Source organism: Paenibacillus sp. ACRRY (assembly GCF_022346995.1).
Taxonomy (GTDB): domain Bacteria; phylum Bacillota; class Bacilli; order Paenibacillales; family Paenibacillaceae; genus Paenibacillus.
Window position 1 is genome coordinate 115,344 of record NZ_JAKRNM010000003.1, and the last position, 57,671, is coordinate 173,014.

Annotated in this window: 55 protein-coding genes (2 of these 55 cut by a window edge); 46 read left to right on the plus strand and 9 right to left on the minus strand. The window is 49.3% G+C overall.

All coding sequences use genetic code 11. The annotated features are described in order from the left end of the window. Window positions 1-92, minus strand: partial view of a peptidase T gene (gene pepT / locus MH144_RS14110; protein ID WP_239301099.1) — the 5' portion only. It extends 1,147 nt beyond the left edge of the window; the window shows 92 of its 1,239 coding nt (coding positions 1-92); its start codon is at window positions 90-92; its stop codon lies beyond the left edge, outside the window. A gap of 535 nt (window positions 93-627) precedes the next feature. On the opposite strand from pepT, the gene MH144_RS14115 reads away from it, so the two are divergent. From MH144_RS14115 to MH144_RS14135, 5 genes are all read left to right on the plus strand, one after another. Next, window positions 628-1,662, plus strand: a complete 1,035-nt coding sequence (locus tag MH144_RS14115; protein ID WP_239301101.1) for an NADH:flavin oxidoreductase/NADH oxidase — start codon at window positions 628-630, stop codon at window positions 1,660-1,662. A 283-nt stretch (window positions 1,663-1,945) separates the two neighbouring features. Next, window positions 1,946-2,368 carry an SRPBCC family protein gene (locus MH144_RS14120; RefSeq protein ID WP_481857361.1) on the plus strand — a complete coding sequence of 141 codons (423 nt, stop codon included), beginning with the start codon at window positions 1,946-1,948 and terminating at the stop codon, window positions 2,366-2,368. Window positions 2,369-2,601: 233 nt separating this feature from the next. Continuing rightward, window positions 2,602-5,691, plus strand: coding sequence for a hybrid sensor histidine kinase/response regulator (locus MH144_RS14125; protein WP_239301113.1), 3,090 nt, complete (start codon window positions 2,602-2,604; stop codon window positions 5,689-5,691). 121 nt (window positions 5,692-5,812) lie between these two features. Continuing rightward, window positions 5,813-6,976 carry a response regulator gene (locus tag MH144_RS14130; protein WP_239301128.1) on the plus strand — a complete coding sequence of 388 codons (1,164 nt, stop codon included), beginning with the start codon at window positions 5,813-5,815 and terminating at the stop codon, window positions 6,974-6,976. Window positions 6,977-7,001: 25 nt separating this feature from the next. Then, window positions 7,002-8,345, plus strand: coding sequence for a cryptochrome/photolyase family protein (locus MH144_RS14135; protein WP_239301137.1), 1,344 nt, complete (start codon window positions 7,002-7,004; stop codon window positions 8,343-8,345). Here MH144_RS14135 and MH144_RS14140 read toward each other — a convergent pair. After that, complete coding sequence (locus MH144_RS14140) at window positions 8,299-9,042, minus strand: GyrI-like domain-containing protein (protein ID WP_239301139.1); 744 nt, start codon at window positions 9,040-9,042, stop codon at window positions 8,299-8,301. The two genes, MH144_RS14135 and MH144_RS14140, sit on opposite strands and share 47 nt — an antisense overlap. Before the next feature lie 129 nt (window positions 9,043-9,171). Between MH144_RS14140 and MH144_RS14145 the strand changes: the two genes are divergently transcribed. The 5 genes from MH144_RS14145 (at window position 9,172) to MH144_RS14160 (ending at window position 13,837) form a co-directional block, all read left to right on the plus strand. Then, window positions 9,172-9,657 carry a GyrI-like domain-containing protein gene (locus MH144_RS14145; protein ID WP_110758395.1) on the plus strand — a complete coding sequence of 162 codons (486 nt, stop codon included), beginning with the start codon at window positions 9,172-9,174 and terminating at the stop codon, window positions 9,655-9,657. Between the two features lie 214 nt (window positions 9,658-9,871). Next, a complete protein-coding gene (locus tag MH144_RS14150) occupies window positions 9,872-11,047 on the plus strand; it encodes an acyltransferase (RefSeq protein WP_239301141.1) in 1,176 nt (391 codons plus the stop codon). A gap of 225 nt (window positions 11,048-11,272) precedes the next feature. Then, on the plus strand, window positions 11,273-11,398 hold the full coding sequence (locus MH144_RS30785; RefSeq protein ID WP_275440111.1) for a hypothetical protein: 126 nt from the start codon (window positions 11,273-11,275) through the stop codon (window positions 11,396-11,398). A 77-nt stretch (window positions 11,399-11,475) separates the two neighbouring features. Further along, on the plus strand, window positions 11,476-12,933 hold the full coding sequence (locus MH144_RS31100) for an HNH endonuclease (RefSeq protein WP_481857362.1): 1,458 nt from the start codon (window positions 11,476-11,478) through the stop codon (window positions 12,931-12,933). A gap of 247 nt (window positions 12,934-13,180) precedes the next feature. Further along, a complete protein-coding gene (locus MH144_RS14160) occupies window positions 13,181-13,837 on the plus strand; it encodes a TVP38/TMEM64 family protein (protein WP_481857363.1) in 657 nt (218 codons plus the stop codon). Between the two features lie 131 nt (window positions 13,838-13,968). Here the strand turns inward: MH144_RS14160 and MH144_RS14165 are convergent, their stop codons facing one another. Beyond that, window positions 13,969-14,484, minus strand: coding sequence for a cupin domain-containing protein (locus MH144_RS14165; protein WP_239301153.1), 516 nt, complete (start codon window positions 14,482-14,484; stop codon window positions 13,969-13,971). 165 nt (window positions 14,485-14,649) lie between these two features. Between MH144_RS14165 and MH144_RS14170 the strand changes: the two genes are divergently transcribed. Next, window positions 14,650-15,651, plus strand: a complete 1,002-nt coding sequence (locus MH144_RS14170) for an NAD-dependent epimerase/dehydratase family protein (protein ID WP_239301155.1) — start codon at window positions 14,650-14,652, stop codon at window positions 15,649-15,651. Between the two features lie 168 nt (window positions 15,652-15,819). On the opposite strand, the gene MH144_RS14175 is transcribed toward MH144_RS14170, so the two are convergent. Next, window positions 15,820-15,993 carry a CsbD family protein gene (locus MH144_RS14175; RefSeq protein ID WP_082704104.1) on the minus strand — a complete coding sequence of 58 codons (174 nt, stop codon included), beginning with the start codon at window positions 15,991-15,993 and terminating at the stop codon, window positions 15,820-15,822. Between the two features lie 681 nt (window positions 15,994-16,674). Here MH144_RS14175 and MH144_RS14180 point away from each other — a divergent pair. The 9 genes from MH144_RS14180 to MH144_RS14220 all read left to right on the plus strand — a co-directional run bounded on the left by MH144_RS14180 (window position 16,675) and on the right by MH144_RS14220 (window position 25,815). Then, on the plus strand, window positions 16,675-17,121 hold the full coding sequence (locus MH144_RS14180) for a DUF1641 domain-containing protein (RefSeq protein WP_239301157.1): 447 nt from the start codon (window positions 16,675-16,677) through the stop codon (window positions 17,119-17,121). A 23-nt stretch (window positions 17,122-17,144) separates the two neighbouring features. Next, the gene (locus MH144_RS14185) at window positions 17,145-18,326 is read left to right on the plus strand and encodes an NAD(P)/FAD-dependent oxidoreductase (protein WP_239301159.1); all 1,182 of its coding nucleotides are present in this window, start codon (window positions 17,145-17,147) and stop codon (window positions 18,324-18,326) included. 317 nt (window positions 18,327-18,643) lie between these two features. Next, window positions 18,644-19,288, plus strand: a complete 645-nt coding sequence (locus MH144_RS14190; protein ID WP_239301161.1) for an SDR family oxidoreductase — start codon at window positions 18,644-18,646, stop codon at window positions 19,286-19,288. Between the two features lie 47 nt (window positions 19,289-19,335). Beyond that, window positions 19,336-20,079: a response regulator transcription factor gene (locus MH144_RS14195; RefSeq protein ID WP_239301163.1), complete on the plus strand. Its 744-nt coding sequence runs from the start codon at window positions 19,336-19,338 to the stop codon at window positions 20,077-20,079. Continuing rightward, window positions 20,076-21,464 (plus strand): sensor histidine kinase, encoded by a 1,389-nt coding sequence (locus MH144_RS14200; protein WP_239301172.1) that lies wholly within the window; start codon window positions 20,076-20,078, stop codon window positions 21,462-21,464. The genes MH144_RS14195 and MH144_RS14200 overlap by 4 nt, the downstream gene beginning before the upstream one ends. Window positions 21,465-21,540: 76 nt before the next feature. Beyond that, window positions 21,541-22,332: a PepSY domain-containing protein gene (locus MH144_RS14205; RefSeq protein WP_239301188.1), complete on the plus strand. Its 792-nt coding sequence runs from the start codon at window positions 21,541-21,543 to the stop codon at window positions 22,330-22,332. A 150-nt stretch (window positions 22,333-22,482) separates the two neighbouring features. After that, entirely contained in the window at window positions 22,483-23,121 is a 639-nt protein-coding gene (locus MH144_RS14210; protein WP_239301190.1) for a PepSY domain-containing protein, read from the plus strand. Window positions 23,122-23,411: 290 nt separating this feature from the next. Then, window positions 23,412-24,158 (plus strand): ABC transporter ATP-binding protein, encoded by a 747-nt coding sequence (locus MH144_RS14215; protein ID WP_275440136.1) that lies wholly within the window; start codon window positions 23,412-23,414, stop codon window positions 24,156-24,158. A gap of 1 nt (window position 24,159) precedes the next feature. Further along, window positions 24,160-25,815 (plus strand): hypothetical protein, encoded by a 1,656-nt coding sequence (locus MH144_RS14220; protein ID WP_239301194.1) that lies wholly within the window; start codon window positions 24,160-24,162, stop codon window positions 25,813-25,815. Window positions 25,816-25,949: 134 nt separating this feature from the next. Here MH144_RS14220 and MH144_RS14225 read toward each other — a convergent pair whose 3' ends face one another. Then, window positions 25,950-27,050, minus strand: a complete 1,101-nt coding sequence (locus MH144_RS14225; protein WP_239301196.1) for a Leu/Phe/Val dehydrogenase — start codon at window positions 27,048-27,050, stop codon at window positions 25,950-25,952. A gap of 309 nt (window positions 27,051-27,359) precedes the next feature. Between MH144_RS14225 and MH144_RS14230 the strand changes: the two genes are divergently transcribed. Continuing rightward, the gene (locus tag MH144_RS14230; protein ID WP_095290851.1) at window positions 27,360-27,875 is read left to right on the plus strand and encodes a DUF2179 domain-containing protein; all 516 of its coding nucleotides are present in this window, start codon (window positions 27,360-27,362) and stop codon (window positions 27,873-27,875) included. A 294-nt stretch (window positions 27,876-28,169) separates the two neighbouring features. Continuing rightward, window positions 28,170-29,597: a pectate lyase family protein gene (locus MH144_RS14235; protein WP_239301198.1), complete on the plus strand. Its 1,428-nt coding sequence runs from the start codon at window positions 28,170-28,172 to the stop codon at window positions 29,595-29,597. Window positions 29,598-29,740: 143 nt separating this feature from the next. Here the strand turns inward: MH144_RS14235 and MH144_RS14240 are convergent, their stop codons facing one another. From MH144_RS14240 to MH144_RS14250, 3 genes are all read right to left on the minus strand, one after another. After that, window positions 29,741-30,754: a substrate-binding domain-containing protein gene (locus MH144_RS14240; protein WP_239301209.1), complete on the minus strand. Its 1,014-nt coding sequence runs from the start codon at window positions 30,752-30,754 to the stop codon at window positions 29,741-29,743. Between the two features lie 202 nt (window positions 30,755-30,956). Then, window positions 30,957-32,141 carry a glycoside hydrolase family 130 protein gene (locus MH144_RS14245; RefSeq protein ID WP_239301211.1) on the minus strand — a complete coding sequence of 395 codons (1,185 nt, stop codon included), beginning with the start codon at window positions 32,139-32,141 and terminating at the stop codon, window positions 30,957-30,959. Window positions 32,142-32,143: 2 nt separating this feature from the next. After that, window positions 32,144-33,325, minus strand: a complete 1,182-nt coding sequence (locus MH144_RS14250) for an AGE family epimerase/isomerase (RefSeq protein ID WP_239301213.1) — start codon at window positions 33,323-33,325, stop codon at window positions 32,144-32,146. A gap of 221 nt (window positions 33,326-33,546) precedes the next feature. Here MH144_RS14250 and MH144_RS14255 point away from each other — a divergent pair, with 221 nt between their 5' ends. The 16 genes from MH144_RS14255 to MH144_RS14330 all read left to right on the plus strand — a co-directional run bounded on the left by MH144_RS14255 (window position 33,547) and on the right by MH144_RS14330 (window position 48,255). Then, on the plus strand, window positions 33,547-34,860 hold the full coding sequence (locus MH144_RS14255) for an ABC transporter substrate-binding protein (protein WP_239301215.1): 1,314 nt from the start codon (window positions 33,547-33,549) through the stop codon (window positions 34,858-34,860). A gap of 233 nt (window positions 34,861-35,093) precedes the next feature. Then, window positions 35,094-35,981: a carbohydrate ABC transporter permease gene (locus MH144_RS14260; protein WP_239301217.1), complete on the plus strand. Its 888-nt coding sequence runs from the start codon at window positions 35,094-35,096 to the stop codon at window positions 35,979-35,981. Then, complete coding sequence (locus MH144_RS14265; RefSeq protein ID WP_275440113.1) at window positions 35,978-36,817, plus strand: carbohydrate ABC transporter permease; 840 nt, start codon at window positions 35,978-35,980, stop codon at window positions 36,815-36,817. The genes MH144_RS14260 and MH144_RS14265 overlap by 4 nt, the downstream gene beginning before the upstream one ends. 44 nt (window positions 36,818-36,861) lie before the next feature. Then, window positions 36,862-37,899 (plus strand): glycoside hydrolase family 130 protein, encoded by a 1,038-nt coding sequence (locus MH144_RS14270; protein WP_239301225.1) that lies wholly within the window; start codon window positions 36,862-36,864, stop codon window positions 37,897-37,899. Window positions 37,900-37,945: 46 nt separating this feature from the next. After that, the gene (locus tag MH144_RS14275) at window positions 37,946-38,902 is read left to right on the plus strand and encodes a glycoside hydrolase family 113 (protein WP_239301226.1); all 957 of its coding nucleotides are present in this window, start codon (window positions 37,946-37,948) and stop codon (window positions 38,900-38,902) included. A 268-nt stretch (window positions 38,903-39,170) separates the two neighbouring features. Continuing rightward, window positions 39,171-40,136, plus strand: coding sequence for a phosphotransferase family protein (locus MH144_RS14280; protein WP_239301228.1), 966 nt, complete (start codon window positions 39,171-39,173; stop codon window positions 40,134-40,136). A 17-nt stretch (window positions 40,137-40,153) separates the two neighbouring features. After that, window positions 40,154-41,152, plus strand: a complete 999-nt coding sequence (locus tag MH144_RS14285; protein WP_239301230.1) for a glycosyltransferase — start codon at window positions 40,154-40,156, stop codon at window positions 41,150-41,152. Window positions 41,153-41,192: 40 nt separating this feature from the next. Next, complete coding sequence (locus tag MH144_RS14290) at window positions 41,193-41,477, plus strand: hypothetical protein (RefSeq protein ID WP_239301232.1); 285 nt, start codon at window positions 41,193-41,195, stop codon at window positions 41,475-41,477. A 71-nt stretch (window positions 41,478-41,548) separates the two neighbouring features. Then, window positions 41,549-42,001: a hypothetical protein gene (locus MH144_RS14295; RefSeq protein WP_239301234.1), complete on the plus strand. Its 453-nt coding sequence runs from the start codon at window positions 41,549-41,551 to the stop codon at window positions 41,999-42,001. A gap of 124 nt (window positions 42,002-42,125) precedes the next feature. Then, window positions 42,126-42,287 carry a hypothetical protein gene (locus tag MH144_RS14300; protein WP_176476091.1) on the plus strand — a complete coding sequence of 54 codons (162 nt, stop codon included), beginning with the start codon at window positions 42,126-42,128 and terminating at the stop codon, window positions 42,285-42,287. A 97-nt stretch (window positions 42,288-42,384) separates the two neighbouring features. Then, a complete protein-coding gene (gene abc-f / locus MH144_RS14305) occupies window positions 42,385-44,310 on the plus strand; it encodes a ribosomal protection-like ABC-F family protein (RefSeq protein ID WP_239301236.1) in 1,926 nt (641 codons plus the stop codon). Window positions 44,311-44,559: 249 nt separating this feature from the next. After that, window positions 44,560-45,027, plus strand: coding sequence for a hypothetical protein (locus MH144_RS14310; RefSeq protein WP_239301238.1), 468 nt, complete (start codon window positions 44,560-44,562; stop codon window positions 45,025-45,027). Beyond that, entirely contained in the window at window positions 45,027-45,323 is a 297-nt protein-coding gene (locus MH144_RS14315; RefSeq protein ID WP_239301240.1) for a hypothetical protein, read from the plus strand. Before MH144_RS14310 ends, MH144_RS14315 begins: the two co-directional genes overlap by 1 nt. A gap of 5 nt (window positions 45,324-45,328) precedes the next feature. Then, a complete protein-coding gene (locus MH144_RS14320; protein WP_239301242.1) occupies window positions 45,329-46,639 on the plus strand; it encodes a glutathionylspermidine synthase family protein in 1,311 nt (436 codons plus the stop codon). 15 nt (window positions 46,640-46,654) lie between these two features. Then, entirely contained in the window at window positions 46,655-47,059 is a 405-nt protein-coding gene (locus MH144_RS14325) for a DUF350 domain-containing protein (protein WP_239301251.1), read from the plus strand. A gap of 248 nt (window positions 47,060-47,307) precedes the next feature. Next, on the plus strand, window positions 47,308-48,255 hold the full coding sequence (locus MH144_RS14330) for a nucleoside hydrolase (RefSeq protein ID WP_095360156.1): 948 nt from the start codon (window positions 47,308-47,310) through the stop codon (window positions 48,253-48,255). Between the two features lie 76 nt (window positions 48,256-48,331). Here the strand turns inward: MH144_RS14330 and MH144_RS14335 are convergent, their stop codons facing one another. Beyond that, window positions 48,332-48,799 (minus strand): heme-degrading domain-containing protein, encoded by a 468-nt coding sequence (locus tag MH144_RS14335; RefSeq protein WP_239301253.1) that lies wholly within the window; start codon window positions 48,797-48,799, stop codon window positions 48,332-48,334. A 240-nt stretch (window positions 48,800-49,039) separates the two neighbouring features. Here MH144_RS14335 and lspA point away from each other — a divergent pair, with 240 nt between their 5' ends. From lspA to MH144_RS14375, 8 genes are all read left to right on the plus strand, one after another. Continuing rightward, window positions 49,040-49,531, plus strand: a complete 492-nt coding sequence (gene lspA, locus MH144_RS14340) for a signal peptidase II (RefSeq protein WP_239301263.1) — start codon at window positions 49,040-49,042, stop codon at window positions 49,529-49,531. A 316-nt stretch (window positions 49,532-49,847) separates the two neighbouring features. Then, on the plus strand, window positions 49,848-51,035 hold the full coding sequence (locus MH144_RS14345; protein WP_481856439.1) for an ABC transporter substrate-binding protein: 1,188 nt from the start codon (window positions 49,848-49,850) through the stop codon (window positions 51,033-51,035). Window positions 51,036-51,059: 24 nt separating this feature from the next. Beyond that, window positions 51,060-51,926, plus strand: a complete 867-nt coding sequence (locus MH144_RS14350) for a carbohydrate ABC transporter permease (protein ID WP_183523240.1) — start codon at window positions 51,060-51,062, stop codon at window positions 51,924-51,926. Continuing rightward, complete coding sequence (locus tag MH144_RS14355) at window positions 51,926-52,753, plus strand: carbohydrate ABC transporter permease (RefSeq protein ID WP_239301265.1); 828 nt, start codon at window positions 51,926-51,928, stop codon at window positions 52,751-52,753. Before MH144_RS14350 ends, MH144_RS14355 begins: the two co-directional genes overlap by 1 nt. A 309-nt stretch (window positions 52,754-53,062) precedes the next feature. Then, window positions 53,063-54,472: an MATE family efflux transporter gene (locus tag MH144_RS14360; protein WP_239301267.1), complete on the plus strand. Its 1,410-nt coding sequence runs from the start codon at window positions 53,063-53,065 to the stop codon at window positions 54,470-54,472. A 179-nt stretch (window positions 54,473-54,651) separates the two neighbouring features. Further along, a complete protein-coding gene (locus MH144_RS14365; protein ID WP_095360338.1) occupies window positions 54,652-55,530 on the plus strand; it encodes a helix-turn-helix transcriptional regulator in 879 nt (292 codons plus the stop codon). A 232-nt stretch (window positions 55,531-55,762) separates the two neighbouring features. Then, the gene (locus MH144_RS14370) at window positions 55,763-56,473 is read left to right on the plus strand and encodes a response regulator transcription factor (protein ID WP_239301269.1); all 711 of its coding nucleotides are present in this window, start codon (window positions 55,763-55,765) and stop codon (window positions 56,471-56,473) included. Further along, window positions 56,470-57,671, plus strand: partial view of a sensor histidine kinase gene (locus tag MH144_RS14375; protein WP_239301278.1) — the 5' portion only. Its footprint extends 304 nt past the window's final position; the window shows 1,202 of its 1,506 coding nt (coding positions 1-1,202); it begins with the start codon at window positions 56,470-56,472; its stop codon lies beyond the right edge, outside the window. Before MH144_RS14370 ends, MH144_RS14375 begins: the two co-directional genes overlap by 4 nt.

Consider the following 57,671-nt stretch of genomic DNA (forward strand, 5'->3'; position numbering starts at 1 on the left):
CCCGGTGTGGAGGGGCAGGTTTCACTGTTTTCATCAGATTGTGTATCCATTTGAGCATAAGTTGTCAGTCGCTCGATTAAAATATCTTTCACCATAATCGCTCCTTCAGTTTGGGTTGATATATAAGTTATCACTATTCTTGGAACGAATCACTACGAGGTCAGAACAACCCTCTGATCGCTGTTATCCCCAGATTTTTTGATTACATATAAAGGTGAAAATCCGGTTATAAAGGCGAAGTGTATGCTTCCGACGCAGCTTTCTTTCAGAAAGCTTTTAGCTTCGCTTCTACAGGTTGTTTCTGCCCTCTCCGTTTTCGTCTAAGGGTTAGATACAACTTATATTATAGGTTGGGTATATTATCTCCTGTGTATGAAAGTATCATATCATGTTTTGGACCAACTTCGTGTAGGGGTGCAAGTACCCGCGGGGTAGTTTTAGGTATAAAAAAAGGTACTATGGCACAAAAATGTACGTACTTGCATTCAGGGGAGGCTCCTTCATAATAAAGAATGGTCGAAGGATTGGCGAGAGAGACTGCCACAAGATTGGGCAACTGTTTTTCATGCTGGAAAACAAGCGATTGCCTCAACATATATCAATATATTGAATAGGAGATGTATCCATATGTCAGAGAAATTATTTTCCCCCTATCAGTTCAAGGGGCTTCAACTGAATAACCGTGTAGTTATGGCGCCAATGTGCCAGTACTCCGTAACGGCCAAGGATGGCATCCCGAATGATTGGCATCAGGTTCACTATGTAAGTCGTGCGGTTGGAGGTACAGGTCTGATTGTCATTGAAATGACAGATGTTGAACCAGATGGCCGTATTACCGATAACGACCTGGGCATCTGGTCGGACGAGCATATCCCGGCCTTTGCCAAACTGGTGGATGGCATGCATGCTCATGGCTCGAAAGTTGCGATTCAAATTGCACATGCGGGACGAAAAGCTGAGGACGCGAAGCAGCCGGTAGCTCCATCCGTGGTCACTTTCCCAGGTGAAGACTATAGGGAGCCTCGTGCATTAACTACCGAAGAAGTAGAAGCTATGGTCCAGAAATTTGCCGACGGTGTTCGCCGCGCAGTGCAGGCTGGAGTGGATGCCATTGAGCTGCACGGAGCACATGGATATCTCATTCACCAGTTCCATTCCAAGCTGATGAATCATCGTGAAGATGTATACGGACAGGATCTGGCTCGATTCGGCGTTGAGATTATTCGTGCAGTGAAAAAGGAAATGCCGGAAGACATGCCGCTCATCATGCGCATATCTGCAGTTGAATACGCTGATGGCGGTTACGATATTGAACACACCCTGGATGTGGCTCGTGCTTATCAGGCAGCAGGTGTAGACATATTCCACATCAGCTCTGGTGGAGAAGGACCTGCCGGACAACGGAAACCGGGCAACTACCCAGGTTATCAAGTTCCATTTGCCCGTCGTTTCCGCGAAGAACTGAACGTTCCAGTGATTGCTGTAGGGTTGCTGGATGATTCAGCTCTTGCTCAAGCTGTTATTGGCAACGGCGATGCTGATCTTGTTGCAGTGGGCAGAGGTATGCTGCGCGATCCGTACTGGGCTAACCATGCGGCACTGGCGCTCGGTGTCAGCAAGGATAAGGCAGCGATTGCGGAGCAATATTCCCGTGGGTATTAATTTTATCTAAAACATATAGAAATTCATAAGACAGGTCGTGGCAAAGGGTAGCCTTATGCTGCGGCCTGATTTTGCATTTCGATAGCCAAGCAGTGGCGGTTGTTTGGGATTCCACCGTTCAGAGCAGACTAAGACGGGGGTTACACATCTTTTATTTAGCGTTCCAAGATGAGGTTCGTTTAAGAGGAGATCCAATGCTAGATTCAGTTGTTAAATGAACTCATTTGACACTTATCTTCTTATCCCAAACAATGAGTAATATCTATTTAAGGAGGCGATGGTTATGACATCATCATCGAGCGCACTGCCGGATATTCGGCAGCAATTGGTACTTCATGCACCGCTGGAAAAGGTATGGGAGACCGTCTCAACGGCAGAAGGCATGCAAACCTGGTTTATGCCAAGTAATCTGGAGCCGGTGGAAGGACATGAATTCGTGCTGGAGGCCGGGCCTTTTGGCAAATCACCATGCCGGGTTACGGAAGTTCAGCCGCTTCATAAGCTATCCTTTCAATGGGGCAAGGATTGGGCACTTACCTTCGAACTTCAAGAACAGCCGGAAGGCACCGCATTTACATTGATTCACAGCGGCTGGGATGCCGATAAACTGACTGAATTCGGACAGGCGCATGCCATCGTGCGCGAGCGAATGGAGCAGGGCTGGTCAGGCATCGTACAGAAACTGGCACAGATTGTAAGCCAATAACAGTGGACTGTTAGTTGCAACCAGGATCATTTCCTGGTTGAACAGCTGGCAGTCTTTTTTTATTGTGTAAGCTTTTAATGGAGAGTTCACACAAGATCGTGAACCGCTTTAAAAAATGTGGTTCTTTTTAGTTTCCTTCTATTTCCGTGGGCAGCAGAAACGTGTAACATGGATTATGAAGATTAAACGACAAAAACTGACGTCTACCGTCACAAGTCGGAAGGATTTCATAGATGAAAAAACACTGGATTATGCTGACGATTAGTTTCATTTGTATTGTTGTCTTTCCCGTAGGGTGGATTGTGCAGAGTATTTTATCTGAGCGCGGGAATCCGGTCGTTAAACAAGGCGTAATCGATTTGACCACCTGGGATTTTACCAAAAAGGGTGCAGCCACATTGGACGGAATCTGGGACTTCTATCCGAACCAATTGTTGACCCCGGTTGATTTTGAAGCGGATGTGTCCGGAAGCAAGCCACTTGGTCCATCTGCAGCTATTCAAGTCCCGGCCAGGTGGAATAAGACGATGGGTGCAGCCCATGGATACGGAACATACCACCTTCGTGTCAAACTCAGGCCTAGCACCGAGAAGAATGACTATGGCATTCGTACACAGAACATTCGTATGGCACACCGTATTTTTATAGATGGCAAAGAGATCGGAGGCAAGGGACTGCCTGGTGAAACAAGGGAAACGGACATCCAGTACAACTTGCCGTTCACCGGGTTTACCTCGATTGAGGGAGACCGTGCAGATATCATCATTCAAGTTTCCAACTATACATACTCTTCCGGAGGAATCGTAGCTTCACTGTTATTTGGAGATGAACATAGCATTCTGTACAGCCAGCAGTGGGACTGGCTCAAGGATCTGATGACCCTTTTCGGCTTTATCCTTCCGGCGGCGTTTTTCCTGCTGCTGTTCAGGCTGCGCCGGAGTGAGAAGGAACTTCGTTACCTGGGCTTATTCAGTCTCTCTGGAGCCATGTATGCACTGACGCATGGGGAGAAACTGCTGGGCACCTTTGTACCGTTTCTACCGAATACTGAAATTCTAAGGCTTCAATTAATAAGTTCAGCACTGGCCTATTACTATTTGCTTCGCTACATGGATGCGCTTGTTCCGGGTGCAATTCACAAATGGTACGTACGCTTGGGAATTACGCTGGTGATTCTGCAATGCGCTATAGGCCTTACCTTGTCTCCAGTACTATTCTCGCAACTGGAGCCTCTAATGCTGATGGTGTCGCTTAGCGTCATGGTATACACTCTTCGAGCGATGTTTTATTGGTTGAAAAAGAGGCCGAACGACAGTCATTACGTGCTGATCAGTATGATGAGCATTCTCATGGTCGTTATTCTGTATACCATCGGTGCATTCACGACGCAGGATACTGCTTTTCTCGCCCTATATGAGCTATTGTTATTTGTTTTTGCTCAGATGATTCTTACGGCGATCCGGTTCGCGCAGTCCTTTCGTGAAGTTGAGGCGTTATCCGAGCGCTTGCTCGTGATCGATAACCTGAAGGATGAATTCATGGCCAATACGTCGCATGAGCTGAGGACACCACTGCATGGCATCATCAATATCGCCCAGTCCTTGCTGGAAGGGGCTGCAGGGGCTGTGACGCCGAAGCAGGCCAGAAACCTGTCCATGATCACATCGACTGGTAAAAGGCTTGCATTACTCGTCAATGACATTCTGGATTTCTCGAAGCTCAAGAATAGTGAGATCGAGCTGAAGCGGGACCCGGTGGATCTGGAGTCCGTTGCACGCACAGTGGTTGAAGTTTCGGGATTTACCTTCGGGGATAAGCCTATTGTGTTAATGCAGGACTGGCCTCCATCCCTGCCACTGGTCGAAGCAGATGAGGATCGATTACGGCAGATTCTCTATAACCTGATTGGCAATGCATACAAGTACACACTGCAAGGCGAGATACGGTTATATGCAACTGTGCAGGGGGATCAAGTCCGAATGTCAGTGGCGGATACCGGGGTTGGCATTGCTCCGGAGAAGCTGGAGGATATCTTCCGATCCTATGAACAGCAGAATGGGACCAGTGAAAGAATCAGCGGAGGAACAGGCCTGGGTCTCAGTATTACGCGTAAACTTGTAGAGCTGGGTGGAGGCATGATCTGGGCTGAGTCGGTACCAGGCCAGGGATCGGTTTTTCACTTCACCTTGCCAGTTGCCAAGACACCTCTGCTTCATACCGTGTCCAGACCGGCTGCAGCCAGCTATGTGGCTGCCGAGCATGCTAATGCATCTGGAAGGCTTTCTACAGAACTCGATGAGACAGAAGAGGGCCCTGCAGCAGAGCATACCATTCTGATTGTGGATGACGATCCGGTAAATCTTCAGGTATTGTACAATCTGTTGTCAACAGAGCGATACCGGGTCATCTCTGCCGATAGCGGTGCTGCAGCCTTGAAAATGCGAGAACAATACCCGGGAATCGACTTGGTGATTACCGACTGGATGATGCCGCAGATGTCCGGAATTGAGTTATGCCGCAAACTGCGTGAGCGTAATTCCCTGTCCGAACTGCCCATCTTGATGCTGACGGCGCGTGGATTGCCTGAGGATATCAGGCTGGGTTTCCAGGCCGGGGCCAATGATTTCCTAAGCAAGCCGGTGGATGCTGGTGAGCTGCGTGCGAGGGTGCGGACCCTGATTGAAATGCGGGCCTCCGTTCAAGGTGCCATTCGCACAGAGATGGCTTTTTTGCAGGCGCAGATCAAACCACACTTTTTATATAACGCACTTAATGTCATTATCGCTACTTGTGCCGTTAACCCGGACAAAGCTACAGATCTATTGATTGAGCTCAGTCACTATCTGCGTGGGAGCTTCGACTTTCAGAACCGGGATCAGCTGGTGCCGCTGACCAAGGAACTTGAGCTGGTGGAGTCCTATGTACATCTGGAACAGGCGCGATTTGAAGAACGACTGGTGGTCAACTACGATGTAGACCCTGACGTTCGGATCTATGTACCGCCTCTCAGTATTCAGCCACTCGTTGAAAATGCCATTCGTCATGGTGTGATGGAGCGGGCCGCAGGTGGAACAGTGACTCTGAAAATTGCCAGAGAGAGCAATCATATCATCGTCCAGGTTGAAGATAACGGGGTAGGCATTCCTCCGGAGCGTTTGGCCCAAGTTCATTCGGGGAGGACGGAAGGACCGGGTGGGGTGGGCCTGCAAAATATCAACCGACGTTTGGTGTCCCTGTATGGCGAGGGGTTGAATATTCAAAGCCATGCGGGCAAAGGAACCCAAATCCGCTTCCGTATTCCTCTGCCCAAAGGTAATTTATAGCGAAAGTTGTGCCGAGACAGAGCATAATGGTTAACAGACTAATAAGTTGATAAAGTCAATCTGGAATTTCATTGATATAGAACGAAGAAGAAATAAGTTAGGGCAGGAGGCTGGAAGAACAGTGAGAGCCATTGTAATCGATGACGAGAAGCCGGCGCAGCTTCATCTGGAGCGCCTGTTACTGTCGGACGGACGGATTACACCCGTGCAATGTTTTTCAACAGCCCGTGATGGACTGGAATTTCTGGCGAAAGAGCGTGTCGATGTGGTGTTTCTGGATATTGGCATGCCGGAAATGAACGGACTGGAAGCGGCTGAGTATGTACAGCAGCTGGATAGCACAATTCGAATTATATTTGTAACAGCGTACGCGGATCATGCGGTCGAAGCATTTGAACTGCATGCACTCGATTATGTTCTGAAGCCGGTAAGCTCGGCAAGATTGGGCAAAACGATTGACCGGATCGCTGCTTGGAAGTCTGCTATGCCCGAAATGGCAGCGGCTGCTGAAGTTAAGGAACCAGGTTCCAATGCTGCCGAAGATGACATCCAGTTACCGGGATTGCTCACCTTCAAACATTTGGATATCTACAGAAGTCTTGAACCGGAGGCAACCAAGCATAAATGGAGGACGACCAAATCTCAGGAGTTATTCGCCTTTCTGTTTCACCATCGGGGAGAATGGGTAAGCAAAGAGATTCTGCTTGATAAATTGTGGGCCGATGTCACCTTGGAAAAAGGGCTAACCCATCTGCATACATCGGTATATCAGATCCGAAAACTGCTCAAGGAATGGAGTATGACAGGCAAATTGGAATACAACATGAATCGTTACCGTTTGCTGCCGGGCAATCTGGTAAGTGACGTGGAGCAGTTTGAATTGGGAGTGGGATACGCAGAAGTCACTTCGACCAATGTGGAAGAGCTGCGGGAGATCATGTTGTTATATCGCGGAGATTATCTCGAAGAGCATGACTACCCTTGGGCACAATCGAAGGCCCGTGAGCTAAGGCGCAAATATATACGGTTGGTCATGGATCTGGCCGAATGGAATATGAACCATGGACGTGGCAAGGATGCTACCGAGCAGTTACTCGATCTACAGGAAAAAGAGCCTTATGCTGAAGAAATTTGCCGATTGATGATGAGGGTGTATGCATCCATGGGTGACGGACAAGCCATACTCCAATTATATTCATCATTTGCAAGGACCCTCTTGGAGGATTTGGGGCATCAGCCGGAACCGGAAACGAGCCGCCTCTTTCAAGAACTAACGGTGAAGTAGGCACAGGCCGGGCGGGAGGATTGTAGTGAAATTATTTATACATCGCAAGGATTTGCGTACGGAGGACCTGCACGCATTTGATTACTTGCAGAATCAGGAAGATGAAAGCCTGCACCTTTTTATCTACGATCCCTTTTTGCTTCGTCAGGGGCGTGATAAGGAACACAGCGGCATTAACTTTCTGAGGCATGCGGCCGGGCTTGCCAGACAGTACGGGAAGGCAGGCAAGCTGCTGCATGTGGCACATGGCAAGCCAGCAGAAGTTGTGGATTACATATTGGACCACACGGAAGGAATGATTGATGAAGTCGTGGTTCACCGGGATATGACGCCTTATGCAATTGAGAGGGACCGCAGCATACGCAAGATTGTGGACAAATACCAGGCCAAGTTCACGCAACTGACGGATCATCTGCTGATCGATCTTCCTCGGTTCGCTGATTTTACAGGCAAATCGGAGCCCTATAAAGTATTTGCCGCCTTTCACCGGCGCTGGATGGAGTTTATGAATGAATTCCCTAATCCTCCTTCGGTACTAACGGTAGCTGATCTTAAGATCAGTAAGCTGTTCATCGAGTTTCCTGATTCGTTCAGGGTACCCGCAGCGCTTACGGATATCGAGCCGGCTGAAGAACCTTATGGGCTGCTTGATGCATTCCTGAAGGAGCGTATCGCGGAATACGGGGAGCATCGGGATGAGTATGAAGCATACGAACCAAGCCATCTTAGTTCCTATGTGGCGGTAGGAGCCATCTCGATCCGCAGGATGTACGATGCAGCTTACCGGGCAGAACAGCCGGATGAATGGATTAGACAGCTGTGCTTCCGTGACTTCTATCTGTATCGTGCAGTATACGAGAGTCACTATTTTACGTACGAAAAGGTATACGATCTGTCACCGCTAAGTGAATATCACTTCGAACGCTGGTGTAAGGGAGAGACGGGAATACCAATTATTGATGCTGCGATGACCGAGCTGAATGAGACGGGGCGAATGCCCAATCGATTGCGTATTCTGACGGCCATGTTCCTGACCAAAAACCTGCAGTGCCCGTTTCCCCTGGGTGAGGCTTACTTCAGACGCAAGCTGCTGGATTATGACAACATTCAGAATCGGGGGAACTGGTTATGGTGTGCATCACTTGGTGAGAATGCCGCTCCGTATTTCCGGGTGAACAATCCGGTGACACAATCGGAGAAGTATGATCCCCAGGGAGATTATATCCGGAAATGGCTGCCTGATCTGAAGGATCTGCACAGCAAGGATATCCATCAACCACGTGAGGGTGCGATTGTGGATCTAAAGGCATCCAGACAGGCAGCTATTGAGGTCTATAAACAAATTCTGGCGAGTCGTCAGAAGGGCTAGTACCGTGCAGCGGAATGTGTACAGTGATGCTGGAGGGAGTATCGGATGGCCGGATCTCCAAGGCATAGCCTGAAACGTCAGGCTCAAGGCCCCGATGTCTCAGCTTGTCCATGAGCAGGAGAAATGTCTGATCAATCTCTGCCCGATCCGGAGCACCGAAATGGGTATATACGGCGTATTCACGGGCCGGAAGAATTATACCAACCATGCCTTCCGGCACTTCATGGAAGTGGGATACCTCTACTCCGGCAATATAGTGATAGAGGCGTGTACGGCTCAGGGATACGCCCGTCTTCACCCCCGTCCGGGTTTGGCGGGGGATTTCATGTTGTCTGCGTTCTAATTCAATCCACAGCTTAGGAATCACCACTTGTGACATATATACAGCTGTAAAAGGAGCCTGGAATTCAAGGCCGATCACATATGTCTGCGGCCGTACCATCCGCTCAAATGAATGAGCCTTGGCAATTCGTTGACCTGCTATATCCGCTACTCGACCGGCTGATTTCAGCAAGGTATATCCTCCCTGGCGTCCAGGTTCTGCATATAGAGGCACACCCATTCCACTAAGCTCATGTAAATACCGAAGCATGGTACGGTAAGAAACCCCGAATTCAGCAGCCATTTCTTCAGCGGTAAACGTAGGTTTGTCATACACTCGCATCATAAGTTCAATCAAACGCTGCGTTTTGGTCATGTTCCATCTGCTCCTGATAGAAATATAGATATACTGACAGATTTTGTCACTATATTAGTATAAAATAGAGTCAGGACTTACGGCAACAGGATCAACTTATGGAGAGCATAAATGAAAGGGTGAGAGGGTATGGAACAAGTCAATTCTTCAATGTTGGTACGTATGGAGGCGGCGACCATTATCGGACTGAAATGGGAGGGAACCTTCGCTGAAGCAGGGGCAGGGGGCATTCGTGAAGTGCAAACGGAGTTCAAGCGTCGTCTGCAGGAGATCAGTGATGTGCTTCACCCGCAGGAGCTTCTGGGATTGTCCTATCATACGACAGATACAGGATTTGTTCATTATGTCGCAGTCGAGGTTGGCAAAGATGGAGCATCAACCATTCCATCTGGAATGGTGAAGGTTGATGTCCCGGCACATGACTACGCCAAGTGCAGCCATGTCAAAGGACAGAGTGTGGAAGCATCATACAATCGAATCTATGCCTGGATTGAAGAACAGGGTCATGCGGTGTCGCAAGGTCCGCTTACACACTATGAAGTATATCCGATGGATCAGGATCCATATGATCCGGAGCCCGAGTTTACCATTTTCATCCCAGTGAACCAGAAATAAATCCTGCTGAGGCAGCATCGCTCGAAGACCGCATTATAGCGGTCTTTTTTTACATTTATAGACATGAAAAGTGTGTGAAATCCACTGAAAATTTAGGAATTGTTAAGAAAATGGACTACACATCTTAAGCATTATGCCTTTTAATAGATAGAGAGCTTATCGTACTAAGTCATATCTGACATATTGACGAACACATTAAGGAGAAACGCTAAACATGAGTGAGACATTAAAAAGAGAGCGAATACCGGAGTTGAACCTGGTACGTGCCATGGCGATTATCGGCGTGCTGTGTGTGCATTCCACGTCCTATGCGACGGTGGACATGACGGGTTCGGGCTACTACTGGCTGTACAACTTTATTAATATCTTCATGAAATATGGTACGCCAACTTTTATTTTCATGAGCAGCTTCGTGTTGTTCTATAACTATTACTCCCGTCCCTTGGACAAGAAACTGGTCAGCAATTTTTATAAAAAGAGATTCGTTTACATTTTGCTGCCGTATTTCCTGTTTTCCCTGTTTTATTTTGTTATTCTGCATTTCACCCATTATCAAGGCCGTCCGTTTGGTGAATCTGCCATCAGCTTCATTACCAAACTTTTCACGGGTAAGGCGTATACGCATCTGTACTTTGTATTCATCAACATGCAATTCTATCTGTTATTCCCGCTCGTTCTGTGGCTGCTGAAGAAGTATCCTGCGGTGGTTAAGTGGTCTGTACCCATTGGCCTGCTGATCCAGTGGGCATTTATCGTAAGTAACAAATACGGGTTCCAGGTGCCGAACAAAGGAAGCTGGGCCTTCTCGTACTTCTCCTATTTCATGCTGGGCGCGTTCATTGGGGTCTATTTTCCAAAAATCAAGCAATGGTTTGTCATCAGCCGAGAAAATGCGACCAAAGGCCGCGTAGCATCCTGGATTCTGCTGTGGGCCGTCTGGATTGCGGCCGGACTCGGACATGTATATATTTATTACCTGCTTCGTATGAAGATTGCCACGTATAATACACTGTGGTATGAATTTTTCTGGAATTTGCATACCTTTGCTTGTGCGCTCGTACTGATTCAGATTGCATACCTGTTGTATCGCAAGGGGCCTGCATTGATTGCCAAGCCGCTCAATCGACTTGGTGCACTGTCCTTCGGAATTTATCTGATTCACCCATTTTTCCTGCTGTTGTATCGGGAATTCCCGCCGCAAACCGGGGTGTCCTGGCTGGTTCACCTATGGTATGCCGGAGGCTTCGCCGTAGCGTTGTTCGCTTCATGGATTGTAGTGGGGCTGACGGCAAGGTTCGTTCCGTTTGCCTGGGTCATCTTCGGCAATCTGCCGAAACCAAAACCACGGGTCATCCCGCAACCCAATTCGGGACAGCTCGATGTTCGTTAATATTTAATTGCCATTATAGGAATAATAAGCCGTTTCTTGGTCGACCTTAGGGTTGAGCGGGGAACGGTTTTTTTCATGCGATCAATGAGCATCATGTGGGAACGAATGTTTCTTTTGGATCAGCCAGGGGTAATGAGAAGGCGGAACACAAATCAAAAATGCAGAGACTTACAGAACAGGATCAAGGTGAGATGAATGACAACATGTGAACAATGCGGGAAACCGATGCAAGATATATTGGAATATGTAGAACACATTCTTCATGAATGCAGTGGACAGACAACAGAGTACAACACAGATGGCTATCAGGCACAGACACAGGGGTATGAGTGCGTCCGCGAGCAGATGTGATACAATAGAAAGAAACCGGATTCATACGGAACCGAGGTGACAACATGGAGACGGGCTCAGCCCCTTTCCGGCAGAACATGACGGAACATGAAGCGCAACAGACCAAGGTATGCATGTATTGCGGGCAACAGCGTCCGTTGTCTGAATTTCGGCGCAGAACCGGAAAGAGGGCGGGGCCCGGTGCCAGACGGGGAGCCTGTCGTCCTTGTCGTCAGCGCAGCGGACAGGCTGTCGGTAGCGACATCCCTGTGCAGCAGGCTCAGAGTTTGCACATGCGGATGCAAAGACCGGAGAAGATTACAAATGAATCAAGTGCTGCAGCCAATGAACGGGTGATCCAGGAGGCAGCGGGTGAAGGTTCTGAGGAACAGCACAGCAAAGCTGAATCTCTATCTTCAGCCTCCTCGGAATCGTCAGGTGAGCGAAAGAAGAGAAGAAGGAGACGAAAGTCCAAACGGCAGCAGGCGCAGCCAGGCCTTGAGCAGTCTGAACGGATCACGGAATCAAGCGCCTCAGGGCAAGCAGAACGTGATCCGAAGGATGGTGGACGCACCGTATCCAATGTGCGTGCTGAACAGGCCGCCGCGCAGGCTTCTGTGGCGGCAAGCGAGGCTTCGCTGCCGGAAGATCCGCAGGATCCGGCAGCGGGAACAGCAGCTGCGGGTCAGCAGACCGCAGCGGGGCGCAAGCGCAAGCGGCGCCGCAAACGCTCGGCGCCGCCTGGCGCTGGCACTGGACCCGACCGCATTGCGGTCAAGTCCGAGGTGCCAGCGAGCGACCGTGGCGCTGCAGCCACGGCCGACGGGCTTTTGGCGGCAGGTGCACAGCCTGCCGCTCCAGGGCTGGACCCGGGCCAGGCAGCTCCTGCTGCGGCCGGGACAGCCGAGTCTGCTCCCTTGCGGCCACAGGGTCCGCAAGGAAGCAGGGCGCGGCCAATGCGCAAAGAACGTGCGCATAAGGCCGCCGATGAAGACGGTGCCCGGGCAACGACTTCCGGACACCGTCCCCATTCCCATCATGCCCGCAGCCGAAGCGCTGGGGCAGATGGCCGGCCACGCCGCCAGACTCCGGCGGTCCCGGTAGTGATTGATCCGGAAGATCCGTCATCGCTCCGTACGAACAGGCAGGGTATGGTCCGCATGCGTGGCAAGACGGATAAAGGCCGCCGCTGGCATCAGGAGATTGATATGGAGCTTGCGGTCACGCTGGTCAAGGAAAAAGCTGCAGTTGTTGTCAATCGGTACACCATTCGCCGATTATTCAGCAACAAGGATTTCAAACGGTACATCATGAACCGGGATCAGTATACCTGTTACTTCTGTGGATCGTATGGTGATACGATCGATCACCTTCTGCCTCGAGCCAAAGGTGGTCATACGACTCCGCTAAACTGTGTATGTGCCTGCAATCTCTGCAATCAGTCCAAAGCTGCAATGGATGCAGATGAGTTCATGCGATCCGGCATACCTGAATGGAATGCCGCTCATCAGGAGGAACTGAACGAACTGCAGATGCAGGAGGCGCAGCTGGAATAGAATATGTTTATTTCCTCTCCTCCTGGAGAGATACCAATACAGATAAAGCACACCAAGACTTGTTGTACAGGTCAGGGTGTGCTTTTTGCTATGTTGGTCTCATCTGTGAATATTTCTTCAAATTAACAACGGTTTGAAGTGAATTCGTACGTTATACTGTGAGAAGAAGATGAACTGACCCAGATCATTCGAGGACAGTAATTGCCATTGTAAACGGATGGAGACTGAATAGATTGGAAGGATGCACATGACCCCGGTACCTCTGGACATCATGTCCTATATTACGGAAGAAAATATTCGTTATTGGCTTGAGCAGTTTCGTTCCCTGGGGCCGCTTCCGGGTATACTGCTTACTTTTATGAAGTCCTTTGTGCCTCCGCTGCCGACCCTGCTGATCGTGGGTGTTAATGGTGCGGTGTATGGACTATGGGCGGGATTTTTGTACTCGTGGATTGGGATGGTGCTCGGTTGTACCCTGACCTTCTTGCTGGTCCGGGAGATTGGGAAATCTGCCTTCGTGGAACGATGGTCCAGCAAACCGCGTGTTCAGCGGAGCATGGTATGGATTCGGCGGAATGCCTTCAGTTATGTATTTTTGCTGAGTATCTTTCCGGTCGGTCCGTTTGTCATCATTAACGTGGCGGCAGGTATTGCCCGAATGAGACTTATGTCTTTCCTGCTCGCCGTAGGGTTTGGTAAGGGCATCATGATTTTCTGCGTGACCTACATTGGCTCGAATGTGGCCCAATTCCTGGAGCACCCTGTAAGGTGGATTGGTGTATTGCTGTTTATCGCTGTATCGTTGTGGGCAAGTCGGAAGCTGGAGAGACACTTCACCCGTTCATTGTCCCAGGAGAATCTGAACGAATCCAATTCTTCTTCGGGAAACACCATTTCTTCCTGATATGCAGCATGCAATACGGTTCTACGGTACCCGGTTACGCGTATAATCTAAACAGACTGTTATCGAGGACATGGATATTTCTCGTTAACAGTCTGTTTTTCTTTTCTTGTTCACTCATATGCAGTTACCTCTTATTTGCTTTTGTTCCATATGTCCAATAAAGGTCCCTCGTTTCCATAGACCGGATCGGTATCAGGGATCGGCACATCCTGAATCTCCCGAAGCACTTCAGGACGTTCTGTCGGATTACCTGTACGGGTATTGTAGCTTGAGCCGCCAGGGTAAGCACCTGCTATGCGAAAATCAGGGCTGGCTTCCAGACGCTTATGTCCTGTTCCTGCAGGAAGCACGACAATATCTCCCGTTTGCAGATAAACTCGCTGTCCCTTTTCCCCGCCCAGAATCAGTTGAACGAAACCGCTTACCACTGCTAGTGCTTCATGGGCATTGCTATGAAAATGATGATAGTCGAATACACCATTAATCCAGCTGTTACCCCAATGATTGCTGTTGAGCAGCGACTCTGCTCGGGACGGGTCTTTTGCCCATATACCTTTATACAACAGTACTGGCAAGTTTGGATTGTTGGGAATCACGCCATCGTCTTTGAAGTAAAAGGTCTCTATATTATCTCTGGATTCATTCATTATCATCACCTCACTGTTTATTACCCTCATTAGCTATCTGCTCTACAGAAAGAAAAATAAAAAATGAATGGAAAATGATACAAAACGTATCAATTTAAGGTTATACTCAATACATACGCTCGCCTCAAGAGCCTGCCTGAGTAAAATCCAAGGAGGAATGGTTTGGTGAACATTGTCATTACAGGGGCTTCCGGATTTGTGGGATTCAATCTTTCTCATTATTTGGCGCAAAAAGGCCATCGTATTACCCTGATCGACCGGGATGACTATTGTCAGAGACTTGTTCACAGCTCCCCGCTGCATGAAATGACTTTCACTTGTTGTGACCTCGCTTCAGACCGCTTCAGCTTGCCCCAGGGAACCGATCATATCATCCACTTGGCAGCCATGCCGCATGTGGATTATTCCTACCATCATCCAGGAGAAGTATTTCGTAACAACACACTAAGCACGCAGGCCATTTTGCAATATGCAGCCAATCATCGTATTCCGGTTGTACTGGCCTCCTCGGTAGAGGTGTATGGAGGCGAGTTTGGCAGAGTGTACTCCGAATCAGACGTATATGCTCCAGTATCCCCCTATTCGGCATCCAAAGTTGCATGTGAGACGCTGGCTCATTCCTATGCCCAATGTTACAACCTCCCTGTAAAAATCTTTCGCCTAACCAACCTCTATGGTCCATGGCAGCTGCCTGACCGAATCATTCCCCGCAATTTTGGCCGGATGCTGGATGGCTTACGGCTGGATATTCAAGGATCTGCTGTACGTGATTTTCTGTATATCGATGATGCACTAAAAGCCATTGAACAGATCATGCTGCATGGACAAGATCGGCATACGTATAACATCTCAACAGGACAAGGCACAACGATGCAGGAGATTGGCGAGCTGCTGCAATCACTGCAGCGCTCCACAGGAGATGTGGAGATTCGGGATCAGGAACCGACTCAGTCCAGAGGGTCCAGTTTAGTCGTTTATTCGGGCAAATTAAGAGAAGAACTGGGATGGAAACCGCAGATTACATTGGAGCAGGGGCTGGAGAAGAAATACCGTTGGTATCAGGAGCATCCGGATTGGGTGCGGCAATTCAGCAGACATTATCAAACATCGAGAGGAAGTCAGGAGTTTATCGTGGATATGGCTAGATATGTGGCTCCAGCGATTTGATACAATTGAAAACAACCAAAAAAAGCCAGGGAAGGGTGATTGGAATAACACCTTCCTTGGCTTTTTTGTGCCCCGTAGGTAAAGACAAGCGCATGCTCATATCTACGGGCCGACATCATCACGTATATAGTGCACGATTTGAACGTGCGAAGCATATGAGACCGGATACTAGTGGCGATCTTTTACATCGGCAATTTTATCTTGAACCGCGCCTTTCGCCTTGTCCTTTTTACCCTCAGCCTGAAGGGATCTGTTGTTTGTCGCGTTACCGATCTGATCCTTCACTTCGCCTTTGGCTTTATTCACGCCTGCTTTGATTTTATCGCTAGTTGAATTACTCATATCGAACATCTCCTTCATTTCTGGTGTAGTCCTTATTAACCGGGTTTCTGTAATTTTAAACTTCGTTCATCATAAGAAGCCGTCGTAAGCGCCTGAAATAAGGTGAAGATTCTCATCGGGAAGAATTGAGCGAATAGGGAATAAGCCAGCATGACAAGCTGCATAATAACGATAGTGACCAAATTCGTTGCATGGAATTCATGATTTTGGAAAACACTTCCTAAAAATAAGACTGAAAAATTCCTTCATATGTACTTTTTCGCACATATGGACGTATGTGATCTTGTCTTAATACCACATGTGGTAGGAATACAGATCTGGAGCAGAAGGATAAGCGGTTACATTCCGACCGCGAAGCTTGACAAAAAAATCGGATTTGTTACAATGTTCACAATATCTTCACAAGTGTAAAAAATTTCTTTTTCATGTTCATGTGTAAGAGGTGTAATATAAGGGTATAGAGTTCGGTTTCGGCCTGCTTGTCGTTTTGCGTCAACACATGTTGTCCGCAATAGACCCAATACAATACATGATCCGAGAGCGGCCCTTGGGCTTCGCTCTTTCTATTGTGTGAAATTTGGTACATTTCAATGTATCACTTGTATTCGTGGTTCGGCTCTGCTTGACAGGCATCATGAAAGTCGCGGACTTCTATCCCAAAGTAAAGGAGGACTTTCTCTTATGTCACAATCGCCTACTCAACAAGAGGTGCCAGTTACAGAAGGTGCCAACGTTTCCGAGCGCCAGTCCTTGGACGTGCTCGATCAACTGATGAAGCCTGAGGTACAGGAGTCTCTGACCGTTCTGGTGGAAAACCTGCCTAAACTGGCTGAAATGGTTACTGCCATGACCAAAGCTTATGACTTCGCACAAAGCGTAGCTACAGACAAAGTTCTGATCAGCGACACAATGAGCGCAATGGGTGAATTCGCTAAACCAGTTGTAGACAAAGCCAAAGGTGTAGCTTCTGCTGCAATCGAAGCTAATGATCGTGCGCAAGCAGAACAAACTTCGGTTGGTCTGTTCGCTATGCTCAAAATGCTTAAAGATCCAAACGTACAACAAACGCTGCGTTTTGCTCAATCATTCCTGAGCATCCTGAACGAGCGTGGGCAACAGCAACGTTAAGATTAGAAGAACGGAGGATGGATATGTCGAAGCAAATTTTGATCTTGGGCGGAGGTTACGGTGGTCTTTTGACTGCGCTGACTGCGCGTCAATACCTGACACCGGAAGAAGCGACAATTACAGTCGTGAACCGTTACCCTACGCACCAAATTATTACGGAACTGCACCGTCTTGCAGCAGGAAGCATTGCTGAAAAGGCAGTTGCTCTTCCGCTTGAAAAATTGCTGCGTGGTAAAAACGTGAACTTGAAAATCGATACGGTGGATACAATCAAGCCGGACGAGAAAAAAGTTCTGATGACTAGCGGCTCTACTTACTCTTATGATGCACTCGTCGTTGCCCTGGGTAGCGAAACGGCATTCTTCGGAATTCCGGGATTGCAGGAGTACAGCTTCACGCTGAAATCTGTTAGTGATGCTAACCGCATTCGTGCACACGTTGAAGCACGTCTTGATGCTTACAAACAATCCGGCAACAAAGCAGACGCAACGTTTGTTATTGGTGGCGGCGGTTTGACTGGTATTGAGCTTGTCGGCGAATTCGCTGACCTGTTGCCAGCTGTATGCCAAGAAAAAGGTATCGATTTCAACGATATCTCCCTGTATACCGTTGAAGCAGGTCCATCCATTCTTGCAGGATTCCCGCCAGAATTGGTTGACCGTGCAAAATCGAGTCTCGAGAAACGTGGCGTTAACTTCATCGTTGGCGTAGCGATCACAGAGATGAAAGAAAACGAAGTATTGCTGAAAGACGGCAGCTCCATCCCTACGAACACACTCGTATGGACAGGTGGCGTACAAGGTAATGCGGTTGTTGCTAACAGTGGAATTGAAGTGGATCGCGGCCGTGCTAAAGTTACGGAAGTTCTGCAATCCACATCCCACAAAGATGTGTTTGTTGCTGGTGACAGCGCAGTGGTCTTCCCTAGCGAAGGCGCTCGTCCATATCCTCCAACTGCACAACTGGCTTGGCAAATGGGTGAAACTATTGGTCACAACCTGGGCGTAATGTTCAAAGGTGGCGCAATGGAATCCTTCACACCAGTATTCTCCGGTACACTGGGAAGTCTGGGTCGTAAGGATGCTGTCGGCATGATCGGTGGCAACCAGACTCGTCTGAAAGGTCTGCCAGCAACCATGATGAAAGAAGCAAGTAACATCCGTTACCTGTCTCACATCCACGGATTGTTTGCACTGGCTTACTAATTTAGTAGCCATCCATATAAGGGTGCCCCTTGGGGCATCCTTTTTGCGTTACTTTCATCATGGATGTGAGCTTGGGAGCAAGAGAAGCTAAATGAGGCCGTAGGAATGGATGCGTTTAGTTAGGTATAGATAGTGTGGGGTGTATGGTATATTAAGATGTATATGGAAACTGTATTCATGCGCTGACAATGCGCTAAACGGATTGGATCACAGCAAGCCGGCGCTTAGAAGCGCCGGCTTTCGTTTAAATTAAAGACAAGTCCAGAGAAGGATAAAACGACACGGGGTTACCCGTTTAACCGAGAGGAGCATGACATATGAATGTATTGGTTATTGGAGCAAACGGACAAATCGGCAAGGTGCTTGTGGAACAGCTGGCCCAGGAAGGCAAGCATCAGGTGACGGCGATGATTCGCAAACCGGAACAGGCAGATGCACTGAAACAGCTGGGTGCAAATGTAGTCATGGGTGATCTGGAGGGTAGCGTAAATGATTTGGCTGAAGCGATGAAGGATCATGATGCCGTTGTATTCACGGCAGGGTCCGGTGGTTCTACAGGTGCAGACAAGACACTTCTTATTGATCTCGACGGGGCAGTAAAAACAATGGAGGCCGCACTGCAGCAGGGCGTTTCCAGATATGTTCTGGTCAGTGCTTTTGGTGCAGATCAGCGGGAGAAATGGTCGGATGCCATAAAACCATACTATGTGGCGAAGCATTATGCCGATCGTGCGCTGTTTGCAAGCGAGCTGAATTATACGATTATTCGTCCTGGTGGCTTGAAAAACGAACCAGGAACAGGCAAAATCGCCGTAGGGACAGACTTGAAACCAGGAAGCATATCTCGTGAGGATGTGGCCCGAGTTATCGCAGCATCTCTGCAAGAGGAGAAGACATATCGAATGGCATTTGACCTGATTGCCGGGGACGACCTTGTAGAGGATGCATTGGGCAAACTGTAGAGTTCTATTGTAAGATATCGGGAGAATGGAACGAGGGGGAACTCTGTATGAATGAAGCCGTGCTGGTGATTGAAGATGAACCCAAAATCGCACGCCTGCTTGAACTTGAATTACAGTATGAGGGATATCAGGTGGGGAAGGCAGGGAGCGGTACGGAAGGATTGGAAATGTATCATGGCGGCCAGTGGGATCTGATTCTGTTGGATATCATGCTGCCAGGTCTGAGCGGGATTGAGGTGTTGCGGCGAATTCGTGCCAAAGATGCCATGGTGCCCATCCTGATGCTGACAGCGAAGGATTCAGTCGAGGACAAGGTGTCTGGGCTTGATCTCGGTGCCAATGATTACATTACTAAACCTTTTCGAATCGAAGAACTGCTTGCCAGAGTACGGGCAGCGCTCCGGCTGAGTGCCGCAGCCGCTTCTTCATCCGGGGTAATACGACCTGCCAATCAAGACTCAGCAAGCCAAATGACTGAAGAAGAAACAGGCTGGCTTACTGCCGCAGGATTGAGGTTGAATGAAGGTACAAGGGAGGTATCCCGGGATGGAATACCTATCGAGCTTACTCCACGTGAGTTCGATCTTCTCGTGTATCTGCTGCAGAATCAGCGTCAGGTATTGAGTCGTGACCAGATTGTACAGGCCGTTTGGGGTTACGATTATTATGGAGATACCAATGTGGTGGATGTGTATATCCGTTATGTGCGCAAAAAGGTGGATAACGGGTTCACTCCACCCTTAATACATACGGTTCGTGGTGTTGGATACGTTATGAAGGAGCAATCATGAGTCTGCGGAGCAAAATTTATGGATACTCCTCGGTATTGTTTGCAGTACTGCTCATCGCTGTAAACCTGTCCGTGTATATCGTATTTGAACGAATTTCAATGTCCAATGAGATCAAGCGTGTCGAAGCTGAGGCTGGCTCGATCGTAACGGGAGTACGTGATTCTGCCGAATCCATTCCACCGGACGATCTGCTGCGTGCCTATGCGCCAGTGGAAGGAATGCTCCGCATTGTCAATGAGGATGGTACCAGTTCCGATCCGGTAACAACAGCGACAGAGCCTCAATTGAACGAGATGCTAAGCAAATTGCCCTATAAGTACGAGAGCCAAAAGAAATCGGAGTATACCCGGGTTGGACAGCTGGAGTATGTCTGGGTGTCTGTGCCGGTAATCTGGCCTGATGGTGAAGTGGTGAATGTACAAGTCACCGAAAGTGTCGCAGATACCGAGAATGGCCTGTCTGTGCTGCGTACGGTTCTGGTCGCTGTAACGATTATCGCATTGATCCCTGCGATTATCTCCAGCCGAATTCTGGCGAACCGGATGACAAGGCCGATTCAGCAGATGACACGTACCATGAGTGATATCCAGTCAAGCGGCCAGTTTAAGCGGCTTCCGCTGGCTGCCCAATCGAAGGATGAACTGAGTACCATGGGGCAGACGTTCAACCGCATGATGGATTTGCTGGAATCCAACTTCGAGCGGCAGGAGCGTTTCGTATCGGATGCCTCGCATGAACTTAAAACGCCGCTGACGATTATTGAGAGTTATGCCAGTCTGCTGCAGCGACGGGGCAAGGAGCGACCTGAGGTGTTCGATGAGGCTGTTGAAGCCATACTATCCGAATCTGTTCGCATGCGGGAGATGACCGAACAGCTGCTCTTGCTGGCCAAGCAGCCAGAGCAATGGAACGTACAGCTGCAGAGGCTCGATATCACACGTCTGGCTCAGGATTCCACTCGAGCCTTCCGGGAAGCCTATCACCGGGAAGTTTATTGTGATGATCCGGGCAGTATCTGGGTGATCAGTGATGAAAGTAAGCTGAAGCAAATGTTGTTTATTCTGCTGGACAATGCCCGCAAGTATAGCGAGGATGCCATTGAAGTCAGACTGGAATCCAAAGGACAGGAATGCCGGATATGCATCGTTGATACGGGGATTGGAATGCGGGAGGAAGAGCTAACCAAAGTATTTGACCGTTTTTACCGTGTGGATCCGGCAAGGACCCGCAGCGGCGGAGCAAGTGGATCCGGCTTGGGATTATCTCTCGCGAAAGACATCGCAGGGGCTATAGGGGCACGTGTTGAACTGAAGAGTGCAGAAGGCGTAGGCACCGAAGCTTCAATTATTTTGCCAGTATCCGTTCAGACAACCCTGTTCTCATGAAATTCTCATTCTTCTCTTGTATACTGATGCCAAGAGTGTCACGGGAGCAGATGCACGTGTGAAAGGGGGAGGCAGATTGGAAAAGTCACAGATACCACCGGAAATGAAACGGGAACAGCAGCAGCCGAGCGGAAGGTCAAAGCGACCGATATGGTGGGGAGCGGGTATTGTGGCTGTGCTGCTTGTCGCAATCGTAGGCTGGTGGCAGCCATGGCAATCGAGCCGTGTGATGCTGAGTGCGGATGCAGCAGCGCAGGCGGTATTGGAACAATACCCTGGAGAAATTGTGAATTCCACGTTGAAGGACGGTACGTATATCATGCAGCTTCGATCCGAAACAGGGCTATATGATGTACAGCTGGATGCGGTAACCGCTACAGTCAATGCCATTAAGCGGCTGGAATCCAATCCTCAGGCCGAAGAAAAAACACTGCTTAGCCGGGAGCAGATCAAGACGGAGTTGCGGAAGCAAACGGATGAGCAGCTGGTATCACTGGAACTGGTGGAACAGCAGGGAAGTCCGGTGTATCTGGCCGTATTGAAAATGAAGGATCATCGCCGAGAGCAGTGGGTGGTTGATCCATATAACGGGGAGAAGCAATCTTCCCAGACGCTGGATGTTCCAGCATTGGAACCGGGAAAAGAGAATGATACTCCGCAGTTTCTTAGTGAGAAGGAAGCTGAGCAAAAGGCACTTGCCAGAGTTCCCGGGGAAGTGGATGACACGGAGCTCCGTGGAACGAATAGTGGGAATCCCTATTACCTGGTCGAGATTGATCTGGAGGATGGCAGGGAAGCTATCGTGCAGGTGAATGCGATATCCGGAGCGATCCGATCCGTGACCTGGGATGAAGACGAAGAAGATTAAGTAAAACCTCAGCAATAGAAATGAAATGATGCTGTGAATGTTTGTCTCATTTTCTCATCAAATTCTAATCTGACTCTCGCTGATCTCTCATACGCACAGGTTATTCTATAACTGTAGACGAGAACGAGAACAACAACGAGGAGATGAAACATGATGATGAACAAACACAAACTATGGATTGGCAGCATTTCGGCAGCGGTACTTCTTGGAGGATCGGCGGTAGCAGCGAGCAGCAGCGTAAACGGACAGTCGGTACAAACCACACCATCATCGACTTCGCAGTCGGTCACACAGGATCAGAGCAGTACTGGCAAATTGCTGACCGGAGCGCAAGCCAAAGCAGCGGCATTAAAAGCGGCTGAGGGTAAAGTGGACGACATTGATCTGGAGCGCAGAAACGGCCAAACGTTCTACGAAGTTGAAATCGACCGCAAAGGAAGCAATGACGTTGTGGTGCGTCTGGATGCCTACACAGGCAAGATCCTGGCGGTTGTGGATGATGAAGACTATGACGACGATGATGATTATAATTACAATGGCTCTTCCGCAAGTACTTCTTCCAACCAGTCTGCTGCAAAACAGGTTAAATTGACCGAAGCACAAGCCTCTGCGATTGCCCTGAAACAGGTGACAGGTGGAAAAGTAACCGAAATTGAGCTCGACCATGATGACGGACGTTATGTCTATGAGATCGAGATCAGAACCGCGGATGGCGAAGCGGATGTTGATGTGGATGCCAATACAGGTAAAGTGCTGTCCTTTGACCAGGATTTTGACGACGAGGATTAATGAAAGAACGTTAAGAGACCCATTAAAATAAATACAAGATAGCATGCTCTTACATCTTGAGAGAATACCTCTTGAAAGCTGCATGCTCGTGGTAAAGGACGCTTCATATGAAGCGTCCTTTTTGCTGTCCTTTCATTGTTATCTTAGAGGTCTGTTGTGAGTTGTGATGTTCATTCTGGATCACAGCATCCTAAACTGTGGTAAACTAGTAGAATTATAGAAAAAGATAGAGACAGGAGCTGGATAACGAAGTGAACGAAGAACAAATACTTTCCATTGAAGGCTTGCGGATGCGTTATAACGGACGTTATGTCCTGAACGGAATTGACCTTGAGGTGAAGCGGGGAGAGATGATCGGGTACATCGGTCCGAATGGAGCCGGCAAAAGTACCACGGTCAAAATCCTGCTGGGACTGGTTGAAGGATATGTGGGCAAGGTTCGCATCTTTGGCAGGGATATCGCGGATGGTGATACGGAATATAAACGCAGAATCGGTTATGTACCTGAAGTTGCAGAGCTGTATGAACAACTGACGCCAGCAGAATACCTGACATTCATTGGGGAACTGTATGGCTTGTCTTATGCAGATGCTGATTACAAGGCGAAGCAGCTGATGGATTGCTTTGGACTCGAGAAATCCTATCATTCCCGCATTGCCTCGTTCTCCAAGGGGATGCGCCAGAAAGTGCTGCTCATCTCAGCATTGCTGCATGATCCGGATCTGCTGTTTTTGGATGAACCGCTCAGTGGACTCGACGCCAACAGCGTGATGGTGGTCAAGGAGATTTTGTCACAGCTGTCGGCCAAAGGTACAACCATCTTCTATTCCTCACACATCATGGACGTGGTCGAGAAGATCAGCAGCCGGATCATCCTGATTGCGGAAGGAAGAGTGATGGCAGACGGGACATTCAGGCAGCTGCAGCAGCAGTCCATGGAAGGCACGCTTGAAGAGGTGTTTAACCAATTGACGGGCTTTAATGAGCATAAGGCGATTGCCGAACGCTTTGTATCGATCGTGCAGGAGGTGTATTGATATGGAGGAACCCTCCGAATTCCGTACGCTGAAGATCCTGGATCATTTTCGCCATATCATTACCAAGACGGGTGCGGATTATGATGTACTGCGGCTTATATTGAGAGTGAAATTTCAAATGGACCAGCGCAGGGTACCGACTGTATTGTCAGGACGCAGCAGTAATAAGGAGCAGAAGGAAGGGAACCTGTACCTTCGGTCCCTCTGGTTGTACGGATTGATGGGTTTGCTTCTGGTGCCATTTGTCGTCTGGGATACGGGTCATTATATGCTCCAGATGGGTCTGGTCAACGCGGTGCTGATGTTTATCATCATGACGTCCATGATCTCGGACTTTTCATCTGTGCTGCTGGATATCCGGGATCGGAATATCATTATGACCAAGCCGGTGAACGGCCGTACCGTTGGAATGGCCCGGGCCATTCATGCCGGAGTCTATTTGCTGCTGCTAACAGGTTCCCTGACAGCCGCACCAATGGTTGCGGGCTTAATCACACATGGCATCGGGTTCTTCTTGTTATTCATCGCGGAACTCATTCTGATCAATATGTTCATTCTGGTCACTACATCTCTAATTTACCTGTTCATGATGAAGTTTCTGGATGGAGAGAAGCTGAAAGACATGATCAACATGGTACAGATTTTGTTATCTGTTGGAATCGCTGTTGGATATCAGCTGGTTGCACGGTCGTTCAGTATCATTGATTTTGACATGGTCTTCACGCCAGCCTGGTGGCAGCTCTTACTTCCTCCCGTGTGGTATGCAGCTGTATATGAATGGCTGTTCGGTGGTGGCGGGGATGTATGGCTGTATACCTTCAGCGCCCTGGCTGTTGTTGTTCCATTGATCAGTTTGGTTATTTATGTGAAGCTGATGCCTTCCTTTGAACTATACTTGGAGAAAATGGCCCATTCAGGATCCACTTCAGGACGAAGAAAAGGGTTTTGGGATCGCACACTTGCCAGAGTGTTCTGCCGTTCCGGGGAAGAGCAGGCCTGCTTCCGGCTGTCAGCGAGCATGATGCGGAATGAACGGGAATTCAAGCTGAAGGTATACCCATCCATTGGATTATCCTTTGTTCTGCCTTATGTCTTCTGGTTCACCCAGCTGCAGTCATCCACGTGGGCGGAACTTAGAGAGAGTTCGTTCTTTTATACACTGTACATCATGCTGATTCTTATCGTTTCGGTGATTATCATGCTGAAGTATTCAGGGCAATACAAGGCATTCTGGACTTTCCGGGCTGCGCCGATTGCGAGTGAGAATGTGCTCTATAAGGGTGCACTGAAGGCATTTATGAGCAATATGTTCTTGCCTGTATTTCTGCTGAATGCCATTGTGTTTGTCTGGACATTCGGGCTGCGCATTCTGCCTGATCTGGCTGTGATCCTGCTGGTGGCTACGGCCCTGATTCCGTTAACAGGCAAATTGTTATTGCGCAAGCCGCCGTTCTCCCTGTCCTTTAGTATTGCCCAGCAAAGTGATGGCTGGTTCGTATTCGCGGCATTTCCGGTGATTGCCTTGCTATGGGGGATTCATGTTTTCTTTCGTACGTTGCCAGGAGGCATCTGGATCTTCGGGGGACTTCTGATTGTGGCTAATGTCCTGCTCTGGACCATGTTATACCGCGTCAAGCGGGTGCATGCTCAGGCTTGAAGGGAGTGGGGAGCAGACAAGGAACGGAACAATGCGCGAAAGTACACCATAAGAACGAAGGCCAACCCGTTCATCTGAACCAGGTTGGCCTTTTGCCTTTGAAGATCATTCGGTATAGAAAGAGGAAGGGCAATTCATGGCTGAGCAAGTCGGGCCTCAGCCATCCGGTCTGCGGCATCGGCAGTGGAGATGCTTGATGCCGCAGCTAGTTGGTAGACCTGGGTGAGTGTATCCGCGATTTCCGCCACCCGCTGGCGGATCTGGTCCGGTCCTTCACCCTCCAGTTCGTAGGCGGTGCTGATGATGCCGCCTGCATTAAGCACATAGTCAGGCGCGTACAGAATGCCCCGCGCCTGCATGCGGCGAACAACCGGCTCTCGCTCGCTGAGCTGGTTGTTCGCCGCCCCGGCAACGATGGAGCAGCGCAGCTCCTCCACCGTTGCCGGGGTCAACACGCCCCCTAGTGCACAGGGGGCGAACACCTTGCAGTCAGCGGCGTGAATATAGGCCGGATCGGCCGGGGCAGCGCCGCTGAACTGCACAAGGGCACGTTGTACACGTTCCGGTACAACGTCTGCCACAATGAGCCGTGCCCCGGCTGCATGCAGGTGGCGGCACAGGGCATACCCAACCTTGCCCAGTCCCTGGACGGCAACGGGAATGCCCTGAAGAGAAGTGACCTCCTGATGCTGCAGCGAGGTCACAATGCCTGTATACACCCCGTAGGCAGTCATCTCGGCGGTGAAGTCATTTTGTGCCCCCAGTGAACCGGTCGTATCCGTCACATAGGTGGTCTCCAATCGGATCTGGTCCATGTCCGCTGCCGTAGTCCCCAGATCAAGGCCTGTAACATAGCGTCCATTCAGTCGTTCCAGGAAGCGTCCCAGCGAGCGGAAGATATGTGCACGTTGAGAGACACTCAGGTTCAAGCTGTTATTGCCGGACGGCTCCACTCCGGATACTTGTTCTGCCGCCGGCAGCTCCCAGACCACGGCTTTTCCGCCTCCATACGGCAGGTTGGATACGGCATTTTTGTAAGTCATGCCTTTGGCCAGTTTGATCGCATCGCGAACAGCTTCTTTCTCCGAAGCATACGACCAGTAGCGGCAGCCTCCCAGCGCTGGCCCAAGGACGGTGCTGTGGATGGCAATGACAGCCCGCAATCCACTGTGCGGATCATGACAAAATACGAGTTCTTCGAGGCCTTCACGCTCCATCTCCTGCCATAACAGCATGGCCCTTCCCCCTTTTGTCTCCGTGTACCCTGCTTAACGTATGCTCTCCGTTATGCTGATCCTTCAGCATATTCACGAAAACCTGGTTTCGCCTCTGGGTTTTCTGCCAGGTTAACGAGTGATACCTACAGTTTTGTAAAGGCCGTTCCGGTGTAACATTCAGTAACAATTTTCCGGAGATTTGCTTTCAACCGTTTAAAAAGCTCGCATAACGTCCAATGATGGAGATATGGAAAAACGTACAGGATACGGACCGAAGCCCGGATCGTGGGCTCAACCGTTGTGCATGCCAGGAAAGAGGGATTGCCGTTGCTTAAAATATTGTTGTTTATCTTTTTAATCCAAATCGTGTATGTGTCGGCGTATACACTTCGGATGATTCTAACACTCAAAGGACAGAAATATATCGCTGCCCTCATCAGCATGGGTGAAATCGTCATTTATGTGCTTGGGTTGAATTTGGTCTTGAAGTATCTGACTCAACCGTCTGCATTGATCGTTTATGCCGTGGGGTATGGCTTGGGTGTATTGCTGGGTGCCTGGATCGAAGAGAAAATTGCGCTCGGTTACGTTACAGTTAAAGTGATCTGTAATCAGATGGGCGGAAATGTAGCCAATGCGCTGCGAGATAGAGGTTATGGGGTTACGGCCTGGGTAGGTAGTGGACGTGACGGAGATCGTTTGGTCATGGAGATTCTGGCGAAACGGAAAAATCAGAAATTGCTCTACCAGACCATTCTGGAACTCGACCCGAAGGCATTCGTGATTACTGTTGAACCGAAGCAGTTCCATGGCGGATTTTGGACACGCTCCATCAAAAAATAGGATTAGACAGGCAGGCCGTTTTGCAGGCCTGTTTTTTTGTGAGCAGTTTTGGTTTCTTTGCTTTTTCCTTACCCCTGAAAAATATTCTTTAGAAGTTAATTGCGTACGATTGGTGGTTGCCTAGAGTACACTCCGTGCAGCATCCATGCAGCTCCGACAACGATTAACGAGAACCTAAAATAGGGATTATTGTTGTAATCACTTCCAGGATGTACATTGTGGGCATGTCCTTCATAACATGCACTGGCAGGGATGGACGGACATGCTCATTATAATTCAGGGAGGAATGGTTTGATGAAAAGCAGGATTCGAACATGGTGCAGTGCCGCACTGGCTCTTACATTGGGGCTGACCCTACTGACTGGCCCAACAAGTGTACAGGCAGCAGGTAACGCAGATTACAATCTTACAGGTTTCTCCCAAGGGAACACGGGCGGGGGTTCCATTAGCGAATCGGATACGTCCAAGTATAAAAAGGTCTATAATGCAGCGGATCTGGCTGCAGCACTGAAAAAGAACTCTGGTGTCAAAGTCGTCGAGATTATGAACGACCTGAATCTGGGGTGGAACGAAATTCCGAGCGCCACCCAGACATCCCCTTTTGCGAAGCATAATGATGCACTGACTCACCCCGTACTGAAGCAGACGGGTGTAAGCAAGCTGACGATCGACAGCTTCAATGGCCTGACCATTTTCTCCGCGAACGGGGCTAAAATCAAACATGCAGCCATCAGCGTCAAACGCAGTTCCAATGTTATCATTCGTAACCTTGAATTTGACGAGTTATGGGAATGGGATGAAGCAACCAAGGGTGATTATGACAAAAACGACTGGGATTATATCACCCTTGAGGAGAACAGTAACGTGTGGATTGACCATTGCACATTCAATAAAGCCTACGACGGGCTTGTCGATTCCAAAAAGGGAACCAGCGGTGTAACCATTTCCTGGTCTCTCTTCAAAGGGGATGACGGCAGCGCGAACAGCTGGGTTACCCAGCAGATCAATGAGCTGGAGGCGAACATGTCCTCCTATCCGATGTACAACTACCTGCGCAGCAGTGCGGTTGGACTCAGCAAAGCCGATATCATTGCCATTTCGTCCCCTCAGAAAAAAGGACATTTGGTTGGCTCAACGAGCTTAGAATCAGCCAACGCCAATCTGTCCATGACTCTGCACCATAATCTGTACAAGGACATTCAGGATCGCATGCCACGCCTACGTGGAGGGAACGCTCATGCCTACAATATCGTGATGGATGCGTCAGGAGCGCGTGCGGCCAAATCCAGAATCACGTCGGCGATGGCCGCTGCGATCTCGTCCAAAAGCTATCATTTTGATATCATCAGCAATGGAGCGATCTCTACAGAAAGTGGGGCTGTACTGGTGGAGAAATCGGTGATCCAGGACGTACAGTTCCCGGTCCGCAATAACCAGACGGATCCGACCGATGCCACGTATACAGGCAAGATTCGGGTGACGGATACGATGTATTCGCTGGATGGAAGCTCATTCCGCGGTAGCAGTGATACTTCTGGCAGTCCGCTCAGCCCGGTACCGGCTGCAGTGAAGGGCTTCTCCTGGAACGGATTCTCGTCCCTTCCTTACAGCTACAATATGGATGATCCAGCGACACTGAATACCCGACTGACGGGATCAAGTGGAGCGGGTGCAGGCAAATTAACCTGGTCCAAAGACAACTGGCTGAAGACGAGCTACTAGATAACCCAATGGAATAGGTAATGAGATGAGTAACTGAGCGGTGGGCAATTTCAACCCACTCCACCGTTTTTTTTCATAAACAAAGAGTGCTCCTGCAGCCACCATGGCCGGGAGCACTCTTTTTAAGTAACAGAAGTCCTTGGTTAAACCAATCCATCATCCTGGGAGGCAGGTGCAGCACTCACCGAATCACGGTAGATGATGTTACCCTTCACGTGTACGCGTCCAAAGCTGCGGCTTGGGTTATCAATCTTTTTGAGCATGGATTGGACCGCCGTACGCGCCATCTGTTCCACATCCACCTCAACCGTAGTTAGCTTCGGTTCAGAGAGAGTGGCATAGATATCGTTATCGAAACCAACCACAGAGCATTGTGCGGGCACCTCTATCCCCAAGGAGGCCAGTTTCTGAACGACTAAATGAGCGACCTGATCACAGTTGCATACAAAAGCCGTCGGCAGCTGCTCCGGCAGATCGATCTCAATGAACGTACCCCGCTCATCCCTGTCGTTAAGCACAAGCTCCTGATTCATCGGCAACCGATGCTCCAGCAATGATTTGTAATATCCAAGGAATCGATCCTGGATACTGCTTGTAGAGTATAAATTCCCGACATAAGCAATACGTCGGTGTCCCTGCTGGACCAGAACGTTTGTCAGCTCGTAAGCAGCGTAAAAGTTATCGGTAACGACAGAATCGATATCCGCATGCTCGTCGTAGAAATCAAGAAACATTTTGGGGACGTCCATCGATTGCACCAGTTCGATATACTCTTTGCTGATCTGCCCAAGCACAATGAAACCATCCACTTTGCTGTCGCTGTATAGTTTGGGCAGTGTTAAATCCTCTTCGTCCTGACCATTCAGAATGTGCAGAATACCATAGTATCCTTGGTCCTCCAAATGTTTGGTGATGCGCTGGAATACACGTACGTAGAACGATTGTGTAGGTCCGGTAAAACGCTCCGGGATAATAACGCCTATATTATGAGTTAAGCCTTCCTTCATCGAGCGGGCTGCGGCATTATACCGATAGCCCATCTGAACGGCAAGCACTTTAATTTTTTCCTTCAATTCGCCACTGACGCCATCTTTATCATTTAATGCCTTCGAGACCGTCACACTGCTAACTCCGAGCTTATCGGCGATATCCCGCATGGTGATATTGTTCTTCAGCTTTGGTCGCCTCCTTCAAGCCGGTTTATATACAATGTGCTGTCATTATGATTAGCGCTTACTTAAACATAATAACCATCCATATTAGTATACATCGTTACCCACATGGAATAAAGAAATTCTGGCAGGATCTGCGCTAATTTTTCAGCATCTTGCGTTTTATGGTTGAAGGTTGGTCTTCATATTAAAACGATTGTTTTTGCAAAAGTTCCAAATTTCGTTCGATCAAGTCACCACGCTGGCTGGCACAATCCAGGGAACGATACGGATCGGCCGGGGTATTAAAGGTGTAATCCACCAGTTTATCTAGCGTCGTTGTGGCGACATGACAGCGGGTATCGCTGGATGCGTAATAGATAAAGACCTTACCCTGTTCATTGACCACCGCACCGTTGCAAAAAATAACATTGGATACATCGCCTACCCGCTCGTCGTCATAAGGGGCAATGAAATGTCCGCCGGGCTTGGCGATGATTCGTGCCGGGTCATTCAGATCCGTGGCGAATGTGTACAGTACATAACGCAGACCCGCCGCAGTGTTGCGTACCCCGTGCGCAATGTGAATCCAGCCGCGTTCGGTCTTGAGCGGGGCAGGTCCCTGCCCGTTTTTCACTTCATATACCGTATGATATTTGCGTTCATCGATAATGGTTTCTTTGGCAATGACCGGATTCAGAATATCATCGCACAGACCGAAGGCGATCCCGCCGCCGCTGCCGGTGGAGATGAATCCGTCCTGCGGACGTGTGTAGAATGCATACTGGCCATCCACAAATTCCGGGTGTAATACGACATTCCGCTGTTGTGGTGAGCTTGTCGTAATGTTGGGCAGACGCTCCCAGCTTACCAGATCGCGTGTACGCACAAGACCTGCCTGCGCCACGGCGCTGGACGTATCAAATGCCGGAGCATCCGGGTCTTTGCGCTCAGAGCAGTAGATGCCGTAAATCCAGCCATCTTCATGCTGCACCAATCGCATATCATATTGGTTGGTCTCTTCTGCATCGATGTCTTCCCACACTAATGGCTTGCCCGTGAAGCGGAATCCGTCGATGCCGTTGTCACTCTCAGCCAAGGCAAAGATCGATTTGCGGTCCAATCCCTCGGTTCGGATGACCATCACGTATTTGCCATTGAAGTAGATGGCCCCCGGATTAAGCGTAGCGTTAATGCCCAGGCGTTCCATGAAATGGGGGTTCGTCGTTTCGTCCAGATCGAATCTCCAGTGGAGCGGCACATGATGGCGAGTAATCACCGGATAACGATACCGATCATATACACCGTTGTAGAATGTAGGATCCATCTCATTTTGGCGCGTAAGCAGCTGCTCCTGTTGCTCCAATAACTCCTTGTACTTTGGGTGAATCATCGTTATCCCATCCTCTCAATTAGTTCAATACAAAACCTGCTATTGTGATACGGGCATTTCCACGGTCCGGCAATTTCACTCTGATCCGGAACTCCGTCTCCGTCTACTGACCAGTACCATTCCCCGCCAGCACGTTGATCGATAATATGTTCCTTCGTATATGTCCACAAGCGGTTCACTCTCTCCAGAAACATAGGGTCGCCTGTACGCTGATAGGCGTTATAGAAGCCGACCATCGCCTCAGCCTGCACCCACCATATCCGTTTCTCATCCACATGAGTTCCCTCTTGTTCGTTCATAAGAGAGCCGTCGGCCTGGACGGCCACATTGGAGATGTTATAGGCAATATCCGTCACCATCGCGGAATACTCCGGATGTTGATCCAGACCCAGCACTCTCAACGTGTCGTCAATTAGCCAGCTGGCTTCAATGTCATGTCCGAAGGATTGCAGATCGATAATGGATTCCCACGCCTTGTTGAAAAATACCCCGAGAAACTTCGTGTCCTTGTCATACACCCGTTCATATAAGATGCCGAGCAGGCGTTCTAGCGCCGCTCTCACCTGCTGATCCGGCCATACTCGGTAGAGGGTGGTGTAGGCCTCCAGCACATGGATATGCGTATTCATCGTGTAATCCGCAATCACGCCGTTCTCGCTCAGCATTTCATTCGGCTGTTCATTCCAGAAGCGATCGAATTGTTCCTTATACGCAGGTAACTCTGCATTCAGGCCCTGATCCTCAATCAGAGCAAAAAGCGTTTTCGCAAGTTCCAAAGCAGATGTGTCCCCGGTAGCACGGTAGTACTCGCTCAGTGAATACACCCCGAAGGATTGCGTATACACATGTTTACTTGTATCGAGTGGTGCTCCTTTGGCATCCACCATCCAATACATACCGCCATATTCCGTATCAAGGACATGGTCCGCAAGAAAACGGTAGGCGTGTTCTGCGTGATCGCGCCAGATTTCATTTCCAGTCACTCGGTAAGCTGCTGCAAAAGACCATAGTTGTCGTGCCGTGGCGATTCCGCCTTTGGGAGCGAGAGGGTCGACCTGAAGATCATTGGCGACCCAACCGTAGAATCCGCCGTGGGTATGGTCCTTGAGGGCAGACCAGAATGGCAAAATATGTCCTTCCCAGTGTTCTTTTATTTCAGTCCGGATGTCATTGCTGTTCGTCATAAGTAAACGCCCCTTCGAAATACAGGATCAAATTTGATTAAGTTATCGGTAACTTTATTTAACAATATTAGATTCGGATATAGACATTGTCAACGAGTCCTCTGAGAAAAACTTTTGTTAAGTAATAAATAATTTAATTGACAGGTAAGCGTTACCATAATAAAATCCATTTTGTAACCTTAACGATAACTTAAATTAACTTAGCAAAGGGGTCGAATCGATTGAAGAAAAACAAAGGCTGGATGCTTCTGCTTACCATGCTGCTCATTAGTTCACTACTCGCAGCTTGTTCTTCCGGAGGCGAATCTTCACGGGCAGGGGAGGAAATCAGCACAGATCCTGCGGATATCAAAGGTGAAATTACCGTTTTGACGCAGCGTACGGATATTGTTGATACCGTGTTCAAGGATTACGCAGCAGCATTTAACAAGGAGTATCCGGATGTCAAAGTTAACTTCCAGTCACTGGCCGATTACGAGGGCCAAGTGAAGATCCGGATGAGTACCAAAGACTATGGTGACGTGCTGATGATCCCGACCAGCGTACCTATCGCCGATATCCCTGACTTTTTTGAACCGCTGGGCACGTATGACGAGTTGAAAGACAAGTACACAGGGATTGAAGAACGTATGGTCGATGGCCAGGTATATGGTATCCCTACCGTCATCACGTTCTCTGGAATTATCTATAACAAGCAGGTATTCAAGGATGCCGGCATTACGGAAGTACCCAAGACGCCTGAGCAGTTCCAGGCAGCTCTCCAACTTGTGAAAGACAACACGGATGCAATTCCTCTGTACACCAACTATGCGTCCGGCTGGGCTTTGACGCAGTGGGAATCCGATCTGGCGACGGTTGCAGGCAGTGTGGACTACGTTAACATTGAACAGTCGAACACGGATGAGAACTTTGTGGCTGGCAAGCCGCATTATGAATTGTACAAAGTGCTCTATGATGCAGCTAAGAATGGCCTGATCGAGAAGGATCCAACCACAACCGATTGGGAAAGCTCCAAGGCTGACCTTGCAAATGGCAAAATTGCAACGATGGCGCTGGGATCATGGGCGATTACGCAAATCCAGGGCTTGACGGATACACCGGATAATATTGGATTCTTGCCATTCCCTACAAATGCAAGTGAAGTAGTCGTTCCGCTCGCTGCAGACTATAACATCGGCATGAACGTGAATAGCGAGAACAAGCCTGCTGCGAAAGCATGGATTGACTGGTTCCTCGCGAAATCCAACTATGCAGTTGAGCAAGGCGGAGGCATGAGCGCAGACAAAAATGCGGAGCTGCCACCCATTTTGGATCAATACAAGGACGTTACATTCTCTACATTAACCCCTGCCAAAGAAGGACAGGAAGGCTTGGTTGATAAAATCGACAATGAAGGCGAGATCGGCCTCTGGCAGCCGGACTTCAAAAAACGCATTATCGAAGCAGCCATCGGTAACCGCAGCGAATCGTATGACGACATCATGAAGGATCTGAATGACAAATGGGTGAAAGCGCGGGCAGAACTTACGAAGTAAGCAGTTTACAGCAGATGCATCGTTGTCACTGTAGTACGTACGTCTGACCACCGTTGACATACAGCGAGGCATCGCACACGGACTGAAGGAAGAAGGGATTCCCTTTTTCATCAAGGCATTTTGCATCTGAATAACGGATGTGAAATGCCATCTTCAGTAGTGGTTTTATCAGCGTAATTGGGCGGGAGTCTTTCGATATAAAAGCGGCAGAACCGCTTGGAGGTGTGGAGAGCATGAAATACTTGAAGATTTCGAATTGGGGTTATTCAGCGCAGCGCATATTTATCATCTGTGCCTTCTCGATTATTCCGTTGGCACTGCTGTTCACGTTTGCTTATTTACCTGTCATTAACATGTTCAAATACAGCTTTACCGATTGGAACGGATACAGCAAAAGATTCGACTATGTTGGGTTTGAGAACTACACGCGGATATTCAGTGACCCTGAATATTTCAAAGTGTTTATTGTCAGTCTCTACTATTTTACTGCCACGTTCATACAAATGGGCCTGGCCCTTTACTTTGCAACAATCCTGAGTTTCAAAATTCGAGGCAAAAACTTTTTCAAAGGGATATTGTTCTTTCCCTATCTGCTGAATGGCGTAGCGATCGGATTTATCTTCCTCTTTTTCTTCAAACCGGATGGTACCCTCGATACTCTCATGCAGGCTGTTGGACTTGGGCAGTATACCCAGCTCTGGCTAGGGAATCCGAACATTATTAACGTGTCGCTCGCAGGTGCATCTGTATGGAGATATATGGGCTTCAACTTCATCATCTTCCTCGGTGCGATCTCTTCCATTCAAAAGGATGTCTATGAAGCTTCGGACATTGACGGGGCCAATCGCTGGCAGCAGTTCCGCCATATCATCCTGCCGAGTATTACGCGTATCCTGCAGCTCAACCTGATCTTGGCGATTAGCGGCGCAATCAGTGCGTTCGATATTCCATACATTATGACCGACGGCTCCAACGGAAGTGAGACCTTTGTCATCCAGACTGTCCACTTGGCATTTAAGTACGGCAAACTGGGCTTGGCATCGGCAATGGCCGTTGTGCTGCTATTCATCGTCATTCTCGTTACGCTCGTTCAGCGTGTCACCATGAAAGGGGAGGAATGAACGTGCATCAACTCAAATATACCCTTGCGAGCCTATTCAAATATGCCTCACTTATTCTTGCCGCGTTCATTGCGCTTGTACCCATCGTTGTGGTGTTGTTTGCATCGCTCAAGACCAACGCCGAATATGCAACGAGCAGTCCGCTTGCCCCGCCAGCTAACTGGCTGAACTTTGCGAACTATACCAAGGCTTTTGTGGACGGCAACATGCTGATTGGTTTCAAAAATACGATTATTATCCTGATCATATCCATCGTGGGGGCGACTTTAACGGGCTCCATGATCGCGTACGTGCTGGATCGTTTCAAGTTTAAAGGTAAAAAAATCATGGTTGCCGCGTTCCTGCTCGCTACCTTGATTCCGAGTGTCACGACTCAGGTCGCCACATTCCAGATTATTAACGCCCTGGATCTGTTCAACACCCGCTGGGCAGCCATTGTGATGTACCTGGGGACAGATATCATTGCCGTGTATATTTTCCTCCAGTTCCTGGGTTCCATCTCCAATGCACTGGATGAATCCGCCATGCTGGACGGGGCCTCCTACTTCACGATCTACTGGAAAATCATATTGCCCTTGCTGAAACCGGCGATTGTTACGGTCATCATCGTAAAAGGGGTCAACATCTACAACGATTTCTACACACCGTTCCTGTACATGCCAAAGACCGATTTGCAGGTCATATCCACCGCCTTGTTCAAATTCAAGGGGCCATTCGGTTCCCAGTGGGAGGTCATCAGCGCAGGCATCATGATTGCCATTATTCCAACGATGATCATCTTCCTGCTGTTACAGAAGTACATCTACAACGGCTTCGCCCAAGGCTCTGTGAAATAAAAAACGTAGTGTTCGCCTTTATCACCGAAGGGAGAAATGAAACGATGACAGTTGTTGAACCGAAAAATGTACACATTGTTGGAGACGCCTTGCCCAATATGCCTTGGGAGGATAAACCGGAGGAAACAGAAGGGCCGGTCTGGAGACATTCAGCCAATCCGGTCGTGCCGCGTAATCCGGTCAAAGGAGTTGCCCGCATTTTCAACAGTGCCGTTGTTCCTTATGAAGGAAAGTTCATTGGTGTATTCCGCGCTGAAACGATTAATGGCCGTCCGCACCTGCATATGGGTTCGAGTGAAGATGGTCTTACATGGACTATTGAAGAGGAGCGCATTCCTTTTGTGGATGAGAATGGTGATCCCTTTATGCCAAACTATGCGTACGATCCGCGTCTGGTTAAGGTGGAAGACACGTATTATATCATCTGGTGTACTGATTTCTATGGTGCAGCGCTAGGCTTGGCCAAAACGGATGATTTCAAAACGTTTGTACGCCTCGAAAATCCGATGCTGCCGGTCAACCGCAATGGCGTGTTGTTTCCACGCAAAATCAATGATAACTATGTCATGTTGTCCAGACCGAGTGACAGCGGCCACACGCCGTTCGGCGACATTTTTCTGAGTGAAAGTCCGGATCTTGTATACTGGGGCAAGCATCGTCATGTTATGAGCAAAGGCGGCCAGGGCTGGTGGCAATCGGTCAAGATTGGCGGTGGACCTGCTCCGATTGAAACATCTGAGGGCTGGTTGATGTTCTACCACGGCGTCACCGGAACGTGCAACGGTTTTGTATACAGCATGGGTGCAGTCATTCTGGATATGGATGAGCCATCAAAAGTAAAATATCGTTCCTCGAACTTCGTGCTGACACCGGAAAAATGGTACGAGGAGCAAGGCTTTGTGGACAATGTCATCTTCCCATGCGCCACACTGCATGATGCGGAGACAGGACGAATCGCCATCTATTATGGAGCTGCGGATACGTATGTTGGCGTGGCGTATACCACCGTGGAAGAGATCGTACATTACGTCATCGAGACGGACGAAGTCATCGCCGGAGACCGTGAGAAAGGCAAGCTGTAAATTGAACATTTCTATAGTTTGAAAGGGGTTCTACAAGGCAATGCATATGGAGTACATTAAGGGGTTTACATTTGGCTGGATGAGCGGCAGAGGGGAATTCCGTAAACCGGAAGCCAGAGAGTCCCTGCGCCTGATGGCTGAACGAACGGGCAGTTCACATGTCATTTTTGCGCTGGCGGCACTCCAGGATCACCCGCAGGCGGTAGAAGTGAAGTATCGGGGAGAGCATATGGTGGAGGATGACGAATTGCTGGACATGATTCGTTACGCCCGCACCCTTGGGCTGCGCGTGATTTTGAAACCAACCGTTAATTGCACCGATGGCACGTGGCGTGCACACATTAACTTTTTTGATATTGATGTGCTGTGTGAGCCGAAGTGGAAGGACTGGTTCCGCAGTTATACCGCTTATCAGAAGCACTATGCAGCCATTGCGGAGCAGGAGAAATGCGAGATGTTTATCGTTGGCTGCGAGATGGTACAGTCCGAGCGTCGAAGTGCGGAATGGCGCGAGGTGATTGCGGCTGTCCGTGAGGTGTACTCCGGACTTGTGTCGTACAATACGGACAAGTATCAGGAAGGTCATGTCACATGGTGGGATGCGGTGGATGTGATCTCATCGAGCGGATATTATCCCATCGGAGACTGGGAAGCGCAGCTGGACCGTATTGAACAGGAGATTGCGCCTTACAAGAAACCCTTTTTCTTCGCCGAAGCAGGCTGTCCCAGCCGCAGTGGATCAGCCCAGGTACCGAATGACTGGGGCCTGGAAGGTGCGGTCAGTGCGGAGGAACAGGAGCGTTTCTACGAGGTGATGTTTAGGCATGCCAGCCAGCGGGAATGGGTGCAAGGATTCGGTCTATGGGACTGGAGTGCGAACCTGTATCAGGAAAAGAATGCCCTGACCGATGATGGTTACGGGGTGTACGGTAAGCCTGCAGAAAAAGTGATTCGTCATTTCTATGAGGGTGCCGCCAGTTCATGCGCTCAGGAGCGAGTCTAATAGGCAATATGCCTTTGAAACAGTTAAAGGAATACAGGGAAAGCAGTCCGAAGTCAATCACGAAAGATGCTGCCGTGCCATGCACGCAGTATCTTTTTTTCGTTTGAATACCTAGACGGGTTAGTGTCCAACGTTTCTTACTTCTAGCTATCACATCGATCAGGTATCAGGCGCGGTGTTTCACGCTTGCGGGCATGTGCACAGCAACGTATGATGGATAGAACATATCTAAGATCAGGTACGGAAAGACGAATGGATGGTGTTGATCATGAACAAACATGCACATGGCTGGGTCACGGCTGAAGGGACCCTGAATGAACAGGCTGTAACCAGCCGGGAACGGCTCTATAAGGGGATGAACGCCAAGTATGTGGAGCGATTTACGGTCCACAGCGGAGAGAGTTACATTTTCAAACCACTCACGAATCTGGGACAGCATGGGCGTGAACGGTGGGTATCCATGCATGTACTGTCGATACTGCCTTCCATTTATCCGAGGCTAATAGCTTCCTCTGACGAAGCCGTCGCTCCGGAACAGAGCTGGCTGATTTACGAGGACCTAGGGCCGCTTGTACATGATTTGCAGGAAGATACGATGCTGTCTGCAGCTGTACATATGGCGGAATGGCACACGCTCTGGGCACCCCATTGGGACGAGCTGCCGCGTGTGGGTCAGAAGCCGTCCATTGGGAACATGCTGCAAGAACTCCGGGATGCCCAGGAATCAACGGATGAATTGCTGTCCAAGCTGGGGATGACGCTCTCTGATTCTGATTGGGACGAGATCAGAGCACTTATTCAAACAGCTGGCAAAGAACTTCCGCTTGTCCTGTGTCATGGGGATCTGCATCCCGGCAATATGGCCGATGTGAATGGCAGACTTGTCATTATCGATTGGGAACATGCCCATCTGAATACGCCCCTCTGGGATGTATATCATCTGGTGGATCTATCTCATCCGCTGTTTCCGAGACATGTTACACCACAGCTTCGGGAGCGGATCATTCAGACGTATCTGAACGAGCTGGAGCAGCGCGGACAGCGGACCGAGAGAATTTCTTTTCGAAGATGGTATGCCGCTTATGCCGTTGTATTCTCGCTCTGGATGCTGCGCTTGATCGATTCGGATCTGCAGAAGGCAGACTGCGTATGGCCGGAGGAGCAGCTGCGCAATCAATGGAATGAGACGGCAACCACGCTGGAACAGTGCATGAACCAGCTTTTTATTGAATAGACATGAGGGGGCAGAACATGCGTAAAGTAGGACTCGTTATGCGTAAAATTCAATTCACCGAGGCGCAGGGACCACGCGTATTCGCTGATCGGCTGAAGCAGATCGGTCTGGAGCTTGGGGTAGATATTGTGTTTATATCGCCGGAGCGCCATGTGAGCGGGTATGACTGGCTGCCCGGTTATGAACACGAGAAGGGAGATCTGGTAAACTACGATATCGTGCTGGACCAGGTTTATAGCCAAAATATAGAGCATGTCATCTACACGGTATCCGGGTTTACATTTTTGAAGATGTTTTTACCCAAAAGTGTACTGTTTCCGCACAGCTTCCCTGACCCGGCACTGACGGGGTATGAGATGATGAAGCCATTCTATAGCATGGTGGATAAAGCCATTGTGCAGACGGCGTTTTTGAAAACAGAACTCGGACGCAACTTCGGCGTACATGACGTGAGCGTGATTCCGATCGGCTTCAATGAGGAGCTGGCTCACCGCCATTATGACCCGAGCCAGGTCGTGCACAACCGCGTGCTGTGGATCGGCCGGGATGAAGAAAATCGTCGCCCGGATCTGGTGCTGGAATACGCCCGGCAGAACCCGGACAAGGAAGTGTACATGGTATTTGGCGGACGACGTTATGAGGAGAGCATGAAGAAGTATGACATACCGGACAATGTGAAACTCCAGTTTGCATTGACCCAGGATGAGGTATTTACCCTGATGAACTCAGCCAAGGTATATTGGAGCTGCTCTGCGTTTGATACGTTTGCAATGCCCCTGACGGAAGCGATGGCTATGGGCAAAATGGTTGTGAAGCCGGAGCATGCGTGCTACGGCCATATTCGTTCTACACATGCCTTTGCAGGCAATGAGGATAACTGGTTTGAGCTGGTGAACATGGCAGCTGCTGCACAGCGCAATGTATCGGAGGATAACCGTGAGTATGCGTTTGGAGCCTTTTCGCGCACGATTATGAAGGAAGGGTACCGGACGTTTTTTGCAGATTGGTTGAAATAAGCTGATGAGTAGTAAACTCCACCTGTGAGGAGAGGATTTTGTGGATATCGTTATTCTGTGGACGCTTGGCATGTGGGCTGTGCAGCTGTTAATGGAATGGCTTGTGTACCGAATCCAGGGCCGCCGAATGACATGGGTTCAGTCGATCCTGCCTTGTGTGACTTTGCTCGGAGGGTCCATTGTAATTATGATCAGCATCGATATTGGTGGATGGAACGGTATTGGGTATGCACTACTTGGTGCAGCTCTAGGTTCATCGGGCTTATTGACGTTGATTACGGTCACCATTACGGCTTTGGTGCTGCAGCGTCGGAGAAGGAAATGATCGGGGCTCGGGGAGAGGAGCCGCGGACTTGATGCAAAAACTGAAAGGATAATGTGATGAACAGCTTAATCATGAAACACTGGTCCGCTGAACAACGTGAGCTGCCCGGAATGAATTGCGTTGCTTTTGCAAATGGAGACATCATCATCTTAAATATCAGCAAATATTACAACCCTAACAACAATGAACGCACAATCTCCTGTACTCCCCTGTGTGATACAACGATCGAGAGCGTTGATAAATATAACGATGATTATTGGACTGAGGTTGATGCTTGGACAAGTATGGACTATCAGGGTGGGAAAATCTATGGCGGGGATGGCCAGATGGGGAATGAAGGCTTCATTGCCTGCACAGACGCAAACGACAGTTTGGTCTGGGGTATTTTTTTGGATGAGACCAATCCCATAAAAAAATTAAGTGTTAGAGGTCAAACGCTGATTGCCATTAATGAACATGAAGACATGCGTATTGAAATAAATTTGGATACCCTGGTAGAAATTAAGATGACATATCTTGGGTGATAACTGCAGCCATTTGAGGTGACGTCTGCAAAAAGGACGAGGATGCTAGGCGCATGACATGGTTGCAGAGATGCAATCGTCTGTGATATATTGGCATTAATTATGACAAGGGAGGTGAAGACAGGTGAATCACGAGATGCTTAACAACCGTATTAGCCAGCTGCCGATTGCTATGGCTGGCATTGTTCACACTTTTCGCGACAACGGGAGAAGTCTGTCCAATTTTGAATATACGGAAGTTAACCATTGCGAGAAGATGCCTGCCTTGACCTCATTCGGACGATAAGCGATTAAGCTTGAATTCTGAAGGGCCGCGGAGCTAACCTCTGCGGCTCTTTTTGTGTTGCGGTCAGGATCTTCCATACCATAGGAGGAACCTTATTATGATGATCATTAGCGCGCAACAACTGACTCAATACCACGGAGCACATCTGGTGCTGGACGGGATTACCTTTGAAATTATGGAGGGGGACAAAGTCGCCCTTATCGGCCGCAACGGAAGCGGCAAAACGACACTGATGCGCCTGATGGCCCGGCTGAATCAACCGGACGAGGGGCAATTGATGATCAAGAAGGATACACGGATCGGCTATGTAGCCCAGATACCGGAAGGACTGGATGATTATACGGTACTGGATGTGCTGGCTTTGGGATTCAAAGCGCTTATGGAGTGCCGAAGCCGAATGAAGGAAATGGAGCAGCAAATGTCTGACCCGGACTATGCAGCAGACCCAGACCAATTGGAACGCTTGTTGAAACGATATGCCGCACTGCAGGAACAGTTTGAACGTGAGGGCGGATATGAGATGGACGCACGGATTGCTCAGGTGGCGGACGGACTGGATATTGCCAAAGCACACTATGGCTGGAGGTTTGGTTCCCTCTCCGGAGGAGAGCAGACCCGCGTCGTACTTGCTTCACAGCTGATCGTCCGTCCCGATCTGCTGCTGCTGGATGAGCCGACCAATCACCTTGATCTGGAGCGGGTGGAATGGCTGGAAGGCTATCTTCGGGAGTACACGGGCACGATCGTGCTGATCTCCCATGACCGTTATTTTTTGGACCGGGTGGTGACCCGAACACTGGAGCTGGAAGATGGCGAGGCGCAAACGTCAGCAGGCGGTTATACGGAATACATGAAGGTGAAGGAACAACGGCTGCTGCAGCAATTTGAGGAGTTCAAGGAACAGCAGAAGGTCATGAGGAAAATGAAGGAAACAATCCGTCAGTTGGAGGAATGGGGACGAATCGGCGGGAACGAGAAGTTCTTCCGGCGGGCCGCTTCGATGCGGAAGGCACTGGAGCGGATGGAGCAGGTGAAGCGGCCTGTGCTGGAGCGGCGTAATGCAGATTTTGATGTGCGTCCCACAGACCGCACGGGCCGCCGCGTGGCGGTGATTGAACAGGTGGAGAAGGCTTACGGAGAACGTCCGATCCTGCGCGGCGTTTCAGCGCTGCTGGAATTCGGAGACAAGGTTGCCCTGATTGGCCGTAATGGCTCAGGCAAGACCACATTGTTCAAGCTGCTGCTGGGAGAAGAGCAGCCGACTTCCGGTCAGCTTGCATGGGGAGCAAGGGTGGATATTGGCTATCTGGCACAGCAGGATGAGCCTTCCAATCCGAAGCTTAGCGTGCTTGAACATTTCCGCCTGGAGGCGGGCGTGGAAGAAGGCGAAGCACGTGGCATTCTGGCAAGGTATCTGTTCTATGGGGCAGATGTATTCCGCTCGGTTGGGCAGTTATCTGGCGGGGAATGGACCCGTCTACGGTTATCCCTGCTGGTGCATCGCAAGCCGAACGTACTACTGCTGGATGAACCGACCAACCACCTGGATATTTCTTCCAGAGAAGCACTGGAAGAGTCCTTGGTTGACTTTGAAGGCACGGTGCTTGCCATCTCTCACGATCGCTACTTCGTGAATCGTATGGCTTCACGTGTCTGGGAGCTGGAGAATGGTGAGATGACCACCTATCTCGGGGATTATGAAGCCTACCGGGAGAAAAAGCTTGAACTTCAAATGCGAGCAGGTGAAGCGGTCCAGCATGCCGTTCCGATTCCGGCTCTTCCTCGTGAGCGTGCCGGATCTAAGGACCAGCGTGGTTCTCGCCAAGGGGAGCACGGAGTGGGGAAACGACAGTCGACCGAGCAGCTCGAACAGAAGCTGGCTCGTCTGGAGGCACAGATTCAGGAGCTCGACCAACAGCTTGAATTGCAGGCAAGCTCTGCTGAGCTGGAACAGCTGTGGAACGAGCGTGAGCAGCTGTCGGGTGAATACAACGAGTTATTGGCCCAATGGGCTGAATTGTAATCGTTCATCAAGGAACGGAATAACATGAAAGGTCGGAGAATGATCTCCGGCCTTTTTGTTTTCCGGATGGTGAATGCAGTCATACTACGCTGAAATAAGCTTTGTAAGGTGCATAGCGAATGTTCTTATTTACATGTCATAGGGAATAGTGTAACTTTTTCCCTTCTCATGCGTTAAATACGTTTGTATGATTTGAAGCGGCTCACCTTAGAGCTACACAAAAGGGAGGTTATCGTTATCTATTACGCATTGACTTATCGAAGCTGGTCGGACGATCGGCAGGCTGAGACCGGGCAGCTGGAGCACGTATCTGTTACCCGGGATGAACTGTTTATGCGCAAACTGGTGGATGCAACCCTGATGAAAAACAAACTGTGGGCCCACCTGTCCAATGAGTGCGAGGATCTGCGGGATCATGCCATCTATGTGACTGCGTACGACACCCAGATGCCTGCAGATTACGGTATAGCGATTGCGGACGCTGCACTGGCCATGTGCAAAGTCTCCTCTATGTACAGCGCAGAGTACATGGTGTGGAATGGAAAGACGTTTCAGGAGCTGGAACTGGCAGACAACTCCTCGTATACGATGGAACTCGCCGAGCGTCTGCTGGACCATTATATGGTCCGTAACGGAACGACGTATGAATTCGTGTATTCGGTGCTGGATGCGGATCGCCGGAAAGTGTTGTTTTTTATGAAGGAGGTAGACCTGTAATGACAGAAGAAGAGCGGCATCATTCATCGAAACCGGGGTCAAAGGCAAAGCTGGTTGCTTTTTCCCTGATGCTGGCTGTACCTGCGGTATTGTCGGGCTGCGGCAGCAATGACGAGTGTGACCCGGATTATGACACCGGATGTGAGTATGATTCCAGCAGTGGGCATTATTATTATGGCGGTTCATACGGTGGCAGCAGCAGCAGCAGTAGCAGTAGTAGTAAGAACAGCTCCTATAGTAGCTCGAAGTCCAAATCGAGCGGATTTGGCAGCTTCTTCCGCAGTTCGGGAGGATAAAGGATATGAGGCATATTCACTCATTGCCATATCGTCACGAAGAGGTGTTTGCGGGCGAAGCCGGGCAGCATATCCCGTATCACCGGATGTATGGCAAGCAATATTGCGTACCCTCATTAACCTTGTATACCCTTGAAGAAATGCAGGAGTTGCAGCGTGCAGTTGTACAGATCGACGGCATATACTGCAAAGTCATGCGGTTTATCCAGCAGTACATGCCGGATAGCTTTCTGGAGCAGCAGTTGGGTATTCATCCAGGGCTCGTTCCGACAGCAAGGATGGAGACGGTGACAGGTGGCATCACGCGTCAGGACTGGATCATCGGCGAGGCGGGCTTCAAGTGTATCGAAAATAATACTGACACGCCTACGGGCATACCTGAGGCAGCGGTGCTGGAGCGCATTTTGGTAGGTATGGCCGAAGGTGATGACTTCAAGGCGCCATCAGCAGACATGGATGCCTGTATCCGGGAATGCTTCCGCGGTTGGCTGGAGTCTTATGCAGAGCAAGGTCTGCGAGGGCCCGTGACTTTTACTTCATTTGGTGAGCATGTGGAGGATCGGACCAATACGGAGTATCTGATGAGACGCTGCCAGGAGGCCGGATACGAGGTACGTTATGCTCCTCTGGAGGAGCTTGAGATTGTTCCCGGAGAGGCACTATATCATGATGGACACGAGATTCAGCTGCTGTACCGTCTCTATCCGCTGGAGTATCTCGTTGATGATCGGGATGAGACAACAGGTGTGGACATCGGTGCAGCACTGCTTGGACTGGTACAGGACGGTCGGCTTGGACTGATGAACCCCGTACAGCATGTCCTGATGCAGAGCAAAGGCTTCATGGCTGCAATCTGGTCACTCTATGAGCGCAATGAACAGACACCGGAGTACTGCGGTTTTCGGTTGTTTACGGATGCGGAGCTTGAGTCCATTTCGCGGTATTTGTTGCCCACTTATTTCGAAGCAGGGCCCTTTGAACTGGAGTCCACTCCTTATGTCGAGAAAAGCTATTGGGGCCGTGAGGGCCGAGGCACACTGCTGCTGGGTGAGGGAACGGAGCGTAATCCGGCAGGACAGGACGAAGATGAAGAAATCGCTGCTTATTATAACAACCAACCGAAGATTTATCAGCAGCTGGTTCCAATGGAACAGGCAAGCATCCTGACAGAGGACGGGGAATATAGCGGCTATCTGCTGACAGGCGTGTTTGTCATTGGTGGGCGTTTCGCCGGTGTACTGCCCCGGATCGGGGAGAGAGTAACCGGAGATATGGCCTATTATTGTGCGGCTGCGGTCAATGAACGTACGGGATGATGAGGAGGAGTAGGAATGGATAACTTGGGATTAAACCTGCTGAATGTGGTGGTGGGTATCGGCATTTTGCTGGTGGTATTGGTATGTGGGTATTTTGCTTTTAGCAAACTGACCCGGTATAACGATAGTGAGGAAATTGTCAAAGGCAACGAAGCGGCGGGCATGTATATGGGCAGCAAGCTGCTGGGACTGTGCATCATTGTCGGTATGGTGTCCTTCTCCACGCATTCATGGCTGGATATGCTGCTCTGGTCTGCACTAGGAATCATAATTTTGTGTCTGGTCTATATTATATTTGATTTCCTGACGCCGAAAATGCGTGTATGCGATGAGATCGCAAGAGGTAATCTGGCGGTTGCACAGCTGCTGCGTTCCATTATCATCGGCGTTTCCATCGTCATCGGTACGTTTTTGATGTAAAATGTACCCTAGCGATACATGATAATTTAGAGGGAATATAATAATTACACATGTACGAAGAGGACAGAAAGAATCTGGAGAAGCGAAGAAGCGTTCGCCTTTATCATCGGATTTCCACCTTTTCAGAAGGTATAAAAAAATCTGAGGATAACAGCGATCGTAAGATTGTTCTGTACTTGGAGTGCAAGTGTGTATTTCTTATATGTTCGTTCTAAATGAATATTAAACGGAAGAAGGAGCGCGGCATCATGAGAAAAGTCATCATTGATACAGATACAGCAGGAGACGATACGATTGCGATCCTGACAGCACTACATCACTTCCAAGTGGAAGGAATCACGATTACAGGTGGTAACGTCCAGTTTGACCAAGAGGTTGAAAATGCCCTGTACACCGTACAGGTTGCTGGACATGGCGGCAAGGTGCCTGTGTACAAAGGCTGCGAACGTCCGCTGATGGCCTACGGGCAGGCGCAGCACCGCACAGTGGAAGATGTGCATGGTGACGATGGCATGGGCGGAGCGCATTTCCCCAAGGCAGATCAGCGTCCCGAAAGCGGCCACGCGGTCGATTTTATCATTGAGAAAGTGCATGCCAATCCCGGAGAGATCTCTCTTCTGGCGATTGCACCCCTGACCAACATTGCGATGGCGATTCAAAAGGACCCGACGATCATTCCAGAGATTGCTCATCTCTACATCATGGGCGGCACGAATAATGCACTGGGCAACATTACGCCAGCAGCGGAGTACAACTTCTACGTTGATCCTGAAGCAGCCAAAATTGTACTGCATGCCGGCATTCCAACAACAATGGTTGGCTGGGAGATGTGTACCCAATATTCCGTTATGGATGATGACGACCATGCAGAAATTGCAGCGCTCGGAACATCCGGCGCCGATTTCTTCACAGCGATCAACAAAGTGGTCATGCAGTTCAACAAGTCAGTACATAAGCTGAATGGAACCACACACCCGGATACACTCCTGATGGCGGTAGCAGCAGATGAATCGCTGATGACGAAGTCTGGTCAATATTACGTGGATGTGGAAGCCGCAGGAGAACTGACGCGTGGATACAGCGTGGTGGATATTAATGGACGTTTCGGCAAAGAACCCAACGTACGCGTATGTGAAGCCATTGATCGTCCGAAGTTTAAATCCATGCTGCTGGATGTTTTGTCAGCTATTCAATGAACCAAAGAATGATCTAAACGCAGCAAGCCCACCTGGGTCCGCAAGGACCAGGTGGGCTTTTCTTGTTAAAATTTCGTTAGCCTTGCTGCAGCAAAAATGAACGGATTCCGGTGGTGACCAGGTCGTGGTCTTCCTCATCGGGCAGACCCGATACCGTAATTGTGCCAACCTGTCCCTGACCCTCCACAATCAATGGAAAGGCACCACCAGCCAGTACGAAGTCAGAGGAAGGCAGGCTGAAATCCTGCTCGAGCGTTTTATTCTCACTGCGCAGACGCAGAGCGGTATGCCATGAACTGGAGGAGAAGTGGTTTACCACGTTGTTTTTGCGCCGGATCCAATCTTCATTGTCCGGATGAGTGCCTTCCATGGCATGCAGGAAGAGGCGGTGTCCACGGAGGGTAATGTCGATGGTTACGGACTGTGAACGGCTTGTTGCCTCTTCGATCAGATGGAGTCCGAGCTTTAGGGCCAGTTCAGAGTCAAATATACGAAATACCAAGTCCTTTTCTTCCTGCTGCATTTCCTTTAGTCTCTCTGTCATCGTTAGGTTCAATTTACAGGCAGCCCCTTTACATGTGTAGTTTATGTCTACATTCGACGCAGGGTAGGGTGGTCCCTTCCGGATGCAGGCTGGGTTATCTTTTGGCTCTCCATCTGCAGTTCAAAGGAGCCCATTTGGAGACATGACTTGGGCTGTGGTAAAGTGAAGGGAACGTAATTTTGCATATTTCACAGGTTTACATAAGTAGGGCAAAACGAGTTGGGCAGGAGGAGAGACAACATGCTATTTTATTTTATAGCACTGCTGGTTACGCTGGTGGATCAGGGCACCAAGATGGCCGTGAGAATGTATATGGAAGTCGGCGATATGATGAGACTCGGTGACTCGGGCATGCAGCTGCATCATTATGAGAATAGCGGGATGGCGGGAAGTATGTTCCAGGGAAATGCGCGTCTGTTCGGCGTTGTCGCCATTCTGTTCATTGCTGGCATTCTATATTATCGGAGAAAAGGTGAGATTCGCGGTTTCTGGATGCAGGCAGGAGCAGGCTTCATGGTCGGTGGAGCCTTGGGAAATGCGATCGACCGTTTTGTATTTGCAAAAGTAACGGATTTTCTAGTGTTTCCATCTGGCCGGGGCATTCTCAACCTGGCTGATGTAGCGATTAACATTGGGGTGATACTCTTGGTGATCGGAATGTTAATCCGTGCATTGAAGAGCTACCGGGCCAAGCGATCGCGCAATGCCTTGCCCAAAATCGAACGTTGGTAATACCATATTAATCAAGTATTGCAATCACGCAAAATGGAAGAAAGAAGGACATTGGATAGTTTCCAATGTCCTTCTTTTTGTTATACATCCAAACAGAGTTGGAAACCATATCCATGATTCATTTTAACCGAAACCGTTTTAGAAATAGAAAAGGGTTGAATAACCCCTTTCTGTATGGTGGATAAGATGTAAGGATTAACCAAATGGTTATTTCACCAATTTAATGGGTAAAGCTTTACGTATATAACGCTGAGGGAGGTACAACATGAGAACATCGCTTACCAAGGCACTCGGGACAATGTTGCTGTGTGGAATAATGGCTGTGCTCCTATCCTCTTGCACAAGTGGGGAGAGCGCAAACGGCAAAGTGCAAGTGGAATTTTTCCAGAACAAACCCGAAGCCAAAGCAACTTTTGATGAACTGATCAAAACTTTCAATGCGGAGCATTCCGATATACAGGTCACTCAGGTGAATCCGCCAGATGCGGAGACCGTGTTGAAAACCCGCGTCGTGAAGAACGATGTGCCGGACATTATGGCCATGGGTGCAACCGATACATATTCGATTTTGGCCCAGAGTGAAATTTTCGCCGATCTGACAGACAGTTCGCTGACCAAGACAATTGATCCGAATTACATACAAATGCTGAAGGATGTCACGGGTATGGAGGAAGTGACCGGTATTCCTTACGCAACTAATGCAAACGGCATCATGTACAACAAAACGCTGTTTAAGGAAATGGGACTGGATGTTCCCAAGACATGGGATGAGCTGATTGCTACCGCCCAAAAGATCAAGGACGCGGGCAAGATTCCGTTCTACTTCACCTATAAGGATGACTGGCAGACCAATCTCCCGTTCAATGCACTTGGACCTAACCTGGTCGGTATTGATTTCTATCTGGATCGTCGCGAGAACAAGGTGACCTTCAAGGAGAAATACCGCGAGGTGGCGGAAAAGCAGCTTGAACTGATGAATTACGGTCATGGCGACAACTTCGGTAAAGCCTATTCCGACGGTAACCGGGCTTTTGCCAACGGTGAAGCGTTCATGTATATCCAGGGAACCTGGGCAATCTCCGAAATTCGCAAAGCCAATCCGAATGTGGATATCGGTTTCTTCCCGTTCCCAACCGGAAATGATCCAAGTGAGATCAAGCTGGTGAACGGCATCGACTCCCTGTTTACGATTTCGGCGGATACGCCAAACCGGGAACAGGCTGAGACGTTTATCGCATTCCTGCTGGAACCCGAAAACATCGGGAAATACATTGAAGAGCAAACGTTATTTGCAGCAGTCGAAGGTGTGGAGCAGGACGACCCTGCCGTGCAGGAGCTGACGCCTTATATCGAGCAGGGCAAAGTTATTGATTTTGCCGATCACTACATTCCGGCTGCGGTGCAGCTGAATTCCATCGTACAGTCCTTTTTGCAGAACAAAGACATCGACAACTATCTGGACACACTCGACAAAGAATGGGACAAGGTTGCGAATCGGCGTTAAGCCTTGTCCGAAGGAGGATGGAGTATGAACAAACGTATCGCACCCTATTACTGGATGACGGTTCCGGCGGTGGTATTGTTCTTCGTGTTTATGACGCTGCCGGCTCTCCAGGGGATTTATTATTCCTTTACGAACTATAACGGGTTTGGGAAAAGCTATGATTTCGTTGGTTTCAAAAACTATTTCAACCTGTTTCAGGATGACAATGTAGGCAATGCCTACTGGTTTACATTCAAGTTTGCCATCGTGGTAACTATTCTGACCAATATTCTGAGCCTGCTCATCGCACTCGGGCTGAATGCCAAGATCAAGTTCCGCAACTTTTTCCGCGGCATTTACTTCCTTCCGAACATCCTGAGTGTATTGATCGTAGGTTACATATTTAACTACCTGTTCTCCAACGTTTTTCCAATCTGGGGACAAAATCTGGGGATTAATGCCCTTTCGACCAACATTCTTGGTAGCGAAAGCCTGGCATGGATCGGGATCGTTATCGTGGCCGTATGGCAATCCGTAGCACTTAATACGATTCTGTATTTGGCAGGACTGCAAACGATACCAACAACGCTGTACGAGGCATCCAACCTCGACGGTGCAGGTAAATGGCGTGAATTCTGGAGCATTACCTTCCCGCTCATTGCACCATTCTTCACCATCAATATGGTACTGGCCATGAAAAACTCCCTGATGGTCTTCGATCAGATCGTTGCCTTGACCAACGGTGGACCTGGCCGAGCAACACAATCCATATCTCACCTGATCTATACGGGTGGATTTGAAGGCGGCGAATATGCATATCAATCTGCGAACTCGGTTATTTACTTCATCGTTATTGCGGTGATTTCGATTCTGCAAATCCGGTTCCTGCAAAGAAGGGAGATGGATCTGTAATGAGAAGCCGTACACGTACCAACTGGCTGGTTATGCTGCTCGTTATTCTGGGCACATTATTCATACTGTTTCCGCTCTATATGACGGTTACGATTGCGTTGAAAAATCCCGAGCAAATGGCTCAGTCGGTATTTGCCTTCCCGACCCAATTGCACTGGGAGAACTTCGCAAGCGCCATCGACATGACGAACTTCTTCCAATCGTTCCGTAACAGTGCCATCGTTACTGCATCTACCGTCATTCTGACGCTCCTTAGTAACTCCATGGTGGCTTACGCTATCGCGCGCAATATGGAGAAACGCAAGTTTTTCAAAGGGCTGTACTATTACTTCGTCAGTGCGATGTTCATTCCGTTTCCGATCATCATGCTGCCGATTGTCAAACTGACATCTTCACTGGAGATGACGAACCTGCTTGGCTTGACCTTATTACATACGGTGTATGGACTCGCCTTTAACGTCTTCGTGTATGTCGGATATATCCGGTCCATTCCGGTGGCACTGGAGGAGGCAGCTTTTGTGGATGGAGCAACAACCTGGGGCACATTCTGGAAAATCATTTTCCCGCTCATGGCACCAATCAGTGCTACGGTTGGTATTCTGACATGTCTGTCCACCTACAATGACTTTCTGCTGCCGCTCATCATTATCAGTGATCCGGCACAGTACACACTGCCGCTGGTGCAATACGTGTTCCAGGGTCAGTTCAATACCGACTTCAACCTGGCGTTTGCATCCTACCTGCTGGCCTTGCTGCCGATGATTATCATCTATCTGTTTGCACAGAAGTGGATCATTAACGGGGTAACCCAAGGTTCTGTGAAATAAAGGGATGTAAATAAAGAGGGGCGGACCTAAGAGTCCGCCTCTCTTTTTTGATTCCAAGCAAGCAATCCTAATGTTGTCTTTTTGAAATCACTTTAATTAAATCAGTCCATAGGGAAGGGTTTTGCTATGCCTCGGCGATGTCTACAGAGCAATGTGGCGGTGACTGAAAGACCAGGTTTATGAAACAAATAAATCCCTTTTTCTGGTATTTCAAAAATCTTTCAATTATTTTCGCAAAACTACTGCATTTTCAAATCACCTGTGCTAACATACCCTATGAAATCAAGCCCACGTTGGAAAGGTGAGAAAATGACAGCAATATCCTCGACCAAAGAGTCCCTCCGTTCAGATGCCAAGGATCTGAAGCTGATTCGGCTGACCTGGCCTATTTTCCTGGAACTCTTCTTGTTTATGTTGATGGGGAGCGTAGATACGCTCATGCTTAGTTCGGTATCGGATAATGCAGTGTCCGGGGTGGGCGCAGCCAATCAGATTATCTCGATTGCCATTCTTGTACTCGAAGTCATCGGACATGGTGCTGCGATTGTCGTAGCCCAATATATAGGTTCCAAAAAACTGAGTGAAGCAGCACAGGTTACAGGGAATGCGATTACGCTGAACCTTATGGTTGGGCTGATCCTGAGTGTGATTTTTCTGGTGTTTGGTGGACATTTACTGACACTTCTGAATATTCAAGGCGAAATCTATGATTACGCCCGTTCGTATATAAGCATTGTCGGAGGCGGGATTTTCCTACAGGCTCTCATCAATGCGCTGGCTGCAACCATTCGTACACACGGGTATACCAAGGAAACGATGTACGTATCGGTGTTTATGAACGTCATCCACGTTATTGGTAACTATGCCCTGATCTTTGGACATTTCGGCCTGCCCAAGCTTGGCGTAGAAGGGGCAGCGATCTCTACGGTGGGAAGCCGTTTCATCTGCCTGCTGATCTTCTTCTGGCTTTTGTACCGTGTGAGTGAGGTTCGGGTAGAGTTCGGTTATTACATTAAATTGTCCAAAAATTTTATCGGCAAAATTCTGCGAATTGGCATTCCGTCTGCGATGGAATCCATGGTGTATCATTCCTGCCAACTCATATTTACATTGTACGTGACCTATCTTGGTGCAGAAGCCATGGCAACCAAGCAATATGCCGGCAATATTTCCAGCTATATATATCTGTTCAGTATGGCGATTGGCATGGGAACGTCCATCATTGTCGGTCGTCTTGTGGGAGCACGCCGCAAAGATGAGGCATACAAACGGGTATTCGACAGTGTAAAATGGGCCCTTCTGGCCACCGTTATTATTGACGTGATCATTATTATTTTCCGCGTGCCATTAATGAGCATCTTTACGGAAAACCCGGAAATTATCAAGCTGGGCGCTCAGGTACTCCTGCTCAGTCTCCTGCTTGAAACCGGACGTACCTGCAACATTGTCATTATCGGTTCCCTGCGCGCGGCAGGGGATGCGAAGTTCCCGGTATATATGGGGTTGATCTCGATGGTATGCATGAGTCTGCCTCTCGGATATCTGCTGGTGTTCCAGCTTGATCTGGGGCTGGCAGGTGTATGGCTTGCCATTGCAACAGACGAATGGACACGTGCGGTCATTATGTACTTCCGCTGGAAGAGCCGGGCGTGGGAGAAACACGAACTGGTGGAGCATGATGAGGACGAGGTTGGTGCAGAGCCAGTCCCGGCAGTCTGATTCGTTTGCCACTATTGGATATACAGCTTTCAAGAAAGAGTCGGTCAAGGACATGGTTGTCCCTGATCCGGCTCTTCTTTTTTATATTTTCCGCAAAAATGATCAAAACGGCTGCTTGGCGAACACGTATAGTAAGGATATGGAAGGGGGTTAAACTCCATTTGAGCCGTTATCAGGAGATGATTCAGGACAGCTTGTTCTATATTGAGACACATCTGCATGAGGAGATAGGACTGGAAGAAGTGGCGTCGGAGGCTTTGTTATCGCCATATCACTATCACCGGGTATTCCGGGATGAGGTGGGCATGACCGTAATCGATTACATTCGTCATCGCCGGATGAGTTTGGCCTCTACCGCACTGCGCTCCACGGATGCAGGCATTTTGGATATTTCTCTCGCCTGCGGATTTGAAAGTCAGGAAGCATTCACCCGGGCTTTTCGCAAAATGTATGGCATGCCGCCTGGTCGTTTTCGCAAATTGTTCGATCTGAGAATATTTGATCAAAAAACCAGAGGAGGAGAATTACAGATGAATTCTGCAACTGCAATCAAAGGCTGGATGTTAACCGGAAGCCACCCGCAAAATTATGAGATGGGCATTGATCCTGCCGAAGTACATCAAGGGAAGGCATCGGGGTATTTGAAGGCCGTTACACCAATGGAGCCGAACGAGTTTGCCACGATGATGCAGCAATTCCGTGCAGACAAGTATGTGGGGAAACGGATGAAGCTGTCCGGCTTTGTCAAAACCGATCGTGTGGATGCATTTTGCGGACTATGGATGCGTGTGGATAATCATGTCCAGGATGTGCTGCAATTTGATAATATGCATGACAGGCCGATCACGGGGACACAGCCCTGGAATCAATACAGCATTGTGCTGGATGTTCCCGCAGAGAGCGCAGTAATCTCGTTTGGAGTGATCCTGAACGGTAAAGGCAAGGTCTGGGTGGACAGTTTCCGCTTCGAGGAAGTAGACCTGAATACGCCCTTGACCCATATGGAGACGGAATATGAGATGTCGGACGAACCGATGAATTTGTCGTTTGAAGAATAGCTTGATCGTTCGCATGCTGGTAAGCTCAAAATGGTAAAAGACGAAGGCCGATCCATTCCAGGTGAGGTCTTTTTGTCGTGTATGGGTATAAAAAAAGTGAAGCGAAGTCCAAGCTTAGAGAATACGGCTTATCGTATAGATCATATAGTCCTCCATGGATTATCCGGCCAGACCTTGTTAACATAGATCCAGGAATAATGAACTTATGACACCAATAAAGAGGATGAATCCGATGACTAAAAAAGTGCTTGTGGTAGATGACGAATCAAGCATCGTCAGTGCCATTGCTTATGCGCTCCGGCGCGAAGGATATGAAGTGGAAACAGCAAATGATGGCGAGGAGGCACTGGTCAAGGTAGCGTCATTCCATCCGCAGGTCATGATTCTGGATGTCATGATGCCAAGGCTCGATGGATACGGCGTATGCCGCAGACTGGAGGACCGCGAGGATATCGGCATTATTTTGCTGACTGTGAAAAATGACATCGTGGACAAAATCGTCGGATTGGAAATGGGCGCCGATGATTACATGACCAAGCCGTTCGAAATCCGTGAGCTGCTCGCCCGGGTGAAGGCACTCATGCGCCGGGTGGAGAAGAGCAGCCCGCCACCAGATGAGCAGAAGAATCAGGCTATCGTTAATGGGGACTTGCGCATTCATGTGGCTCACCGGACGGTAACGGTGAAGGAAGAAAAGCTGGATCTTACGCCCAAGGAGTTCGACTTGCTAACCATCCTGATGTCCAATCCGGAGCGGGTATACACCCGTGATGATCTGCTGGATCGGGTGTGGGGCATGGAATATGCAGGAGGCACACGCACAGTGGATATTCATATTCAGCGTTTGCGCAAAAAAATAGGGGATACGGATCAGCAAAAGCTGCAGACGGTGTACGGCATTGGATACAAGGGGTCAGCCCCTGAGCCGGGCGGTTCGGCATGAGGGTCAGCATCAAGCTGAAGTTCAGCGTGTTTCTGGCGGCATTGCTCATTTTGACCGTTGTGGTGCTCAGTTCCCTTGTACTGCGAGGGATTGAACGCAACCAGCAGTCACAGATCGAGGGCATTCTGTCGCAGCAGACGCGTCTGGTCAATCTCAATGTGCGTCAGTCCTACTACACCGAAGCCATTCGCCTGGAGACGGATGCCTTTCTGAAGCAAAATGGCCGCAGGCTTGCACAGGAGCTGGCGAACTCCACGGGGCTGCCGATTGCTCTCTATGACATGAATGGGACACAGGTAGGCTCGTCCATTACACCGGGAGAGAGCCTGGATATCCGGGAGACGCTGAACTATGCTCTGCAAAATAAAATCGCCTACCGTGAACAGGGTGACACGCTGCTCTATGCAGCACCGCTGGATGGTCCGGATGGCCAGATGGGTGCGATATGGATGCAGTATCCGGTCCAGAGCTATCATGAATTCTATGCACGCATTTTACAGTTGTTCCTATGGGCGGGAATTGCCGTCGTGGTATTGAGCTTTATTCTCGGCTACCTGTTCTATAATCGGTTTGCAGTTGCGATAACCAAACTGAAGAGATCAGCGGATTCCATTCGGGAAGGCGAGTATATTACAGAATCTCCTGTTAAACGCAAAGATGAATTGGGTGAACTCGGACAAGGTATTTATTACATGAGTACGTCCATTCAGCAAAACATTACAGACATGCATGCAGAGCAGCAGAAGCTCCAGCTGGCCATTGAGAAGCTGCAGGCACTGGAGCAGCAGCAGAAACAATACATCGGCAACATCAGCCATGAATTCAAAACACCGCTCACCTCGATCAAGGCATATGTAGAACTGCTCGATATGTACCGGGATGATCCTCAGCTGCTGGAGGATGCATCGAGCAACATCGGCAAGGAAACGGAACGGTTATACGAGATGGTCGAGAAGGTGCTGCATTTATCGGCATTGGAGAAATATGATTTTGAGAACCAGGCGGAGGATGTAGAGGTTGGTGCGCTGCTGGAGGATACCTGCGGACGCATGCGAGGCAAAGCCGAGAAGTTTGCACTTCGCATGGAGCTGGACATTCAGCCTGCCGTTATCCGCAGTGATCGGGAGAGTCTTATGCATATCTTCATCAATCTGCTCGATAATGCGATCAAGTATAACGTGTCTGGCGGTGTCATTCG

Excerpts from the sequence above, each read along its gene's own strand:
- MH144_RS14120 (WP_481857361.1), top strand. The coding sequence starts at position 1,946 with ATGACATCATCATCGAGCGCACTGCCGGATATTCGGCAGCAATTGGTA.
- MH144_RS14285 (WP_239301230.1), top strand. The coding sequence starts at position 40,154 with ATGCGTAAAGTAGGACTCGTTATGCGTAAAATTCAATTCACCGAGGCG.
- abc-f (WP_239301236.1), top strand. The coding sequence starts at position 42,385 with ATGATGATCATTAGCGCGCAACAACTGACTCAATACCACGGAGCACAT.
- MH144_RS14265 (WP_275440113.1), top strand. The coding sequence starts at position 35,978 with ATGAACGTGCATCAACTCAAATATACCCTTGCGAGCCTATTCAAATAT.
- MH144_RS14260 (WP_239301217.1), top strand. The coding sequence starts at position 35,094 with ATGAAATACTTGAAGATTTCGAATTGGGGTTATTCAGCGCAGCGCATA.
- MH144_RS14150 (WP_239301141.1), top strand. The coding sequence starts at position 9,872 with ATGAGTGAGACATTAAAAAGAGAGCGAATACCGGAGTTGAACCTGGTA.
- MH144_RS14315 (WP_239301240.1), top strand. The coding sequence starts at position 45,027 with ATGACAGAAGAAGAGCGGCATCATTCATCGAAACCGGGGTCAAAGGCA.
- MH144_RS14210 (WP_239301190.1), top strand. The coding sequence starts at position 22,483 with ATGATGATGAACAAACACAAACTATGGATTGGCAGCATTTCGGCAGCG.
- MH144_RS14295 (WP_239301234.1), top strand. The coding sequence starts at position 41,549 with ATGAAACACTGGTCCGCTGAACAACGTGAGCTGCCCGGAATGAATTGC.
- MH144_RS14360 (WP_239301267.1), top strand. The coding sequence starts at position 53,063 with ATGACAGCAATATCCTCGACCAAAGAGTCCCTCCGTTCAGATGCCAAG.
- MH144_RS14355 (WP_239301265.1), top strand. The coding sequence starts at position 51,926 with ATGAGAAGCCGTACACGTACCAACTGGCTGGTTATGCTGCTCGTTATT.
- MH144_RS14200 (WP_239301172.1), top strand. The coding sequence starts at position 20,076 with ATGAGTCTGCGGAGCAAAATTTATGGATACTCCTCGGTATTGTTTGCA.
- MH144_RS14270 (WP_239301225.1), top strand. The coding sequence starts at position 36,862 with ATGACAGTTGTTGAACCGAAAAATGTACACATTGTTGGAGACGCCTTG.
- MH144_RS14250 (WP_239301213.1), bottom strand. The coding sequence starts at position 33,325 with ATGACGAACAGCAATGACATCCGGACTGAAATAAAAGAACACTGGGAA.
- MH144_RS14160 (WP_481857363.1), top strand. The coding sequence starts at position 13,181 with ATGACCCCGGTACCTCTGGACATCATGTCCTATATTACGGAAGAAAAT.
- MH144_RS14115 (WP_239301101.1), top strand. The coding sequence starts at position 628 with ATGTCAGAGAAATTATTTTCCCCCTATCAGTTCAAGGGGCTTCAACTG.
- MH144_RS14345 (WP_481856439.1), top strand. The coding sequence starts at position 49,848 with ATGGCTGTGCTCCTATCCTCTTGCACAAGTGGGGAGAGCGCAAACGGC.
- MH144_RS14275 (WP_239301226.1), top strand. The coding sequence starts at position 37,946 with ATGGAGTACATTAAGGGGTTTACATTTGGCTGGATGAGCGGCAGAGGG.
- MH144_RS14125 (WP_239301113.1), top strand. The coding sequence starts at position 2,602 with ATGAAAAAACACTGGATTATGCTGACGATTAGTTTCATTTGTATTGTT.
- MH144_RS30785 (WP_275440111.1), top strand. The coding sequence starts at position 11,273 with ATGCAAGATATATTGGAATATGTAGAACACATTCTTCATGAATGCAGT.
- MH144_RS14370 (WP_239301269.1), top strand. The coding sequence starts at position 55,763 with ATGACTAAAAAAGTGCTTGTGGTAGATGACGAATCAAGCATCGTCAGT.
- MH144_RS14195 (WP_239301163.1), top strand. The coding sequence starts at position 19,336 with ATGAATGAAGCCGTGCTGGTGATTGAAGATGAACCCAAAATCGCACGC.
- MH144_RS14330 (WP_095360156.1), top strand. The coding sequence starts at position 47,308 with ATGAGAAAAGTCATCATTGATACAGATACAGCAGGAGACGATACGATT.
- MH144_RS14220 (WP_239301194.1), top strand. The coding sequence starts at position 24,160 with ATGGAGGAACCCTCCGAATTCCGTACGCTGAAGATCCTGGATCATTTT.
- MH144_RS14140 (WP_239301139.1), bottom strand. The coding sequence starts at position 9,042 with ATGACCAAAACGCAGCGTTTGATTGAACTTATGATGCGAGTGTATGAC.
- MH144_RS14235 (WP_239301198.1), top strand. The coding sequence starts at position 28,170 with ATGAAAAGCAGGATTCGAACATGGTGCAGTGCCGCACTGGCTCTTACA.
- MH144_RS14215 (WP_275440136.1), top strand. The coding sequence starts at position 23,412 with ATGCGTTATAACGGACGTTATGTCCTGAACGGAATTGACCTTGAGGTG.
- MH144_RS14145 (WP_110758395.1), top strand. The coding sequence starts at position 9,172 with ATGGAACAAGTCAATTCTTCAATGTTGGTACGTATGGAGGCGGCGACC.
- MH144_RS14245 (WP_239301211.1), bottom strand. The coding sequence starts at position 32,141 with ATGATTCACCCAAAGTACAAGGAGTTATTGGAGCAACAGGAGCAGCTG.
- MH144_RS14350 (WP_183523240.1), top strand. The coding sequence starts at position 51,060 with ATGAACAAACGTATCGCACCCTATTACTGGATGACGGTTCCGGCGGTG.
- MH144_RS14180 (WP_239301157.1), top strand. The coding sequence starts at position 16,675 with ATGTCACAATCGCCTACTCAACAAGAGGTGCCAGTTACAGAAGGTGCC.
- MH144_RS14335 (WP_239301253.1), bottom strand. The coding sequence starts at position 48,799 with ATGACAGAGAGACTAAAGGAAATGCAGCAGGAAGAAAAGGACTTGGTA.
- MH144_RS14175 (WP_082704104.1), bottom strand. The coding sequence starts at position 15,993 with ATGAGTAATTCAACTAGCGATAAAATCAAAGCAGGCGTGAATAAAGCC.
- MH144_RS14365 (WP_095360338.1), top strand. The coding sequence starts at position 54,652 with ATGATTCAGGACAGCTTGTTCTATATTGAGACACATCTGCATGAGGAG.
- MH144_RS14185 (WP_239301159.1), top strand. The coding sequence starts at position 17,145 with ATGTCGAAGCAAATTTTGATCTTGGGCGGAGGTTACGGTGGTCTTTTG.
- MH144_RS14280 (WP_239301228.1), top strand. The coding sequence starts at position 39,171 with ATGAACAAACATGCACATGGCTGGGTCACGGCTGAAGGGACCCTGAAT.
- MH144_RS14325 (WP_239301251.1), top strand. The coding sequence starts at position 46,655 with ATGGATAACTTGGGATTAAACCTGCTGAATGTGGTGGTGGGTATCGGC.
- MH144_RS14225 (WP_239301196.1), bottom strand. The coding sequence starts at position 27,050 with ATGCTGTTATGGCAGGAGATGGAGCGTGAAGGCCTCGAAGAACTCGTA.
- MH144_RS14190 (WP_239301161.1), top strand. The coding sequence starts at position 18,644 with ATGAATGTATTGGTTATTGGAGCAAACGGACAAATCGGCAAGGTGCTT.
- MH144_RS14240 (WP_239301209.1), bottom strand. The coding sequence starts at position 30,754 with ATGCGGGATATCGCCGATAAGCTCGGAGTTAGCAGTGTGACGGTCTCG.
- MH144_RS31100 (WP_481857362.1), top strand. The coding sequence starts at position 11,476 with ATGACGGAACATGAAGCGCAACAGACCAAGGTATGCATGTATTGCGGG.
- MH144_RS14320 (WP_239301242.1), top strand. The coding sequence starts at position 45,329 with ATGAGGCATATTCACTCATTGCCATATCGTCACGAAGAGGTGTTTGCG.
- MH144_RS14165 (WP_239301153.1), bottom strand. The coding sequence starts at position 14,484 with ATGAATGAATCCAGAGATAATATAGAGACCTTTTACTTCAAAGACGAT.
- lspA (WP_239301263.1), top strand. The coding sequence starts at position 49,040 with ATGCTATTTTATTTTATAGCACTGCTGGTTACGCTGGTGGATCAGGGC.